64 protein-coding genes (1 of these 64 running past the window's edge) are annotated in these 55214 nt (G+C 68.2%); 58 read left to right on the top strand and 6 right to left on the bottom strand.

Going from position 1 to position 55214, the window contains the following annotated elements; translation table 11 throughout:
- The 42 genes from WDU99_RS09660 to rplQ all read left to right on the top strand — a co-directional run.
- Positions 1-727, top strand: the end of a protein-coding gene (locus tag WDU99_RS09660; RefSeq protein ID WP_337332240.1) for an alpha-amylase. 776 nt of this gene lie to the left of the window's left edge; only the last 727 of its 1503 coding nucleotides appear in the window; its start codon lies beyond the left edge, outside the window; it ends in the stop codon at positions 725-727.
- A gap of 127 nt (positions 728-854) precedes the next feature.
- Complete coding sequence (locus WDU99_RS09655; protein ID WP_337332239.1) at positions 855-2747, top strand: glycoside hydrolase family 13 protein; 1893 nt, start codon at positions 855-857, stop codon at positions 2745-2747.
- Between the two features lie 4 nt (positions 2748-2751).
- A complete protein-coding gene (locus WDU99_RS09650) occupies positions 2752-3537 on the top strand; it encodes a hypothetical protein (protein ID WP_337332238.1) in 786 nt (261 codons plus the stop codon).
- Between the two features lie 168 nt (positions 3538-3705).
- Positions 3706-3867: a hypothetical protein gene (locus WDU99_RS09645; RefSeq protein WP_337332237.1), complete on the top strand. Its 162-nt coding sequence runs from the start codon at positions 3706-3708 to the stop codon at positions 3865-3867.
- A 103-nt stretch (positions 3868-3970) separates the two neighbouring features.
- On the top strand, positions 3971-5074 hold the full coding sequence (locus WDU99_RS09640) for an ABC transporter (RefSeq protein ID WP_337332236.1): 1104 nt from the start codon (positions 3971-3973) through the stop codon (positions 5072-5074).
- A 19-nt stretch (positions 5075-5093) separates the two neighbouring features.
- Positions 5094-5585, top strand: a complete 492-nt coding sequence (locus WDU99_RS09635; RefSeq protein ID WP_337332235.1) for a hypothetical protein — start codon at positions 5094-5096, stop codon at positions 5583-5585.
- A gap of 70 nt (positions 5586-5655) precedes the next feature.
- Positions 5656-6303, top strand: coding sequence for a spermidine/putrescine ABC transporter substrate-binding protein (locus tag WDU99_RS09630; protein WP_337332234.1), 648 nt, complete (start codon positions 5656-5658; stop codon positions 6301-6303).
- A gap of 212 nt (positions 6304-6515) precedes the next feature.
- Entirely contained in the window at positions 6516-6884 is a 369-nt protein-coding gene (gene rpsL, locus WDU99_RS09625; protein ID WP_241927871.1) for a 30S ribosomal protein S12, read from the top strand.
- 5 nt (positions 6885-6889) lie between these two features.
- A complete protein-coding gene (rpsG, locus tag WDU99_RS09620; protein ID WP_179410053.1) occupies positions 6890-7360 on the top strand; it encodes a 30S ribosomal protein S7 in 471 nt (156 codons plus the stop codon).
- A gap of 77 nt (positions 7361-7437) precedes the next feature.
- Complete coding sequence (fusA, locus tag WDU99_RS09615; protein ID WP_337332233.1) at positions 7438-9552, top strand: elongation factor G; 2115 nt, start codon at positions 7438-7440, stop codon at positions 9550-9552.
- Positions 9553-9732: 180 nt separating this feature from the next.
- Positions 9733-10926: an elongation factor Tu gene (tuf, locus tag WDU99_RS09610; protein WP_337332232.1), complete on the top strand. Its 1194-nt coding sequence runs from the start codon at positions 9733-9735 to the stop codon at positions 10924-10926.
- A gap of 106 nt (positions 10927-11032) precedes the next feature.
- Complete coding sequence (locus tag WDU99_RS09605) at positions 11033-11245, top strand: hypothetical protein (RefSeq protein ID WP_337332231.1); 213 nt, start codon at positions 11033-11035, stop codon at positions 11243-11245.
- A 438-nt stretch (positions 11246-11683) separates the two neighbouring features.
- Complete coding sequence (gene rpsJ, locus WDU99_RS09600; RefSeq protein ID WP_017201594.1) at positions 11684-11992, top strand: 30S ribosomal protein S10; 309 nt, start codon at positions 11684-11686, stop codon at positions 11990-11992.
- A gap of 8 nt (positions 11993-12000) precedes the next feature.
- Positions 12001-12660 (top strand): 50S ribosomal protein L3, encoded by a 660-nt coding sequence (rplC, locus tag WDU99_RS09595; RefSeq protein ID WP_337332230.1) that lies wholly within the window; start codon positions 12001-12003, stop codon positions 12658-12660.
- Positions 12661-12664: 4 nt separating this feature from the next.
- Complete coding sequence (gene rplD / locus WDU99_RS09590) at positions 12665-13327, top strand: 50S ribosomal protein L4 (RefSeq protein WP_337332229.1); 663 nt, start codon at positions 12665-12667, stop codon at positions 13325-13327.
- A complete protein-coding gene (rplW, locus tag WDU99_RS09585; RefSeq protein ID WP_241927876.1) occupies positions 13324-13644 on the top strand; it encodes a 50S ribosomal protein L23 in 321 nt (106 codons plus the stop codon). Before rplD ends, rplW begins: the two co-directional genes overlap by 4 nt.
- A gap of 20 nt (positions 13645-13664) precedes the next feature.
- On the top strand, positions 13665-14504 hold the full coding sequence (gene rplB / locus WDU99_RS09580; RefSeq protein ID WP_337332228.1) for a 50S ribosomal protein L2: 840 nt from the start codon (positions 13665-13667) through the stop codon (positions 14502-14504).
- A gap of 12 nt (positions 14505-14516) precedes the next feature.
- A complete protein-coding gene (rpsS, locus tag WDU99_RS09575) occupies positions 14517-14798 on the top strand; it encodes a 30S ribosomal protein S19 (protein ID WP_197220002.1) in 282 nt (93 codons plus the stop codon).
- 25 nt (positions 14799-14823) lie between these two features.
- Positions 14824-15225: a 50S ribosomal protein L22 gene (gene rplV, locus WDU99_RS09570; RefSeq protein WP_337332227.1), complete on the top strand. Its 402-nt coding sequence runs from the start codon at positions 14824-14826 to the stop codon at positions 15223-15225.
- Entirely contained in the window at positions 15225-15971 is a 747-nt protein-coding gene (rpsC, locus tag WDU99_RS09565; RefSeq protein WP_337332226.1) for a 30S ribosomal protein S3, read from the top strand. The genes rplV and rpsC overlap by 1 nt, the downstream gene beginning before the upstream one ends.
- Positions 15971-16390, top strand: coding sequence for a 50S ribosomal protein L16 (gene rplP / locus WDU99_RS09560; protein ID WP_179410064.1), 420 nt, complete (start codon positions 15971-15973; stop codon positions 16388-16390). Before rpsC ends, rplP begins: the two co-directional genes overlap by 1 nt.
- On the top strand, positions 16390-16704 hold the full coding sequence (gene rpmC / locus WDU99_RS09555) for a 50S ribosomal protein L29 (protein WP_337332225.1): 315 nt from the start codon (positions 16390-16392) through the stop codon (positions 16702-16704). Before rplP ends, rpmC begins: the two co-directional genes overlap by 1 nt.
- Positions 16704-17009 carry a 30S ribosomal protein S17 gene (rpsQ, locus tag WDU99_RS09550; protein WP_337332224.1) on the top strand — a complete coding sequence of 102 codons (306 nt, stop codon included), beginning with the start codon at positions 16704-16706 and terminating at the stop codon, positions 17007-17009. The genes rpmC and rpsQ overlap by 1 nt, the downstream gene beginning before the upstream one ends.
- Positions 17006-17374 (top strand): 50S ribosomal protein L14, encoded by a 369-nt coding sequence (gene rplN / locus WDU99_RS09545; RefSeq protein ID WP_337332223.1) that lies wholly within the window; start codon positions 17006-17008, stop codon positions 17372-17374. The genes rpsQ and rplN overlap by 4 nt, the downstream gene beginning before the upstream one ends.
- Positions 17375-17376: 2 nt before the next feature.
- Positions 17377-17736, top strand: a complete 360-nt coding sequence (gene rplX, locus WDU99_RS09540) for a 50S ribosomal protein L24 (RefSeq protein WP_337332222.1) — start codon at positions 17377-17379, stop codon at positions 17734-17736.
- The gene (gene rplE / locus WDU99_RS09535; protein WP_337332221.1) at positions 17736-18326 is read left to right on the top strand and encodes a 50S ribosomal protein L5; all 591 of its coding nucleotides are present in this window, start codon (positions 17736-17738) and stop codon (positions 18324-18326) included. Before rplX ends, rplE begins: the two co-directional genes overlap by 1 nt.
- A gap of 153 nt (positions 18327-18479) precedes the next feature.
- Positions 18480-18878 (top strand): 30S ribosomal protein S8, encoded by a 399-nt coding sequence (rpsH, locus tag WDU99_RS09530; protein ID WP_179410070.1) that lies wholly within the window; start codon positions 18480-18482, stop codon positions 18876-18878.
- A gap of 6 nt (positions 18879-18884) precedes the next feature.
- The gene (rplF, locus tag WDU99_RS09525; RefSeq protein ID WP_337332220.1) at positions 18885-19421 is read left to right on the top strand and encodes a 50S ribosomal protein L6; all 537 of its coding nucleotides are present in this window, start codon (positions 18885-18887) and stop codon (positions 19419-19421) included.
- 2 nt (positions 19422-19423) lie between these two features.
- A complete protein-coding gene (gene rplR / locus WDU99_RS09520; protein ID WP_241927888.1) occupies positions 19424-19783 on the top strand; it encodes a 50S ribosomal protein L18 in 360 nt (119 codons plus the stop codon).
- Positions 19780-20469, top strand: coding sequence for a 30S ribosomal protein S5 (gene rpsE, locus WDU99_RS09515; RefSeq protein WP_337332219.1), 690 nt, complete (start codon positions 19780-19782; stop codon positions 20467-20469). The genes rplR and rpsE overlap by 4 nt, the downstream gene beginning before the upstream one ends.
- Entirely contained in the window at positions 20469-20654 is a 186-nt protein-coding gene (gene rpmD, locus WDU99_RS09510) for a 50S ribosomal protein L30 (RefSeq protein WP_018171461.1), read from the top strand. Before rpsE ends, rpmD begins: the two co-directional genes overlap by 1 nt.
- Positions 20654-21271, top strand: a complete 618-nt coding sequence (gene rplO / locus WDU99_RS09505) for a 50S ribosomal protein L15 (RefSeq protein WP_337332218.1) — start codon at positions 20654-20656, stop codon at positions 21269-21271. Before rpmD ends, rplO begins: the two co-directional genes overlap by 1 nt.
- 113 nt (positions 21272-21384) lie before the next feature.
- Complete coding sequence (gene secY, locus WDU99_RS09500; RefSeq protein ID WP_337332217.1) at positions 21385-22707, top strand: preprotein translocase subunit SecY; 1323 nt, start codon at positions 21385-21387, stop codon at positions 22705-22707.
- Complete coding sequence (locus tag WDU99_RS09495; RefSeq protein ID WP_337332216.1) at positions 22704-23303, top strand: adenylate kinase; 600 nt, start codon at positions 22704-22706, stop codon at positions 23301-23303. The genes secY and WDU99_RS09495 overlap by 4 nt, the downstream gene beginning before the upstream one ends.
- A 9-nt stretch (positions 23304-23312) precedes the next feature.
- Positions 23313-24161, top strand: coding sequence for a type I methionyl aminopeptidase (map, locus tag WDU99_RS09490; RefSeq protein WP_337332215.1), 849 nt, complete (start codon positions 23313-23315; stop codon positions 24159-24161).
- 98 nt (positions 24162-24259) lie between these two features.
- Entirely contained in the window at positions 24260-24919 is a 660-nt protein-coding gene (locus WDU99_RS09485) for a DsbA family protein (RefSeq protein ID WP_337332214.1), read from the top strand.
- 169 nt (positions 24920-25088) lie between these two features.
- Entirely contained in the window at positions 25089-25310 is a 222-nt protein-coding gene (infA, locus tag WDU99_RS09480; protein WP_028496510.1) for a translation initiation factor IF-1, read from the top strand.
- A 65-nt stretch (positions 25311-25375) separates the two neighbouring features.
- Complete coding sequence (gene rpmJ, locus WDU99_RS09475) at positions 25376-25492, top strand: 50S ribosomal protein L36 (protein WP_071644008.1); 117 nt, start codon at positions 25376-25378, stop codon at positions 25490-25492.
- 193 nt (positions 25493-25685) lie between these two features.
- The gene (gene rpsM, locus WDU99_RS09470) at positions 25686-26060 is read left to right on the top strand and encodes a 30S ribosomal protein S13 (RefSeq protein ID WP_337332212.1); all 375 of its coding nucleotides are present in this window, start codon (positions 25686-25688) and stop codon (positions 26058-26060) included.
- Between the two features lie 27 nt (positions 26061-26087).
- A complete protein-coding gene (gene rpsK, locus WDU99_RS09465; protein ID WP_337332211.1) occupies positions 26088-26486 on the top strand; it encodes a 30S ribosomal protein S11 in 399 nt (132 codons plus the stop codon).
- A gap of 117 nt (positions 26487-26603) precedes the next feature.
- Entirely contained in the window at positions 26604-27593 is a 990-nt protein-coding gene (locus WDU99_RS09460; RefSeq protein WP_337332210.1) for a DNA-directed RNA polymerase subunit alpha, read from the top strand.
- Positions 27594-27628: 35 nt separating this feature from the next.
- Positions 27629-28300: a 50S ribosomal protein L17, sunset domain variant gene (rplQ, locus tag WDU99_RS09455; protein WP_337332209.1), complete on the top strand. Its 672-nt coding sequence runs from the start codon at positions 27629-27631 to the stop codon at positions 28298-28300.
- Positions 28301-28390: 90 nt separating this feature from the next.
- On the opposite strand, the gene WDU99_RS09450 is transcribed toward rplQ, so the two are convergent.
- On the bottom strand, positions 28391-29665 hold the full coding sequence (locus WDU99_RS09450; RefSeq protein WP_337332208.1) for a PAS domain-containing protein: 1275 nt from the start codon (positions 29663-29665) through the stop codon (positions 28391-28393).
- A 160-nt stretch (positions 29666-29825) separates the two neighbouring features.
- Between WDU99_RS09450 and WDU99_RS09445 the strand changes: the two genes are divergently transcribed.
- The 7 genes from WDU99_RS09445 (at position 29826) to WDU99_RS09415 (ending at position 35870) form a co-directional block, all read left to right on the top strand.
- The gene (locus WDU99_RS09445) at positions 29826-30842 is read left to right on the top strand and encodes a Bug family tripartite tricarboxylate transporter substrate binding protein (RefSeq protein ID WP_337332207.1); all 1017 of its coding nucleotides are present in this window, start codon (positions 29826-29828) and stop codon (positions 30840-30842) included.
- 1 nt (position 30843) lies between these two features.
- The gene (locus WDU99_RS09440) at positions 30844-31389 is read left to right on the top strand and encodes a tripartite tricarboxylate transporter TctB family protein (protein WP_337332206.1); all 546 of its coding nucleotides are present in this window, start codon (positions 30844-30846) and stop codon (positions 31387-31389) included.
- A complete protein-coding gene (locus WDU99_RS09435) occupies positions 31389-32936 on the top strand; it encodes a tripartite tricarboxylate transporter permease (protein WP_337332205.1) in 1548 nt (515 codons plus the stop codon). The genes WDU99_RS09440 and WDU99_RS09435 overlap by 1 nt, the downstream gene beginning before the upstream one ends.
- 58 nt (positions 32937-32994) lie before the next feature.
- On the top strand, positions 32995-33789 hold the full coding sequence (locus WDU99_RS09430) for a sulfite exporter TauE/SafE family protein (protein WP_337332440.1): 795 nt from the start codon (positions 32995-32997) through the stop codon (positions 33787-33789).
- A 71-nt stretch (positions 33790-33860) separates the two neighbouring features.
- A complete protein-coding gene (locus WDU99_RS09425) occupies positions 33861-34322 on the top strand; it encodes an FAS1-like dehydratase domain-containing protein (protein ID WP_337332204.1) in 462 nt (153 codons plus the stop codon).
- Complete coding sequence (locus WDU99_RS09420; protein ID WP_337332203.1) at positions 34319-34717, top strand: MaoC/PaaZ C-terminal domain-containing protein; 399 nt, start codon at positions 34319-34321, stop codon at positions 34715-34717. The genes WDU99_RS09425 and WDU99_RS09420 overlap by 4 nt, the downstream gene beginning before the upstream one ends.
- A gap of 16 nt (positions 34718-34733) precedes the next feature.
- A complete protein-coding gene (locus WDU99_RS09415) occupies positions 34734-35870 on the top strand; it encodes a UDP-N-acetylmuramate dehydrogenase (RefSeq protein ID WP_337332202.1) in 1137 nt (378 codons plus the stop codon).
- A gap of 136 nt (positions 35871-36006) precedes the next feature.
- Here the strand turns inward: WDU99_RS09415 and WDU99_RS09410 are convergent, their stop codons facing one another.
- Positions 36007-37209, bottom strand: coding sequence for a pyridoxal phosphate-dependent aminotransferase (locus WDU99_RS09410; RefSeq protein WP_337332201.1), 1203 nt, complete (start codon positions 37207-37209; stop codon positions 36007-36009).
- 102 nt (positions 37210-37311) lie between these two features.
- On the opposite strand from WDU99_RS09410, the gene WDU99_RS09405 reads away from it, so the two are divergent.
- Positions 37312-39726, top strand: a complete 2415-nt coding sequence (locus WDU99_RS09405; protein ID WP_337332200.1) for a polysaccharide lyase 8 family protein — start codon at positions 37312-37314, stop codon at positions 39724-39726.
- Positions 39727-39731: 5 nt separating this feature from the next.
- Here the strand turns inward: WDU99_RS09405 and rraA are convergent, their stop codons facing one another.
- From rraA to aceB, 3 genes are all read right to left on the bottom strand, one after another.
- A complete protein-coding gene (gene rraA, locus WDU99_RS09400; RefSeq protein WP_337332199.1) occupies positions 39732-40196 on the bottom strand; it encodes a ribonuclease E activity regulator RraA in 465 nt (154 codons plus the stop codon).
- 115 nt (positions 40197-40311) lie between these two features.
- Positions 40312-41907 carry an isocitrate lyase gene (locus tag WDU99_RS09395; protein ID WP_337332198.1) on the bottom strand — a complete coding sequence of 532 codons (1596 nt, stop codon included), beginning with the start codon at positions 41905-41907 and terminating at the stop codon, positions 40312-40314.
- Positions 41908-41956: 49 nt separating this feature from the next.
- Positions 41957-43588 carry a malate synthase A gene (aceB, locus tag WDU99_RS09390; protein WP_337332197.1) on the bottom strand — a complete coding sequence of 544 codons (1632 nt, stop codon included), beginning with the start codon at positions 43586-43588 and terminating at the stop codon, positions 41957-41959.
- Between the two features lie 161 nt (positions 43589-43749).
- Between aceB and WDU99_RS09385 the strand changes: the two genes are divergently transcribed.
- Positions 43750-45213, top strand: a complete 1464-nt coding sequence (locus tag WDU99_RS09385) for a helix-turn-helix domain-containing protein (RefSeq protein ID WP_337332196.1) — start codon at positions 43750-43752, stop codon at positions 45211-45213.
- A 48-nt stretch (positions 45214-45261) separates the two neighbouring features.
- On the opposite strand, the gene WDU99_RS09380 is transcribed toward WDU99_RS09385, so the two are convergent.
- Positions 45262-46767 (bottom strand): PucR family transcriptional regulator, encoded by a 1506-nt coding sequence (locus WDU99_RS09380; RefSeq protein WP_337332195.1) that lies wholly within the window; start codon positions 46765-46767, stop codon positions 45262-45264.
- A 94-nt stretch (positions 46768-46861) separates the two neighbouring features.
- On the opposite strand from WDU99_RS09380, the gene gabT reads away from it, so the two are divergent.
- From gabT to poxB, 7 genes are all read left to right on the top strand, one after another.
- Complete coding sequence (gene gabT / locus WDU99_RS09375; protein ID WP_337332194.1) at positions 46862-48220, top strand: 4-aminobutyrate--2-oxoglutarate transaminase; 1359 nt, start codon at positions 46862-46864, stop codon at positions 48218-48220.
- Between the two features lie 77 nt (positions 48221-48297).
- On the top strand, positions 48298-49665 hold the full coding sequence (locus tag WDU99_RS09370; protein ID WP_337332193.1) for a flavin monoamine oxidase family protein: 1368 nt from the start codon (positions 48298-48300) through the stop codon (positions 49663-49665).
- Positions 49666-49696: 31 nt separating this feature from the next.
- Positions 49697-51169 carry an NAD-dependent succinate-semialdehyde dehydrogenase gene (locus tag WDU99_RS09365; RefSeq protein ID WP_337332192.1) on the top strand — a complete coding sequence of 491 codons (1473 nt, stop codon included), beginning with the start codon at positions 49697-49699 and terminating at the stop codon, positions 51167-51169.
- Positions 51170-51261: 92 nt separating this feature from the next.
- Complete coding sequence (locus WDU99_RS09360; RefSeq protein ID WP_337332191.1) at positions 51262-52623, top strand: NAD-dependent succinate-semialdehyde dehydrogenase; 1362 nt, start codon at positions 51262-51264, stop codon at positions 52621-52623.
- A 119-nt stretch (positions 52624-52742) separates the two neighbouring features.
- Positions 52743-52940 (top strand): DUF4177 domain-containing protein, encoded by a 198-nt coding sequence (locus WDU99_RS09355; RefSeq protein ID WP_337332190.1) that lies wholly within the window; start codon positions 52743-52745, stop codon positions 52938-52940.
- The gene (locus tag WDU99_RS09350; RefSeq protein ID WP_337332189.1) at positions 52937-53461 is read left to right on the top strand and encodes a DUF2165 family protein; all 525 of its coding nucleotides are present in this window, start codon (positions 52937-52939) and stop codon (positions 53459-53461) included. Before WDU99_RS09355 ends, WDU99_RS09350 begins: the two co-directional genes overlap by 4 nt.
- Positions 53462-53464: 3 nt before the next feature.
- Complete coding sequence (gene poxB, locus WDU99_RS09345) at positions 53465-55189, top strand: ubiquinone-dependent pyruvate dehydrogenase (RefSeq protein WP_337332188.1); 1725 nt, start codon at positions 53465-53467, stop codon at positions 55187-55189.
- Positions 55190-55214: the final 25 nt, after the last annotated feature.

Below are 55214 nucleotides of genomic sequence, written 5' to 3'. Positions count from 1 at the left end.
GCCCGAGGAGTACACCGCCTTCGGCGAGGTGTTCGAGTTCAGTTACGCTCGCGATCTCGTCCAGCCGCTGCGCTCGGGCGTGTGGACCGACCCGGAGCTCGCCGATCCGCGACCCCTGCACGTGGCATCCGACGCTGCGATCGTGTTCGTCGACAACCACGACACCGAGCGCGGCGAGGCGAAGGTGACGGCCAAGATGCCGGAGCTGTACCTGCTCGCCAACGTCCTGCTGCTGGGCGACGATTATGGCACCCCCGTCGTGTACTCCGGCTACACGTTCTCGGATCGAGATGCCGGAGCGCCGGCGGATGCTGAGGGCCGCGCGCTCCCGGCATCCTGCGCGCCCGTCGTCGAGAACGCGACCGTGCCCGCCGAGGACGGCGAGCGCACGTGCATCCAGAGCTGGCCGGCGATCGGCGGCATGCTCGCGTTCCGCGAGGCCGTCGGCGAGGCCCCGCGTCTGCCGGGGGTCGAGCAGGGCGACGCGTACGCCTTCGAGCGCGATGCCCGCGGCATCGTCGCGGTCAACGCCGGGCACGCCGCCGAGACGGTGACGATCCCGACCGGGCTGCCGGACGGGGAGTACTGCGACGTCGTCTCGGGAGGTCGCGCGGCTCTCACCGATGGCGGATGCCAGGGCGCGGCCTTCACCGTCGACGGGGGAGAAGCCGTGTTCGAGCTCGACGGCCGCACCGCCGCCGCGATCCACCTCGAATCGAGGCGCTGAGCGCGCCATTCTTGCCAGAATCCACAACTGAAGACCAGAACCACAATCAGAGGGCTCTGTCATGGCCGCGCGCTGTGCAACCACGTCGAATCCGGCGGGTAACCGCCGCTGTCTGAAAGGCCATGACATGTCCGTTCTTCTTCCGCACCACGACGGCTCACCGCTGTACGTCTCGAACGACGCGCCCACGATCGGCGAGGTCGTCACCGTGCGCCTGCGCGTACCCGCCGGCTACGGTCCGCTGCGCGCTGTGCGCACCCGCTCCAACCCCGACCACGAGCCGGAGTGGACCGAGGCGGCGCTGGTCGGCTCCGCCGACGGATGGGACTGGTGGCAGGCTCCCATCACCGTCCGCAACCCCCGCCACGGCTACCGGTTCGTGCTCGTGCACGAGGACGGCACCGTACTGTGGCTGAACCAGAGCGGCCTGCACGGCGGCGAGACTCTCGACGCCGAGGACTTCGCACTGGTCGCGAACCCCGCACCTCCCGCCTGGCTGCACGAGTCGGTGATGTATCAGGTGTTCCCCGACCGGTTCGCGCGCTCGGCGCAGGCCGACAGCCACCCGACGCCCGACTGGGCGATCCCCACCGCGTGGGACGACCCGGTCGACCCGGTGATGCCCGGACGCTCGCAGCAGTTCTACGGCGGAGACATCCCCGGCATCATCGAGCACCTCGATCACCTGGTCGAGCTCGGGGTGAACCTGCTCTACCTGACCCCGGTCTTCCCGGCGGCGTCCAACCACCGCTACGACGCGTCGAGCTTCGATGCCGTCGATCCCCTGCTCGGCGGCGATGAGGCCTACATCCGGCTCATCGAAGAGGCGCACGCGCGGGGCATCCGCGTCATCGGTGATCTCACCAGCAACCACTCCGGCGACCGCCACGAGTGGTTCCAGGCGGCGCTCGGCAACCCCGGTGCCGAAACCGAGGACTTCTACTACTTCACCGACGACGGCAACACGCACTACGAGTCATGGCTGGGAACGCCCACGCTGCCGAAGTTCGACTGGTCATCCGAGCAGCTGCGCGAGCGGTTCGTCAGCGGCGACGACTCGGTCGTCGCGAAGTGGCTGAAGCCGCCGTACTCCATCGACGGCTGGCGCATCGACGTGGCCAACATGACCGGACGCCTCGGTGATGTCGACCTGAACGCCGAGGTGCGGCAGCTCTTCCGCGAGACGATGCTGCGCATCAACCCCGATGCCATCCTGCTCGGCGAGTCCACGAACGACGCGATCAGCGATCTGCAGGGCGATGGCTGGCACGGCGCCATGACGTACCCCTCGTTCACCCGACCGGTCTGGGGTTGGCTGAGCGAGCCCGATGGCGCGCCGTACCTGACCGCCGAGGGCGAGGAGCGCACCGAGCCGTGGTTCTTCGGGCAGCCGATCGGCGGCATCCCGAAGTACACGGCGCGCGATGTCGCCGACGCGGTGGTGCGGTTCACCGCGGGCATCCCGTGGCGGGTGCGACTGGGCAACATGCAGCCGCTGGACACCCACGACACCGGGCGGTTCGCGACGAACGCGGCACCGGGCACGGTGCCGGTCGCGGTCGGGCTCTCGATGACGCTGCCCGGCCTGCCCGTGGTGTTCGCGGGCGACGAATTCGGCCTCGTGGGTGCGGACGGCGAGGCCAGCCGCACGCCGATGCCGTGGGGCTCGGAGTCGGATGTCCCCGTCGCCGAGCGCCTGGCGCTGTACCGCGATCTCGTGGGATTGCGTCGCGCGCATCCCGTGCTCGGCGCCGGCGGCATGCGCTGGCTGCACGTCGACGACGAGACGCTGGTGTTCGTGCGCGAGGGTGCCGACGAGAGCGTGCTGGTGCTCGCGACGCGCGGGGGAGCGGATGTCGAACTCCTCCCCGGCGCGCTGTCGGGTGCGGCTGCGGCGCAGGAGCTGGTCGGGGATGCGACGCTCGCCGTGGCATCCGACGGTGCCGTCATGCTGGCGGCCGAGGGTCCGGCGTTCGCGGCCTGGAGCCTGCCGGGCGTGCTGCTGCCGAGCGAGGGCTGAGCGCATGGCTCAGCCGGAGCGCTACGAGGCGCTCAGCCGCGGCCTGGCCGACGGAGTGCGCTCGCACGAGGACCTGGTCGGGTTGGTGCTGCTCGGCTCCGCGTCGGATGACGCGCGGCTGCGCCGCGACGAGTGGTCGGATCATGACTTCTTCGCGATGACGGCCGAGGGGAGGGGCGCCCGGCTGCGCCCCGACCTCTCCTGGCTGCCCGACCAGGACCGCATCGTGCTGACCGCCCGTGAGGGAGAGATCGGTTTCGTCGCCGTGTACGACGACGGTCACGTCTTCGAATTCGCGATGTCGGATGCTGCGGAGCTGGCCGGTGCGGTCGCAGCCGAGGCGACGGTGGTCGTCGACGACGCTGCGGGCACGGCGGCGACGCTCGTCCGGAGCGCGCAGGCGCGTGCGCGGGCAGCAGACGGGTTCGATCCGCAGAACGACGCGCGCCTGGTGCTCGTGAAGCTGCTGATCGGGGTCGGCCGGGTGCGGCGGGGCGAGCGCCTGAACGGCGGGGCATTCATCCGCCAGTGGGCGGTGAACCACCTCGTGCGCGCGATCCGCGGGCGCGCCCCGGGGGAGTCCACCGCACTCCGAGACGTGAACGATCCGGTGCGCCGCTTCGAGCGCGAGCATCCCGTCTGGGGCGAGCGCATCGCAGCCGCCGTCGCGCGTCCGGAGGAGGAGGCCGCACGGGAGGTCTACGCGCTGCTGCTGAGGCTGCAGCCCGGGTGGGACGAGTTCCCGACCCGCGCCGCACAGGCAGTGGCGCGGCGCCTCGGCTGGGACTGAGCCTTCCCGCGCCCCGCGCTCGAGTCTGCGCCACATTCCTGCATCTGCGGCATCGATCAATGCCGCAGATGCAGGAAAGTGCAGCAGGTGCGACCGGACGCACATGCCGGCGCGCAACACGACGCGGTGATGCCGCATGCGGAGCACAGCGTGGCGTACGGTATGGGCATGTCGGCTCGTGTCGGAGGGCGCAATCGCGCGATCAGCTGGATCGTCGGCATCCTGTGCGCCGCTGTCGTGGCCGCACTGCTGTGGCTGTCGCTGCCGGCGGGACCCGGTCTGCTGGTCGTGGTGGGGCACCTGCTCGACGGCACGGTGCCCCCGGGCTGAGGGCGTCCGCGAATGCCGTCCGACGACACGTCGGCACGCCTGCGGCACTGCACTTCGCGGGAGCGTTACCCTCGCACTGGACCAATCCACGAGAGGCGGCACCATGAGCGACCCCGAGGTTCCCCAGAACAAGCCGTCCGACGACGTCGATGACGTCGTCGGCAGCGCCAACGAGGGACTCGACGCCGCAGCAGCGGCCCGTGACGACGTGCCCGGCCCCGGCGTGCCCGAATCCGGGGCATCCGACCCCGACGGCACAGCAGACGCCGCGGATGCCGTCGACGCCGACATGGCGGCGTTCGCCGCCGCCGAGCGCGACCACCCCGGCACGTTCTCCTCGTCGCCCGTCGACGATGAGCCGGTCGGTGACGCCCGACCTGCGACCGAGCCCGACGCCGAACCGCTCGCCGCATCAGCGGCCGTCGGCCCCGCAGACGAATTCGTCGACTCCACCGGCCCCGTCGCCGTCGAGGGGGACGACACTGCCGTCGTGACGGGGGCGTCGGCGGCCGACACGGCCTACGCGTCCACGGACACCGCCTACGCCGACTCCGCGTACGCCGCACCGGCAGCGGGTATCGCAGCCGCCGCCGAGACCCAGGTCGTTCCCGCAGAGCCGATCGCCCCGCCGCCGGCCTCCCCGCAGCCGATCTTCGTGCAGGCTCCCGAGCCGCCGCGCGAGCTCGGTAACCGGGCGGCCGCAGGCGCCATCGGCATCGTCGCCGCGATCGCGTTCGCCATCCTCTACCTCGCGGCGATCCTCGGCGTCGGCGCGATCGAGGGCGACGTCACCGCCGACAACGTGGTCGACTCGCTGATCGCGCCCCTGACGACCTGGGCGTACTGGGTGCCGGTCGTGGTGTTCTTCATCGCCTTCTGGCTGCTGGGCGCGATCATCAACCGCGGGCGCTGGGCGCATTGGGTGATCTTCGGCCTGCTCGTCGGAGCGGCGACCTACGGCGGCCACATCCTCGGACAGCTGTTCCAGGCCCCGTTCTGGCGCCTCACGGCCACCGAGGCCGTCGACCTCATCGACCAGCAGCTGCTCGCGCCGCTGGCCATCGCGGCGTTCATCTTCGCCCGTGAGCTGACGATCTGGTTCGGCGCCTGGGTGGCGCGCAGCGGAGCGCGCAAGAAGGAGCTCAACGCCGAGGCGCAGGCCGAGTACGAGCGCACGCTCGAGGCAGGCCCTGCCGCACTGCGATGACATCGGATACGGTGACAGCATGACCACCGGAGACCCCCACGGCACCCCGCCGGAGGGGGTCTCCGTCGCTGTGGCCGCCGTCGTGGGCACGGTCTGCTTCGCCGCCTTCAGCATCCTCGGTCTGGGCATGCTGTCGTATTTCACCGACACCGACATCATCTCGGTCGAGGGACTCACGCTGTGGCCCGGCATCGTCGGTATGGCGGGGGCGATCGCCGTCTTCGCCGCGCTGCTGACCTCGCTGCTTCGCCGCGTGCATCCGCCCTTCGCCCGCGTCGCTGTCGTCGCGGTCGCGACCGCCATCGCCCACGTCGTCGTCGTGTGGTTGAGCGCGGTGGTCGGCGGCGCGGGCCTGGCGCACGCCACGGCCGCCGGCGCGCAGCTGGTCGTGCGCGGATCGAGCCTGGTGCTGCTGCTGGTCGCGCTGATCGCCGGATGGATCGCGGTGGGGCTGCGGCGCGCGCGTGGGGGCACCCCGCGGTGGCCGTGGGAGCGCGACGCGCAGGGATGAGGATGCCCGGGGTGCGCGGATCCGGCCCTGACTGCGCACACTTCCGGTGCTCGGCCGTACGCTGGTGTTCGTGGAGCGATCTCTGGATGCCCAGGTGAGCCAGGCCGTCGAGGCCTGGCTGCGGTGGGTGCCGCGGTGGGCGCCCGCCACGCACCGCGGACGCGTGGCTCCGTGCCGCCGCTGTCTCGGATCGCCGATTCTGTCGGCCGCAGGCATCGGCGCCAACGTCCCGCACGGCGTGCAGCACGGGCTGTCGACGCGGATCAAGTCGATCATCGACCAGGCCGTCGCCGAGTACACCGCCCGCAACCTGCCGATGCTGCAGGCCGAGCTCGACCAGCAGGCCGATCGGAACAGATCGCGCGGATACCGTCCCGCCGAGGGCCTTGAGCCGGAGTACGAGGGGATGCCCCTCGATCCGGATCCCGTCCCCGGCGCGCCGTTCCTGTTCACCGTCGCCGGCATGGCCGACGACGCGGCGGCCGAGCTGCCGCCGCTGCCGCCGCTGAGCGAGGATGCCAAGGCCGCGTTGCGCCAGGAGGTGGCGCTGGCCGACGAGTACGCGAACATGGTCGGGCGGGAGATCTGCGGGATGCTGCTGAGCCACCGGCTGCAGGTGCAGGCGGCGATATCGCGGTACGTCGAGCCGCAGATCGAGGCCATGCTGGCCGAACTGAGCGAGGCGCTCGACTCGCCGTTCGATCCGGATATCCCGTAGCACAGCATCCGGCATCATTTGACCACCACGCGCACGGGCGATTACACTTGATCTCATGTGCGCACGCCTGTGCGTTCATGCTGGGCTCCGACACCGTCGGTCAGCCCCCACGGCATACCCATCACACCAAAAGCGCGGCGATTCCGCCGTGCCGGTGGGTCATGATGTGAAACCCATCACGCTGTCACCGTGCAGCACTATGAGGAGAGAACGTGCCAACTATTCAGCAGTTGGTTCGCAAGGGACGTTCGCCGAAGGTCACCAAGACCAAGGCGCCCGCTCTGAAGTCGAACCCGCAGCAGGCCGGCGTGTGCACCCGTGTGTACACCACCACCCCCAAGAAGCCGAACTCGGCGATGCGCAAGGTCGCCCGTGTGAAGCTGCGCAACGGCACCGAGGTCACCGCTTACATCCCCGGTGAGGGCCACAACCTGCAGGAGCACTCGCTGGTGCTCGTGCGCGGTGGTCGTGTCAAGGACCTCCCCGGTGTCCGCTACAAGATCGTCCGCGGTGCACTCGACACCCAGGCTGTCAAGAACCGTAAGCAGGGTCGCTCCCGCTACGGCGCGAAGAAGGGTTGAGTTAGATGCCTCGTAAGGGCCCCGCTCCCAAGCGCCCGGTCGTCAACGACCCCGTATACGGTGCACCGATCGTCACCTCGCTCGTGAACAAGATCCTCGTCGACGGCAAGAAGTCGCTCGCCGAGTCGATCGTCTACGGCGCCCTCCGCGGCGTCGAGGCCAAGAGCGGCCAGGACGCCGTCGCCACCCTGAAGAAGGCGCTCGACAACGTGCGCCCCACCCTCGAGGTCCGCAGCCGCCGCGTCGGCGGATCGACCTACCAGGTTCCCGTCGAGGTCAAGCCGCACCGCGCGAACACCCTCGCGCTGCGCTGGCTGGTCAGCTACGCGAAGGGCCGTCGTGAGAAGACGATGACCGAGCGTCTGCAGAACGAGATCCTTGACGCCTCGAACGGCCTGGGTGCCGCGGTCAAGCGCCGCGAGGACACCCACAAGATGGCCGAGTCGAACCGCGCCTTCGCCCACTACCGCTGGTAACGGGCTGAGCGGATGCCGCGCCTGCGGCATCCGCTCCCACTCTCTGTTCGTTCCTGAACCATCCCGGAGGAACCCCCGTGGCACAAGAAGTGCTCACCGACCTGAGCAAGGTCCGCAACATCGGCATCATGGCGCACATCGATGCCGGAAAGACCACCACCACCGAGCGCATCCTGTTCTACACGGGTGTCAACCACAAGCTCGGCGAGACCCACGACGGCGCTTCGACGACGGACTGGATGGAGCAGGAGAAGGAGCGCGGCATCACGATCACGTCGGCCGCCGTGACCTGCTTCTGGAACAAGAACCAGATCAACATCATCGACACCCCCGGCCACGTGGACTTCACCGTCGAGGTGGAGCGCTCGCTGCGCGTGCTCGATGGCGCCGTCGCCGTCTTCGACGGCAAGGAGGGCGTCGAGCCCCAGTCCGAGACCGTGTGGCGTCAGGCTGACAAGTACAACGTCCCGCGCATCTGCTTCGTCAACAAGATGGACAAGCTCGGTGCCGACTTCTACTACACCGTCGACACCATCGTGAACCGTCTCGGTGCGAAGCCGCTCGTGCTTCAGCTGCCGATCGGCGCCGAGAGCGACTTCATCGGCGTGGTCGACCTCATCGAGATGCGTGCACTCGTCTGGGAGGGCGACTCCAAGGGTGACGTGACGATGGGTGCCTCGTACGAGGTGCAGGAGATCCCCGCCGACCTCAAGGACAAGGCCGAGGAGTACCGCCAGCAGCTGCTGGAGACGGTCGCCGAGACCGACGACGCGCTGCTGGAGAAGTTCTTCGGCGGCGAGGAGCTGTCGGTCGCCGAGATCAAGGGCGCGATCCGCAAGCTCGTGGTCGCGAACGAGATCTACCCCGTGCTGTGCGGCTCGGCGTTCAAGAACCGCGGTGTGCAGCCCATGCTGGACGCCGTCGTCGACTACCTGCCGAACCCGCTCGACGTGGGCGCCATCGAGGCGCACGACCCGAAGGACGAGGAGAAGGTCATCGAGCGTCACCCCGACGCCAACGACCCGTTCTCGGCGCTCGCCTTCAAGGTCGCCGTGCACCCGTTCTTCGGCCGCCTGACCTACGTGCGCGTGTACTCGGGTCACCTCGACTCGGGCTCGGCCGTCATCAACTCGACCAAGGGCAAGAAGGAGCGCATCGGGAAGATCTTCCAGATGCACGCCAACAAGGAGAACCCGGTCGACTCGCTCACAGCGGGCAACATCTACGCCGTCATCGGCCTGAAGGACACCACCACCGGTGACACCCTCGCCGACCCGGCCGCCCCGGTCGTGCTCGAGTCGATGACCTTCCCCGAGCCCGTCATCGAGGTCGCGATCGAGCCGAAGACGAAGGCCGACCAGGAGAAGCTGGGTCTCGCGATCCAGAAGCTCGCTGAAGAGGACCCGACCTTCCGCACCGAGCTCAACCCCGAGACCGGTCAGACGACCATCAAGGGCATGGGCGAGCTGCACCTCGACATCCTCGTCGACCGCATGAAGCGCGAATTCCGCGTCGAGGCGAACGTCGGAAAGCCGCAGGTGGCCTACCGCGAGACGATCAAGAAGGCCGTCGAGAAGCACGACTACACGCACAAGAAGCAGACCGGTGGATCGGGTCAGTTCGCGAAGATCCAGTTCAACATCGAGCCGCTCGAGCTCGACGGCGAGAAGACCTACGAGTTCGTGAACTCGGTCACCGGTGGTCGCATCCCGCGCGAGTACATCCCCTCGGTGGACGCCGGCTTCCAGGACGCGATGAACGTCGGCGTGCTGGCCGGATACCCGATGGTCGGTGTCAAGGCCACGCTGGTCGATGGTGCTGCGCACGACGTCGACTCCTCGGAGATGGCGTTCAAGATCGCCGGATCGATGGGCTTCAAGGAGGCCGCACGCCGCGCCAACCCGGTGCTGCTCGAGCCGCTGATGGCGGTCGAGGTGCGTACCCCCGAGGAGTACATGGGCGACGTCATCGGCGACCTGAACTCGCGTCGTGGCCAGATCCAGTCGATGGAGGACGCTCAGGGCGTCAAGGTCGTGCGCGCGTCGGTGCCGCTGTCGGAGATGTTCGGCTACATCGGCGACCTGCGGTCGAAGACCTCGGGCCGTGCGGTGTACGCGATGGAATTCGACAGCTACGCTGAGGTTCCGCGCGTCGTCGCCGACGAGATCATCCAGAAGACCAAGGGCGAGTAAGCCCTTCAGCTCCTCCCGGGGCTCTGCGCCCGCTGAGCGTGTCGAAGCACGCGGGGCCCGGGAGGAGTACCCCACAACTTCACATTCCCTCTCTACTAAACTGAGAAACCGAAATCCGTAGGGAGCCGGTCACAATCCAGTGCCCGGCCATCTCTACACGAACGTCCTGAGGAGGACCCAGTGGCCAAGGCCAAGTTCGAGCGGACCAAGCCGCACGTCAACATCGGAACGATCGGTCACGTCGACCACGGCAAGACCACGCTGTCTGCCGCGATCTCGAAGGTGCTTGCTGACAAGTACCCGTCCGACACGAACGTCCAGCGTGACTTCGCGACGATCGACTCGGCTCCCGAGGAGCGTCAGCGCGGTATCACCATCAACATCTCGCACATCGAGTACGAGACCCCGAAGCGCCACTACGCGCACGTCGACGCCCCCGGCCACGCCGACTACGTCAAGAACATGATCACCGGTGCCGCACAGATGGACGGCGCGATCCTCGTGGTCGCCGCCACCGACGGCCCGATGGCTCAGACCCGTGAGCACGTGCTGCTCGCCAAGCAGGTCGGCGTGCCGTACCTGCTGGTCGCGCTGAACAAGAGCGACATGGTCGACGACGAGGAGATCCTCGAGCTCGTCGAGCTCGAGGTCCGCGAGCTGCTCTCGGCTCAGGGCTTCCCCGGCGACGACGCTCCCGTCATCCAGGTCTCGGCGCTGAAGGCGCTCGAGGGCGACGAGAAGTGGGTCCAGTCGATCCTCGACCTCATGCAGGCCGTCGACGACAACGTGCCGGACCCCGAGCGTGACCGTGACAAGCCGTTCCTGATGCCCATCGAGGACGTCTTCACGATCACCGGTCGTGGCACGGTCGTCACGGGCCGCGCCGAGCGTGGCACCCTGGCAATCAACTCCGAGGTCGAGATCGTGGGTCTGCGTCCGACGCAGAAGACGACCGTCACCGGTATCGAGATGTTCCACAAGCAGCTCGACGAGGCATGGGCCGGCGAGAACTGTGGTCTGCTGCTCCGCGGCACCAAGCGCGAGGACGTCGAGCGCGGTCAGGTCGTCGTGAAGCCGGGCTCGATCACCCCGCACACCAACTTCGAGGGCACCGCCTACATCCTCTCGAAGGACGAGGGTGGCCGTCACAACCCGTTCTACACGAACTACCGTCCGCAGTTCTACTTCCGCACCACCGACGTCACCGGCGTCATCTCGCTGCCCGAGGGCACCGAGATGGTCATGCCCGGCGACACCACCGACATGAAGGTCGAGCTGATCCAGCCGATCGCCATGGAGGAGGGCCTCGGCTTCGCGATCCGTGAGGGTGGCCGCACCGTCGGTGCCGGCACGGTGACCAAGGTCATCGCGTAAGCAGCTGCTTCGCGATCGGGGTCGGACCTTCGGGTCCGGCCCCTTTTCGTGTAAAAAGGGAGCCGGGGGACAGAACGCCTGCTCCCGAGTAAAGGGGATGACGTCTATGGGCATCGACGACATGGTCAACAAGGGCAAGGACCTCTACGAGGACAACAAGGACAAGATCGCCGAGGCGGTCAAGAGCGAGCAGGCTGAGGACATCAGCGACAAGGTTCTCGACGGTGTCGCGGACTTCGCGAAGAAGGTCGCTCCGGGCGCATCGGACAAGATCGACGAGATCCGCGACAACGTGGACAAGTCGGTGGGAAACGAGTAGATCTCGCTGAGCGGTCAGAGGGCGGTGCACCTTCGGGTGCACCGCCTTTCTGCTGTCCGCGGAGGAGGGTCGACCTGTCCGCGGAGGGCGGTCGAGACCCGCGGAACGATGCGCGACACGCCCGGGTTTGCAGTAGTGGAATCGGGCATGGCAGAATAGACAGGTTCCACATTTCTGCGCTCTTCGTGATGCGCGGAATCACTGTCATGGCAGTGCATAGACGGCGGGCCCTCCGGGGCGTTCGCAGGGTTCTAGGCCGCGGGCAGCAGAACGACACAATCCGACGCCTCCAGTTTGGGGATATCGCCGCGCGTGCGCGGCATGAGTCGGGCTGACATCAGAACAGTGATGTACGGCGTGAACAGCGCCATCGTGCGTCCAATGCCCCAGGGTCACCCGGCCCCGGTCGGTACGACGCCTGAAGAGAGAGAGCAGACAATGGCGGGACAGAAGATCCGCATTCGCCTGAAGTCGTATGACCACGAGGTCATCGACACGTCGGCACGCAAGATCGTCGACACCGTGACCCGTGCGGGCGCGACCGTCGTCGGCCCCGTGCCGCTTCCGACCGAGAAGAACGTCGTGTGCGTCATCCGGTCGCCCCACAAGTACAAGGACAGCCGCGAGCACTTCGAGATGCGCACCCACAAGCGTCTGATCGACATCGTCGACCCGACGCCGAAGGCAGTCGACTCGCTGATGCGCCTCGACCTCCCGGCCGACGTCAACATCGAGATCAAGCTCTGAGGTCCGCCATGGTTGACATCAACTCCAAGGTTTCCAAGGGCATGCTCGGCACCAAGCTCGGCATGACCCAGGTCTGGGACGCGAACGGCAAGCTCGTTCCCGTCACCGTCATCGAGCTGGCTCCCAACGTGGTCACCCAGGTCCGCACGCCCGAGAAGGACGGCTACAACGCCGTGCAGATCGCGTACGGCCAGATCGACCCGCGCAAGGTCAACAAGCCGCTCACCGCGCACTTCGAGGCAGCCGGCGTCACGCCGCGCCGCCACGTCACCGAGATCCGCACCGCGGACGCCGCTGACTACTCGCTCGGCCAGGAACTCACGCTCGACGGCGTGTTCGAGGCAGGCCAGCTGGTCGACGTCGTCGGCACCAGCAAGGGCAAGGGCACCGCCGGTGTCATGAAGCGCCACAACTTCGCGGGCGTCTCGGCATCGCACGGTGCGCACCGCAACCACCGCAAGCCCGGCTCGATCGGCGCGTCGTCGACCCCGAGCCGCGTCTTCAAGGGCATGCGCATGGCCGGCCGCATGGGCGGCGAGCGCGTGACCGTCCTCAACCTCACGGTGCACGCCATCGACGCCGAGAAGGGACTCATGCTCGTCAAGGGCGCCGTCCCCGGCGCGCGTGGTCGTATCGTGTACGTCCGCAACGCAGTGAAGGGTGCCTGAGCAAATGGCTGACTCGACTCTCGCACTCGACGTCCTCAAGGTCGACGGCAAGAAGGCAGGCTCCGTCGAGCTGCCCGCCGCGATCTTCGACGTCGAGACCAACGTCCCCCTGATCCACCAGGTGGTCGTCGCACAGCTGGCCGCGGCCCGTCAGGGTACCCACGCCACGAAGACCCGCGGCGACGTGTCCGGCTCCGGCAGCAAGCCCTTCAAGCAGAAGGGCACCGGTAACGCGCGTCAGGGATCGATCCGCATGCCGCAGCACCGCGGCGGTGGAACGGTCCACGGCCCGCAGCCGCGCGACTACTCGCAGCGCACCCCCAAGAAGATGATCGCCGCCGCCCTCCGTGGTGCGCTGAGCGACCGCTTCCGCGGTGAGCGCCTGCACGCCGTCGAGGCCTTCGTCGCCGACAGCACCCCCTCGACCAAGTCCGCAGCCGGCCTCATCGCCGCCGTGGCCCCGTCGAAGAACGTGCTGGTCGTCGTCGAGCGCGGCGACGAGCTGACGCTGAAGAGCGTCCGCAACCTCGCGAACGTGCACGTCCTCAGCTACGACCAGCTGAACGCCTACGACGTCATCGTCTCCGACGACATCGTCTTCACCAAGGCCGCGCTCGAGGGCTTCATCGCCTCGAAGACCGGCGCAACCGAGGAGGTCTCGGCATGAGCGAGCAGAACCCCCTCGCAACGGCCCTGAACAAGGACCCGCGCGACATCATCCTGGGACCGGTCGTCTCTGAGAAGAGCTACGGCCTGATCGACGAGGGCAAGTACACCTTCCTCGTCGACCCCCGCGCCTCGAAGACCGAGATCAAGCTCGCCATCGAGAAGATCTTCGGTGTCAAGGTGGCCTCGGTCAACACGATCAACCGCGTCGGCAAGGCCCGTCGCACCCGCTTCGGCACCGGAAAGCGCAAGGACACCAAGCGCGCCATCGTGTCGCTGAAGTCGGGCTCCATCGACATCTTCACGGCAGTCGGCTGACCGGGGGATAAGGACAGAACATGGCTATTCGCAAGTACAAGCCCACGACCCCGGGTCGCCGCGGTTCGTCGGTGGCTGACTTCGCCGAGATCACTCGATCGACGCCGGAGAAGTCGCTGCTGCGTCCGCTCTCGAAGACCGGTGGTCGCAACAACCAGGGCCGCATCACCACCCGCCACATCGGCGGTGGACACAAGCGCCAGTACCGCGTCATCGACTTCCGTCGCAATGACAAGGACGGCATCAACGCCAAGGTCGCTCACATCGAGTACGACCCCAACCGCACCGCGCGCATCGCGCTGCTGCACTACTTCGACGGCGAGAAGCGCTACATCCTCGCGCCGACGAAGCTCAAGCAGGGCGACATCGTCGAGTCGGGTGCCGGGGCTGACATCAAGCCGGGCAACAACCTGCCGCTGAAGAACATCCCCACCGGTACCGTCATCCACGCCATCGAGCTCCGCCCCGGCGGCGGCGCGAAGATGGCCCGCTCGGCCGGCGCCTCGGTGCGTCTGGTCGCGAAGGACGGTCCGTACGCCCAGCTGCGCCTGCCCTCGGGCGAGATCCGCAACGTCGACGCGCGCTGCCGCGCCACCATCGGCGAGGTCGGCAACGCCGAGCAGTCGAACATCAACTGGGGCAAGGCCGGCCGCAAGCGCTGGAAGGGCGTCCGCCCGACCGTCCGCGGTGTCGCGATGAACCCGGTCGACCACCCGCACGGTGGTGGTGAGGGCAAGACGTCCGGTGGTCGTCACCCCGTGTCCCCGTGGGGCCAGGCTGAGGGTCGTACCCGTCACGCCAACAAGGAAAGTGACAAGTACATCGTCCGCCGCCGCAACGCTGGCAAGAAGCGCAAGTAGGAGTAGAGGAAGATGCCACGCAGTCTCAAGAAGGGCCCCTTCGTCGACGAGCACCTGCTTCGCAAGGTGGTCGGTCAGAACGAGGCCGGTTCCAAGAACGTCATCAAGACCTGGTCGCGCCGCTCGATGATCATCCCCGCAATGCTGGGACACACCATCGCAGTGCACGACGGTCGCAAGCACATCCCCGTGTTCGTGACCGAGACCATGGTCGGTCACAAGCTGGGCGAGTTCGCGCCCACCCGCACCTTCCGCGGCCACGAGAAGGACGACAAGAAGGGCCGCCGCCGCTGACGCGGGGGCGATAGAGGAGAGAGAAATGGTGGAGTCCATCGCACGTGTGCGACACATCCGCGTGACCCCTCAGAAGGCTCGTCGTGTCGTCGCGCTCATCAAGGGCAAGCAGGCTCAGGAGGCACTGGCCATCCTGAAGTTCGCGCCCCAGGGTGCCAGCGAGCCGATCTACAAGCTCGTGCACGCTGCCATCGCGAACGCATCGGTCAAGGCCGATCGCGACGGCGAGTACCTCGATGAGCAGGACCTGTACGTGAAGAACGCGTACGTCGACGAGGGCACGACGCTCAAGCGTTTCCAGCCCCGCGCTCAGGGTCGCGCATTCCAGATCAAGAAGCGCACGAGCCACATCACGGTCGTGCTGGCCACCCCGGAGGTCGCTGACGCGGCCGCCGAGACGGCTACGACGAAGAAGGCGAGCAAGTAATGGGACAGAAGGTCAACCCGTACGGCTTCCGCCTCGGCATCACCACGGACCACGTGTCGCGCTGGTTCTCGGATTCGACGAAGCCGGGTCAGCGTTACGCCGACTACATCGCCGAGGACATCAAGATCCGCAAGCTGCTCCAGACGCAGCTCGACCGCGCCGGCGTCTCGAACATCGAGATCGAGCGCACCCGCGACCGCGTGCGTGTGGACATCCACACCGCACGCCCGGGCATCGTCATCGGCCGCCGCGGCGCCGAGGCCGAGCGCATCCGCGGTGACCTCGAGAAGCTCACCGGCAAGCAGATCCAGCTGAACATCCTCGAGGTCAAGAACCCCGAGGCCGACGCTCAGCTGGTCGCTCAGGGCATCGCCGAGCAGCTCTCCGCTCGCGTGGCATTCCGCCGCGCGATGCGCAAGGGCCTGCAGGGCGCCCAGCGCGCCGGCGCCAAGGGCATCCGCATCCAGGTCTCCGGCCGCCTCGGCGGCGCGGAGATGAGCCGCTCGGAGTTCTACCGCGAGGGTCGTGTGCCGCTGCACACGCTGCGCGCGAACATCGACTACGGCTTCTACGAGGCGAAGACCACCTTCGGCCGCATCGGCGTGAAGGTCTGGATCTACAAGGGCGACCTCACCAACAAGGAACTCGCACGCGAGCAGGCCAACCAGAAGCCGTCTCGTGACCGTGGCGACCGCCGTCGTGCCCCGCGCAACGACGCACCTGTCGCAGAAGGAGCGTCGGCATAATGCTCATCCCCCGCAAGGTCAAGTACCGCAAGCAGCACCACCCGAAGCGTTCGGGCCAGGCGACCGGCGGAACGAAGGTCTCCTTCGGTGAGTTCGGCATCCAGGCTCTGACCCCCGCGTACGTGACGAACCGTCAGATCGAGTCCGCTCGTATCGCCATGACTCGTCACATCAAGCGCGGTGGAAAGGTGTGGATCAACATCTACCCCGACCGTCCGCTCACGAAGAAGCCCGCCGAGACCCGCATGGGTTCGGGTAAGGGCTCGCCCGAGTGGTGGGTCGCCAACGTCAAGCCGGGCCGTGTCCTCTTCGAGGTCGCGGGCGTGAATGAGGAACTCGCTCGCGAGGCCCTCACCCGGGCCATTCACAAGCTGCCGCTCAAGGCACGCATCATCAAGCGCGAGGAGGGCGACGCGTAATGGCGATCGGCACCAAGGAGCTCGCACCTGCCGAGCTCGACACGTTCGAAGACCAGCGCCTCGTCGAGGAGCTGCGCAAGGCCAAGGAGGAGCTGTTCAACCTCCGTTTCCAGTCGGCCACCGGCCAGCTGGAGAGCCACGGCCGCATCCGCGCCGTCAAGCGCGACATCGCGCGCCTCTACACCGTGATCCGCGAGCGCGAGCTGGGCATCCGTGCGACGCCCGCTCCGGTCGAGGCTCCGGCGAAGAAGGCGTCCAAGGCGAAGGCGAAGAAGTCCGCAGAGGCTGAGGCGCCCAAGGAGGAGGCCGAGTAATGGCTGAGAAGAAGGCAGCAGAGCACGCCGAGCACGACGTGCGCGACGCCGACGCCCGTGGGTACCGCAAGGCCCGCCGCGGCTACGTCGTCAGCGACAAGATGGACAAGACCATCGTCGTCGAGGTCGAGGACCGCGTGAAGCACCCGCTCTACGGCAAGGTCATCCGCCGCACCGAGAAGGTCAAGGCGCACGATGAGGACAACACCGCCGGTATCGGCGACCTGGTCCTCATCAACGAGACCCGGCCGCTGAGCGCCACCAAGCGCTGGCGTCTGGTTGAGATTCTGGAGAAGGCCAAGTGATTCAGCAGGAGTCCCGCCTCAAGGTCGCCGACAACACCGGCGCGAAGGAGCTGCTCACGATCCGCGTCCTCGGTGGCTCGCGCCGCCGCTACGCGGGTCTGGGCGACACCATCGTCGCCACGGTCAAGGACGCGATCCCGGGCGGCAACGTCAAGAAGGGCGACGTGGTCAAGGCCGTCATCGTCCGCACCGCAAAGTCCACGCGCCGTCCCGACGGCTCGTACATCAAGTTCGACGAGAACGCCGCCGTGATCCTGAAGAACGACGGGGAGCCCCGCGGCACCCGCATCTTCGGACCGGTCGGTCGCGAGCTTCGTGACAAGAAGTTCATGAAGATCGTCTCGCTCGCCCCGGAGGTCATCTGATCATGGCGAACATCAAGAAGGGTGACCTGGTTCAGGTCATCACCGGCCGCAAGCAGGACAAGGGCGGCGACCGCGGTAAGCAGGGCAAGGTCCTCGAGGTCCTCGTCGAGCAGAACCGCGTCGTCGTGGAGGGCGTGAACTACGTCACCCGCCACACCCGTGTGGGCCAGACCCAGCGCGGCACCAAGACCGGTGGAATCGAGACCGTCGAGGCCCCGATCCACATCTCCAACGTCGCCGTCGTCGACCCCTCGACCAAGAAGCCGACCCGCGTCGGTCACCGTGTCGAGGAGCAGGTCAAGGACGGCGTGAAGCGCACGGTTCGCGTGCGCTACGCGAAGAAGTCAGGTAAGGACCTCTGATGGCAGCTACTGACGCCGCGCAGTCTGGCAAGATCCAGCCGCGCCTGAAGGCGAAGTACAACACCGAGATCAAGAAGGCTCTGCAGGAGCAGTTCGGCTACGCCAACGTCATGCAGATCCCCGGTCTGGTCAAGGTGGTCGTGAACACCGGTGTCGGCGAGGCCGCTCGCGACAGCAAGGTGATCGAGGGCGCCATCGACGACCTCACCAAGATCACCGGCCAGAAGCCGATCGTCACGAAGGCCCGCAAGTCCATCGCGCAGTTCAAGCTGCGTGAGGGACAGGCCATCGGCGCGCACGTCACCCTTCGCGGTGACCGTGCGTGGGAGTTCGTCGACCGCCTCGTCAACCTGTCGCTGCCCCGCATCCGCGACTTCCGCGGCCTGTCGGGCGAGCAGTTCGACGGCAACGGCAACTACACCTTCGGTCTCCAGGAGCAGAGCGTGTTCCACGAGATCGACCAGGACAAGATCGACCGCGTCCGCGGCTTCGACATCACCGTGGTCACCACGGCCAAGACGGACGACGAGGGTCGCGCCCTGCTGCGCGCGCTCGGCTTCCCGTTCAAGGCCGCTGACGCCCCGGCGTGACATTCCGACAGGCTCGGTGACCCTTCGGGGGTCACTGAGCCTGTCGAAGTGCCCGTACAATTGAAGATCGTGTGCCCAATCCTGGGCCAGTCTCATCGCAGGCCGTCTGTCGTGTAACGGCAGCCGGAACCTCATGAACAAAGGAAATCCACTATGACGATGACAGACCCGGTCGCAGACATGCTGACCCGTCTGCGCAACGCGAACTCGGCGCACCACGATTCCGTGACCATGCCGTCGAGCAAGCTCAAGACGAACATCGCCGAGATCCTCCAGCAGGAGGGCTACATCTCGGGCTTCGAGGTCACCGACGCACGCGTCGGCAGCAACCTCACCCTGTCGCTCAAGTACGGTCCCAACCGTGAGCGCTCCATCGCCGGCATCAAGCGCGTGTCCAAGCCCGGTCTCCGCGTCTACGCGAAGTCGACCGAGCTGCCCTCGGTCCTCGGCGGCCTCGGCGTTGCCATCCTGTCCACCTCCTCCGGTCTTCTCACCGACCGTCAGGCTGAGCAGAAGGGCGTGGGCGGAGAAGTTCTCGCCTACGTGTGGTGATCTGACATGTCGCGCATCGGACGACTTCCCATCGACATCCCCGCGGGCGTGACCGTTTCGGTCGACGGCCGTGAGGTCGCAGTCAAGGGCCCCAAGGGCGAGCTCACGCTCGAGCTGGCCAGCCCCATCGAGGTTTCGGTCGAGGAGAACCAGATCCTGGTCACCCGCCCGGACGACGAGCGCGAGTCGCGGTCGCTTCACGGCCTGACCCGCACGCTCATCAACAACAACATCATCGGCGTCACCCAGGGCTACACCAAGGGCCTCGAGGTCGTCGGCACCGGTTACCGCGTGCAGCAGAAGGGCAGCTCGATCGAGTTCGCCCTGGGCTTCTCGCACCCCGTGCTGGTCGACCCGCCGGCAGGGATCACCCTGACGGTCGAGGGCACCAACAAGGTGACCGTCAGTGGCATCGACAAGCAGGCTGTCGGCGAGGCAGCTGCGAACATCCGCAAGATCCGCAAGCCCGAGCCGTACAAGGGCAAGGGTGTGCGCTACGCCGGCGAGGTCGTGCGTCGCAAGGCCGGAAAGGCTGGTAAGTAACCATGGCTGTCAAGTCCAAGTCCGCCGCCCGCGCGCGTCGCCACGCACGTCTTCGCAAGAAGATCGTCGGCACAGACCTGCGTCCGCGTCTCGTCGTCAACCGCTCTGCGCGCCACGTGTTCGTGCAGCTCGTCGACGACGCCAAGGGCCACACCGTGGCATCCGCTTCCACGCTCGAGACCGACCTGCGCTCCTTCGACGGTGACAAGACCGCCAAGGCGCGCAAGGTGGGCGAGCTCGTCGCCGAGCGCGCGAAGGCCGCCGGCGTTTCCGAGGCAGTGTTCGACCGCGGCGGCAACCGCTACGCCGGTCGTGTCGCAGCCATCGCCGATGGCGCCCGTGAAGGGGGGCTGGCACTGTGAGTGACAACAAGGAGAACGAAGTGACCGAAACCGCTCCTGCCGAGGCTACGGCTCAGGCCGAGCCGCAGCGCGAGCAGCGTGACGGCCGTCGTGGCGGCCGCGACCGCGGCCAGGGCCGCGACCGCAATTCGCGCGACCGGGGCGACAACCAGTTCCTGGAGCGCGTCGTCACCATCAACCGCGTCTCGAAGGTCGTGAAGGGTGGTCGTCGCTTCAGCTTCACCGCGCTCGTGGTCGTCGGTGACGGCAACGGACTGGTGGGCGTCGGCTACGGCAAGGCCCGCGAGGTGCCCCTGGCGATCTCGAAGGGTGTCGAAGAGGCCAAGCGCAACTTCTTCCGCGTCCCGCGCGTCGGCTCGACCATCCCGCACCCCGTGCAGGGTGAGGCCGCTGCCGGTGTGGTGCTGCTGCGTCCGGCTGCTGCCGGTACCGGTGTCATCGCCGGTGGTCCGGTCCGCGCCGTGCTCGAGTGCGCCGGCATCCACGACGTCCTGTCGAAGTCGCTCGGCTCGTCGAACACGATCAACATCGTGCACGCGACGGTCGAGGCCCTGCAGGGTCTCGAGGAGCCGCGCGCCGTGGCCGCCCGTCGTGGTCTCGACTACGACGCCGTCGTGCCCGAGATCATCATCCGCAACGAGGCGAAGGCCGCTGCCGCCGCCGCTGCGCAGAAGGTAGGTGCCTGATGGCTGCGCGCCTCAAGGTCACGCAGGTCAAGTCCAAGGTGAGTGAGAAGCAGAACCAGCGCGACACGCTGCGTTCGCTCGGCCTCAAGCGGATCGGCGACTCGGTCGTCCGTCCGGACGACGCCCAGACGCGCGGCTACGTCCGCACCGTCGCTCACCTCGTCAAGGTTGAGGAGATCGACTAATGGCTGAGAAGAACGAAGCCGTCGAGGCTGAGAAGGCCCCGAAGAAGGCCGCCGCCACCAAGGCCGCCGCCACCAAGGCGGCCGCCACGAAGCAGCCGGCCGCAGCCAAGGCTGCTCCGGCGAAGGCCGCTGCGAAGAAGGCTCCGGCTAAGAAGGAGGCGGATGCTGCCGCATCGCGTCCCTCCGTGCTGAAGGTGCACCACCTGCGTCCGGTCCCGGGCTCGAACACCGCCAAGACCCGCGTGGGTCGCGGTGAGGGCTCGAAGGGCAAGACCGCCGGTCGCGGCACCAAGGGCACCAAGGCCCGCAACACCGTGCGGGTCGGTTTCGAGGGTGGGCAGATGCCGCTGCACATGCGCACCCCGAAGCTGCGCGGGTTCAAGAACCCGTTCCGCGTCGAGTACCAGGTCGTGAACCTGGCCAAGCTCGCCGAGCTGTACCCGGCCGGTGGCGACGTCACCGTCAGCGACCTGGTCGCCAAGGGCGCCGTGCGCAAGAACGAGAAGGTCAAGGTCCTCGGCGACGGCGACATCTCGGTCAAGCTCACCGTGTCGGTCGACAAGGTCTCGGGCAGCGCCGAGCAGAAGATCGTCGCAGCCGGCGGTTCGGTCAACTGAGCATTCCGGTGTGAGCGCAGGGAGGGGTCGGAGATTCTCCGATCCCTCCTTTGCGTTACTCTGGACATTCGGCCGTCCTTCGACGTTCGGCAATCCCTTCAGGAGGAACGCCCTTGTTTAGCGCCATCGCGCGAATCTTCCGTACGCCTGATCTGCGGCGGAAGATCCTTTTCACCATCGGCATCATCGCGCTCTATCGTCTTGGCTCGAATGTGCCGGCCCCATTCGTGAACTTCCCGAATGTCGAGCAGTGTCTCGCGGTCAACGCGGGCACCGAAGGTCTGCTCGGTCTCGTGAACCTGTTCTCCGGCGGTGCACTGCTGCAGCTGTCGATCTTCGCTCTCGGCGTGATGCCGTACATCACCGCAACGATCATCACGCAGCTGCTGCGCGTCGTCATCCCGCACTTCGAGTCACTCCACAAGGAGGGCCAGGCCGGGCAGAGCAAGCTCACGCAGTACACCCGCTACCTGACCATCGCTCTCGCGCTGCTGCAGTCCAGCACGCTGGTGACCGTGGCCCGCAGCGGACAGCTCTTCGGCACCACTGAGGTCGCGGCGTGCCAGAACCTGCTGACCAACGACGTGTGGTGGGCGCAGCTGCTCATCATCATGGCGATGACGGCCGGCACGGGTCTGATCATGTGGTTCGCCGAGCTGGTCACCGAGCGCGGCATCGGCAACGGCATGTCGCTGCTCATCTTCACCTCGATCGCCGCGACGTTCCCGGCTGCGATGTGGGGCATCTGGGAGGCCAAGGGCTTCGAGGTCTTCCTGCTGGTGATGCTGATCGGTCTCGTCGTCATGACGGCGATCGTCTACGTGGAGCAGTCGCAGCGACGCGTCCCCGTGCAGTATGCCAAGCGCATGGTCGGCCGCCGCACCTACGGCGGCACGAACACGTACATCCCGATCAAGGTCAACATGGCCGGTGTGATCCCGATCATCTTCGCCTCGTCGCTGCTGTACGTGCCGATGCTGCTCGCGCAGTTCAACACGCCCACCGACGGCAGTGAGCCGGCCGGCTGGGTCACGTGGATCCTCACGAACCTGGCATCCGGCGACCAGCCGCTGTACATGCTGGTGTACTTCCTGCTCATCATCGGGTTCACCTACTTCTACGTCGCGATCACGTTCAACCCCGTCGAGGTCGCCGACAACATGAAGAAGTACGGCGGGTTCATCCCGGGCATCCGGGCCGGTCGTCCGACGGCGGAGTACCTCGACTACGTCATCACGCGCATCACCTTCCCCGGCTCCCTGTACCTCGGCATCGTGGCGCTGATCCCGCTGATCGCGCTGGCGACGGTGCAGGCGAACCAGAACTTCCCGTTCGGCGGCGCATCGATCCTGATCATCGTGGGTGTCGGACTCGAGACGGTGAAGCAGATCGACGCGCAGCTGCAGCAGCGCCATTACGAAGGGCTCCTGAGATGACCGCCGCAACCGCACGTCTGCTGATCGTCGGCCCCCAGGGCTCCGGCAAGGGCACCCAGGGGGTGCGCATCGCCGAGGCGCTGGACATCCCCGTCGTCTCGACCGGCGACATCTTCCGCGCCAACATCAAGCAGGGCACCGAGCTCGGTCAGAAGGTCACCGCGATCCTCGACGCCGGCGACCTGGTGCCCGACGAGCTGACCAGCGAGATCGTCCGCGACCGACTGTCGCAGGACGACGCCGCTCGCGGGTTCCTGCTCGACGGCTACCCGCGCAACACCGTGCAGGTGGAGCACCTCGACGCGTTCCTCGCCAAGACCGGCGCGGCGCTCGACGCCGTGATCCTGCTCGATGTTCCGCGCGAGGAGAGCATGGCGCGTCTGAGCCTGCGGGCCGTGGAGCAGGGTCGCTCGGATGACACCGACGAGGCCATCGCGCACCGTCTGGACATCTATGAGAACGAGACGGCCCCGATCATCTCGGTGTACGCCGAGCGCGGCATCGTCGACCGCATCGACGGCGTCGGCTCGCTCGACGAGATCACCGCGCGCATTTCGGATGCCCTCGCCGCGCGCGGCATCGCGCAGCGGGTCTGACCCGTTCCCATGTTCCGCAAGTCGATCTACAAGAGCCCGGCGCAGCTGCGCTCGATGATCGAGCCGGGTCTCATCACGGCCGCAGCGCTCGAGGCGCTGCGGCCGCTGGTGCGCGCCGGCATCAGCACGGCCGAGCTCGACGCCGAGGCGTCGCGCATGATCGCCTCGCGGGGCGCGGAGTCGAACTTCCAGCTCGTACGCGGCTACCGGCACACCACGTGCATCTCGGTGAACGAGCAGGTGGTGCACGGCATCCCCGGTGAGCGGAAGCTGCAGCCCGGCGACATCGTCTCGGTCGACTGCGGCGCTCAGTTCCAGGGCTGGAACGGCGACAGTGCCGTGACCTTCGTCGTACCCGACGAGTCACGGTCCGAGGTCGTGGCCCGGCGCGAGGAGCTCTCGCGGGTCACCGAGGGGTCGATGTGGGCGGGCATCGCCGCGATGGCATCCGCCACGCACATCGGCCAGATCGGCGCTGCCATCCAGGAGTACATCGAGGCGCAGGGCCCCTCGGCGGTGTCCGGCGAGACCTACGGCATCCTGCGCGAGTACGTCGGTCACGGCATCGGTCGCAAGATGCATGAGGCGCCGAGCGTCTTCAACTACCGCACGCCGGATGCCGGGGCCGAGGTGCGCCCCGGTCTCGCCCTCGCGATCGAGCCGATGGTCACGGCAGGGGGCGAGGCGACGTTCGTGGAGGACGACGACTGGACCGTCTCGACGGTCGACGGAACCGACGGCTCGCACTGGGAGCACAGCGTTGCGCGCCATGAGAACGGCATCTGGGTGCTGACCGCGCCGGATGGGGGAGCGGCCGGCCTCGCACCGTTCGGGATCACTCCGACGCCGATCGCCTGAGGCGACTCACACGCCAGACATAGCGACCTCGCGGCAGAATGGTCGGAGAGGCAACAGGACTCGTCGTCGCGACGAGCCGGACACAGATCGGAACATCTATGGCTGCTGCACAGGGCAAGACCAACTGGTTCGCCATCGGAATCTCGGCCGCGGTCGTGGTGGTGCTCGTCGCCCTCGGCGGCGTCGTGGTGTGGATGAACAACCAGGCCAATGACCCGGGTGCGACCCCCACGAGCGACATCGTAAATGCCGAGACCGGTGCGATCAGCTTCGGCGAGGGCGATGACGTCGTCGCGACGTTCATCGACTTCATGTGCCCGGCGTGCAACGCCTTCGAGCAGTCTTACGGCGAGCAGCTGCAGTCGGCCGCCGCCGACGACGAGATCACCCTCGAGGTGCATCCGATCGCCATCCTCGACCACCTCTCGCAGGGTACGAACTACTCGTCGCGCGCCGCCGGTGCGATGTACTGCGTCGCCGAGACCGCGCCCGACAAGGCGCTCGACTTCATGAACGCCCTGTACGCCAACCAGCCCCAGGAGGGCGGCTCGGGTCTGACCGACGAGCAGCTGAGCCAGATCGCCGAGCAGGTCGGCGCCGGCGACGCCGCGAGCTGCATCGCCGAGGGCACCTATGAGAAGTTCGGTGCGGCGCAGGCGAAGGCGCATGAGATCTCAGGCACCCCTACCGTCGAGATCAACGGCAAGCGACTGGACGTCCAGGAGATCAACACCGAACTCCCGAAGGTCCTGCCCTGAGCGAGGCCCCTCTGATCCGCGCGCATTTGCCGCCTGCGGATCGAGGGTCTATCATAGATCTTTGGTGCCGTGCGCCTTGTTCCGGCGTGTCCGGACGCGACAGCGCAGCACCGCAACTCATCACCCATCCACCGCAGATCGACCGATCTGCAGAAGCGTCAGCGAGGCTATGGCTAAGAAAGACGGTGTCATCGAGATCGAGGGCGTGATTTCCGAGGCGCTGCCCAACGCGATGTTCCGCGTTGAGCTCACCAACGGACACAAGGTCCTGGCGACGATCTCCGGAAAGATGCGGCAGAACTACATCCGCATCATCCCCGAGGACCGCGTGGTCGTGGAGCTCTCGCCCTACGACCTGACCCGCGGCCGCATCGTCTACCGCTACCGCTGATCGGTCGAGAAGTAACACCCCAGGCGTTCACGCCTGCCCGGTGAGGACAGCGAACAGGAAACATCATGAAGGTCAACCCCAGCGTCAAGCCCATCTGCGACCACTGCCGCGTGATCCGTCGTCACGGTCGCGTCATGGTCATCTGCAAGTCGAACCCGCGTCACAAGCAGCGCCAGGGCTGAGTCGGGTCTCACACAACTGAATATTCCGGTCGGGCGCGGACGTTTCGTCTCGCTTCGCTCGCTCAACGGCCGGGTACTGAACAGCAGGTCGGATGCTTCGACGGGCTCAGCAGCCCAAGAAGCGGATACCCCGGGTAGGAGGCCCGGGAACGGATTCTGCTCCACACCTCCACCACACTCCAGGAGAAACCGCATGGCACGTCTTGCCGGCGTTGACATCCCGCGCGACAAGCGCGTGGTGATCGCCCTCACGTACATCTACGGCATCGGCCGTACTCGCTCCGTCGAGATCCTCAAGGCGACCGGGATCGATGAGTCGATCCGCGTCAAGGACCTCAGCGACGACCAGCTCATCGCCCTGCGCGACCACATCGAAGGCAACTACAAGGTGGAGGGTGACCTGCGCCGCGAGGTCGCCGCCGACATCCGCCGCAAGGTCGAGATCGGGTCGTACGAGGGCATCCGCCACCGCCGTGGCCTGCCCGTGCGCGGTCAGCGCACGAAGACCAACGCGCGCACCCGCAAGGGCCCGAAGCGCACCGTCGCCGGCAAGAAGAAGGCCCGCTAAGCGGCCAGGGAATAGGAGAACACTTTCATGGCTGCACCCAAGTCCGCCGCGCGCAAGCCGCGCCGCAAGGAGAAGAAGAACATCGCGCTGGGCCACGCCCACATCAAGTCGACGTTCAACAACACCATCGTCTCGATCACCGACCCGTCCGGCGCTGTCATCAGCTGGGCCTCGTCGGGTGGCGTGGGCTTCAAGGGCTCGCGCAAGTCGACGCCCTACGCCGCAGGCATGGCAGCGGAGTCCGCTGCCCGTCAGGCCTCCGAGCACGGCGTCAAGAAGGTCGACGTCTTCGTGAAGGGCCCGGGTTCGGGTCGCGAGACCGCGATCCGCTCGCTGCAGGCCGCAGGCCTCGAGGTCGGCTCGATCCAGGATGTGACGCCGCAGGCGCACAACGGCTGCCGTCCGCCGAAGCGCCGCCGCGTCTGATCTCGTGCGGGGATGCTGCTCACTCTGTGGGGCAGCATCCCCGTCCCCTGGTTTCCACAACTCAAGACCTCACCCACACATGTCATATAGCGGGCATGTGATCGAAAGGAACACATAGTGCTCATCGCACAGCGTCCCACTCTCACCGAGGAAAAGATCTCCGAGAACCGCAGCCGGTTCGTCATCGAGCCGCTCGAGCCCGGTTTCGGCTACACGATCGGCAACGCGCTGCGCCGCAGCCTGCTGTCGTCGATCCCCGGCGCCTCGGTCACCACCATTCGCATCGACGGCGTGCTGCACGAGTTCAGCACGATCCCCGGTGTGAAGGAGGACGTCACCGAGATCATCCTCAATATCAAGCAGCTGGTCGTCTCCAGCGAGCGTGACGAGCCCATCACGGCGTACCTGCGCAAGACGGGCGCCGGCGAGGTCACCGCCGCCGACATCTCCGCTCCGGCGGGTGTCGAGGTGCACAACCCCGAGCTGGTCATCGCGACGCTCAACGACACCGCGCGCTTCGAGCTCGAGCTCACCATCGAGCGCGGCCGCGGCTACGTATCGGCCGCCCAGAACCGCAACGAGTACGCCGAGGCCGGCCAGATTCCGGTCGACTCGATCTACTCGCCCGTGCTGAAGGTCAGCTACCGCGTCGACGCCACCCGTGCCGGTGAGCGCACCGACTTCGACAAGCTGGTGCTCGACGTCGAGACGAAGTCGGCGATCAGCCCGCGCGACGCCGTCGCATCGGCGGCCAAGACCCTCACCGAGCTGTTCGGTCTCGCCCGCGAGCTGAACGTCGAGGCCGAGGGCATCGAGATCGGCCCTGCGCCGGTCGAGGCCGTGCTCTCCAGCGAGCTCTCCATGCCGATCGAGGACCTCGATCTGTCGGTGCGCTCGTACAACTGCCTCAAGCGCGAGGGCATCAACACCGTCTCTGAGCTGGTGGCCCTCTCGGAGACGCAGCTGATGAACATCCGCAATTTCGGACAGAAGTCGGTCGACGAGGTGCGCGACAAGCTCGTCTCGCTCGGTCTGTCGCTGAAGGATTCGGTGCCCGGTTTCGACGGCGCCCACTTCTACAGCGCAGGCGAAGACGAGTCCTTCTGAAACCCGACCTCTTCCTGATCAGGAGCTAGACGAACATGCCCAAGCCCACCAAGGGTCCCCGCCTCGGAGGCGGCCCCGCACACGAGCGCCTTCTTCTCGCGAACCTCGCGGCCGCGCTCTTCATCCACAAGTCGATCAAGACGACCGAGACGAAGGCCAAGCGCCTGCGTCCGCTCGCTGAGCGACTGATCACGCTCGGCAAGCGCGGCGACCTGCACGCGCGTCGCCGTGCGCTGACCGTGCTGCGCTCGAACAAGGACGCCCTGCACGTCCTGTTCGCCGAGATCGCTCCGCTGGTCGCCGAGCGTGAGGGTGGCTACACCCGCATCACGAAGGTCGGCAACCGCAAGGGCGACAACGCCCCCATGGCCGTGATCGAGCTCGTCCTCGAGCCCGTCTCGCCGAAGAAGAAGGCAGCCAAGCCCGCCGCCAAGGCCGAGAAGCCCGCGAAGGCTGAGAAGGTCGAAGAGGCTCCCGCCGAGGAGACCGCCGCTCCGGCTGCTCTCGTCAACGGCGGCTTCGGCGAGGACTCGGCCGCTCCTCTCGAGGACGGCTCGGCTCCCGAGGGCTTCGACATCAAGGGCAACAAGGACTCGATGAAGTTCCACCAGCCCGGTGGCCAGTGGTACGACTCGACCGTCGCAGAGGTGTGGTTCCGCACCGCTGAGGCCGCCGAGGCCGCAGGCTTCACCGAGGCCGGCAAGTAAGCCACTGAGCACGGAAAGGCCCGTCACCCTTCGGGGTGGCGGGCCTTTCGTCATCCGCAGCAGCCGGGCGCCCTCAGGAGCCGGGCGCGCTCAGGAGCCGGGCGCATTCGCCTCCACGGGGTCGTTCAGGCGGTAGCGGCTGCCGGGGCGGCCCTTGGTGGCGTAGTCGAGAGAGCGGATCGCGCGCCCCGTGCTGGCGAGATGCTCCAGATAGCGGCGGGCGCTCACCCGCGACACCGAGAGCGCCTCACCGACCTCGGTCGCCGAGGCATCCGGCATCTCGGCCAGGGCCGTCACGACCCGCTCCAGGGTCTCACCGCTCAGACCCTTGGGGATGCCATCACGCTGCCGGAACGCGATGATGGCGTCCGCCGCCTCCACCCGGCGGACGACATCGTGCATCTCGGTCTGATCGCGCAGCAGCAGCGTCGCATCGACGGCATCCGCGTCGACGCCCGCGCCGGTGCTGCGGGCGACCAGCACCTTGTCGCCGACGATCACCGGCCGACCGGCATCCTCGCCGTCGCGCAGCACGGCCAGCAGCTCATCGTCGAGCACGTCGGCGGCGGATGCGCCGGCCAGATCCGTGGTGGTGGCCCCCAGCAGACGCGCCGCGGCATCGTTCACCAGCGTGATCGTGCCCTGCGCGTCCACGGTGATCACTCCCTCGCTCAGACCGTGCATCGTGGTCTCCTGGTTGCGCACCAGCGCGGTGATCTCGTGCGGCTCCAGGCTGTGGATGCGACGACGGATGACCGCTGTCACCCATGCTGAGCCGAAGACCCCGAGCACCACGGCCACCAGCATCGCGCCGATGATCCAGAACAGGTTGCCGACGAACTCGCTGTCGCCCTGCGACTCGAGGATGCCCACCGACACGGTGCCGATCACCTCGGTGCCATCGAAGATCGGAACCTTCACCCGCCACGACGGGCCCAGTGTGCCGGTCTGGGTGCCCATGTAGATCTCGCCCGACAGCGGGATCGAGGGGTCGGTCGAGACGCGCTCGCCGATGCGTCCGGGGTTCGGGTGGGAGTATCGGATGCCGTCGTGATTGGCGATCACGACGTACGTGAGATCTGACGCCTTGCGGATGGTCTCGGCCAGCGGCTGGATGCTCTCGGCCGGGTCGGGATCGTCGAAGGCGGCTCTGATCACGGGCATCGAGGCGATGGACTGCGCCACGGCCAGCATCCGATCCTCGTAGGCGTCGCGCACGGTGTGCGCCTGGATGACGCCGGCGGTGACGCCCGCGGTGAGCGTGACCACGGCGACGATCAGCGCCTGCAGCAGGATCAGCTGCACACGCAGCGGCATCCCGCCGTCCTGCGTCTTCAGCGACGCGCGCTTCGTCTTCGAGGCCACACGACCATTGTGCCCCGCGCGCGCGAGGGCGAGCCCGGCACGGGGGAAGGTATCCGCGACCAATACTTTCGTAACGCCGACCAATGGTTTCGTAAGCAGAGACCCGCCGCTTCCGGTGCATAGCGTTGCCTGCATCCCGACACTGCTCAAGGAGGAGCACATGAACAGCAGACGCAGCGCACTCATCGGCCTGGTCGCCATCGCGGCACTGGCCCTCACCGGCTGCTCGGGTGGTTCCGGCAGCGCCGGCACCACCGACGGAGGAGGCGATGCGGAGGCGAGCTTCTCGGACGTCTCGATCATCGTCCCCGCCGACCCCGGCGGCGGATGGGACCAGACCGGGCGTGCGATCTCGAAGGTCATCACCGACGAGAAGATCGTCGGCACGGCGGCCGTGACCAACGTCGGCGGCGCCGGCGGCACGATCGGACTCGCCCAGCTCGCGAACGTCACCGATCCGGCGACGCTGATGGTCAACGGCCTGGTGATGGTCGGTGCCATCGAGACGAACGGGTCCGAGGTGCGCCTGGAGGACACCACCCCGATCGCCCGGCTCACCGACGAGGCGCTGGTCGTGGTCGTGCCGGCCGACTCCGAGTACGAGAATCTGCAGGACCTCGTCGAGGACATCGTCGACAAGGGCAAGGACATCACCGTGACCGGTGGCTCCGCGGGCGGCGCCGATCACATCCTCGCCGGCCTGATGCTCGAGGCAGCGGGTCTGGAGGGCGCCGAGATCCCCGAGAAGCTGAACTACACGCCGAACGCGGGCGGCGGCGAGGCGGTCTCGCTGATCATCGGCGGCAAGGTCGCCGCGGGCATATCGGGCGTCGCCGAGTTCCAGCAGCACATCGAGAAGGGCACCATGCGAGCGCTGGCCGTCTCGGGCGCCGAGCCCGTCGACATGCTGCCCGAGGTGCCCACCATCACCGAGGCCGGCTACGACGTCGTGCTCACCAACTGGCGCGGCGTGATCGCACCCGGTGACATCTCGGACGCGGAGCGCGCCGAACTGGAGCGCATCGTCACCGAGATGCACGACACCCAGGCCTGGCAGAGCGAGCTCGAGACCAAGGGGTGGGCGGATGCCTTCCTGGTCGGCGATGAGCTCGATGCCTTCGTCGAGGAGAGCATCACCGACGTGACCGGCACGCTGAAGAACATCGGACTGATCTGACATGACTGCCCCGCTCACCGGGGCGAACGGGCGGGCCGAGGAGACTCGGCCCGCCCCGCGGGTTCCCCTCGGGGAACTGCTGTTCGCCCTGCTCATGCTCGCCCTCGGCGTCTACGCGGTCGTCGGCGTCTTCAGCATCCACGTTCCTGTCGGCGTGCAGGTCGGACCGAGGGTCTTCCCGATCTTCGTCGCCGTCATCCTGCTCGGCTCGGCCGGTGCCGTGCTCATCGGGCTCTTCCGAGGGCAGCGCGCCGAGGTCGAGGAGGGCGAGGACATCGACCCGAACGCGCGCACCGACTGGCTGACGCTGGCCAAGATCGTCGGGGGACTGCTCGCGCACCTGCTGCTGATCGATGTGATCGGCTGGGCGCCGGCCGCCGCGCTGCTGTTCGGCATCGTCGCGTGGGCGCTGGGGGCGAAGCGCTGGTGGCCCGGCTTCGTGATCGGACTCGCGATCGGCCTGATCGTGCAGATCGTGTTCGGCGAGATGCTCGGACTCTCGCTGCCGCTCGGGCCCGCTCTCGGATGGCTGGGCGGGATCATCTGATGGATGCCTGGACCCTTCTCCTCGAGGGATTCGCGACCGCGCTGCAGCCGCAGTACCTCGTGTTCGCCCTCGTCGGCGTGCTGATCGGCACGGCCGTCGGCGTGCTGCCGGGCATCGGGCCGGCGATGACGGTGGCGCTGCTGCTGCCGCTGACCTACACGCTCGATCCCACCGCGGCGCTGATCACCTTCGCCGGCATCTACTACGGCGGCATGTACGGCGGATCGACCACCAGCATCCTGCTGAACACCCCCGGTGAGTCCGCGTCGATCGTGACAGCCATCGAGGGCAATCGGATGGCGAAGATGGGGCGCGGCGCAGCCGCGCTGGCCACCGCCGCGATCGGGTCGTTCATCGCCGGCACGATCGCCACGGTCGGACTCACCCTGCTCGCGCCGGTGCTCGCGGAGTTCGCCGTCGGCCTCGGCCCCGCCGACTACGTCGCGCTGATCATGATCGCGTTCATCACCGTCGGCGCGTTGATCGGCAGCTCGGTCTCGCGCGGGATGCTGTCGCTCGGGGTCGGACTGTTCCTCGGTCTGGTCGGCACCGACCTGCTCTCGGGACAGCAGCGCTACACGATGGGCGTGCTCGCCCTGTCGGACGGCATCGACATCGTGCTGGTCGCGGTGGGCCTGTTCGCGGTGGGGGAATCGCTGTACATCGCCGCGCGCCTGCGACACGGCGCCGTCGACGTCATCCCCGTGACCGGCGGGTGGCGCAGCTGGATGACAAAGCAGGATTGGAAGCGCTCCTGGAAGCCGTGGCTGCGCGGCACGGCGATCGGCTTCCCGATCGGCACCATCCCCGCCGGCGGCGCGGACGTCGCCACCTTCCTGTCGTACGCCGCCGAGCGGAAGCTGTCGAAGCACAAGGAGCAGTTCGGTCGCGGTGCGATCGAGGGGGTCGCCGGTCCGGAATCGGCCAACAACGCCGCAGCGGCGGGCGTGCTCGTTCCGCTGCTGACTCTGGGCCTGCCCACCACCGCGACGGCCGCGATCATCCTCGTCGCGTTCCAGGCGTACGGGCTGCAGCCCGGCCCGCTGCTGTTCGAGACGCAGCCGGCGCTGGTGTGGGCGCTGGTGGCCAGCCTGTACCTGGGCAACGTGATCCTGATCGTGCTGAACCTTCCACTGGTGGGCATGTGGGTGAAGCTGCTGCAGATCCCGCGGCCGTATCTGTACGCGGGCATCCTGACGTTCGCGGCCTTCGGCGCGTTCGCGCTGAACTTCGCGGTCGTCGACATCCTGCTGCTGGTGATCATCGGGGTGCTGGGCTACTTCATGCGCCGCTACGGCTATCCGGTGGCACCGCTCGTGGTCGGCATGATCCTCGGGCCGATGGGCGAGGAGTACCTGCGCAAGGCGCTGCAGCTGAGCCAGGGCGACCTGTCGACGCTGATCCGGCAGCCGTTCGCCGCATCGGCCTACGCGGTGCTCGCGCTGCTGATCGCCGGTGGGCTGTGGCTGCGCCGCCGCCAGCGGCGGTACGAGCAGCAGCTGACCGAGACGATCGCCGTGCCGATCACAGCCGATCAGGAGGTGTAGCGCCCGCGATGCCGTCGCGAAGGGGCGCGGGGTTCCCGGCGATAGTCTGGTCTGTGTGATTTCAGAGGATCGGGCCGTCTCACGGGAACCTCGCGCGTACTTCGCGTACATCTTCATCGGACTGCTGGCGGGTCTTCTCTCGGGTCTGTTCGGTGTCGGCGGCGGCACGGTCATCCTGCCGCTGCTCGTGCTGATGCTGCACTTCGACCAGCGTCTCGGCGCCGGCACCTCGCTGGCGGCGATCGTGCCGACGGCGAGTGTGGGCGTGATCTCGTACGCGCTCGCGGATGCTGTCGCCTGGATCCCCGCGCTGATCCTCGCGGCCGGTGCGGTCGTGGGCGCCCAGATCGGCACCTGGCTGCTGCCGAGGGTGTCGCAGTCGGCGCTGCGGTGGGGCTTCGTCGTCTTCCTGCTGGTCGTCATCGTGAGCCTCTTCGTCGTGATCCCCGAACGCAGCGCCGAGCTGATCCTCGGCTGGGGCAACGGCATCGCGCTGGCCGGTGTCGGCGTGGGCACCGGCATCGTCGCCGGGCTCATCGGCGTCGGAGGCGGCGTGGTGGTCGTGCCGGTGCTGATGCTCGCCTTCGGGACCAGCGACCTCGTCGCCAAGGGCACCTCGCTGCTGATGATGATCCCCACCGCACTGTCGGGCACCATCGGCAACCTGCGTCGCCGCAACGTCGACCTGCTCGCGGCGGCGGTGATCGGTGCCGCGGCCTGCACGACGACGGCACTCGGCGCCTGGCTCGCGACGCGGATCGACCCGTTCCTCGGCAACATGCTCTTCGCCGGATACCTGGTCTTCATCGCCGTGCAGATGGTGATCAAGGCGGTCCGCGGCAGGCGCCGCTGACCTGCGCACAGGTGAGGATTCCCCCGGCCGTCGGAGCATGCGCTCCGATCTGCGCTGGGTAGGATCGAGGGGTGCCCGTGAACAACGAACTGGTCGGCCGCGAATTCGCGCCGACGGCCCCGTACCTGGTCGGACGTGAGAAGGTGCGCGAATTCGCGCGCGCCGTCTTCGCCGACGCCCCGCAGCACACCGACGTGGAGGCCGCCCGCGCGGCCGGCTTCGCCGACGTGGTCGCACCGCCGACCTTCGCCATGGTCGTGCAGGATCTCACGCTGCAGCAGCTGCTCGCCGAGCCCGACTCCGGCATCGTGCTGGCGCGCACCATCCACGCCGAGCAGCGCTTCACCTACACGCGTCCGATCGTGGCCGGTGACGAGCTCACCGCGAGGCTGGCCGTCACGGGCATCCGCTCACTCGGCGGGAACGCGATGATCACCAGCGAGGCGACGATCACCGATGACGCGGGTGAGCACGTCGTCACCGCGACGAGTGTTCTGCTCGTCGGCTCCGACGACAGCGAGGACGACGCATGAGCTTCTCGGTTGGCGATGTGATCGCCGAACGCACGATCCACCTGACCCGTGAGTCGCTGGTGCGCTACGCCGGGGCATCCGGCGATTTCAACCCGATCCACTACCGCGACGACGTCGCCGCGGCCGTCGGCCTGCCCGGCGTGCTCGCCCACGGCATGCTGACCATGGGGCTCGCCTCGTCGGTCGTGCTCGCGGCGCTGCCCGCCGAGGTGCGGCTGATCGACTACGGTGTGCGCTTCACCAAGCCCGTCGTCGTGGACCCCGAGACCGGTGCCGACGTGCACGTGACGGCCAAGGTCGGTGCCGTCGATGACGCATCGGCACGCATCGACCTCACCGTCAAGACGGCCGAGACCACGGTTCTGGTCAAGGCGCAGCTGCGCGTCGCGCGCTGAGGGAACACCGTCTGCGATGACCGAGATCGACCCGATCGCCCTGCGCGAACTGACCACCCTGCGCACCGGCGCCGCCCCGCGTCGGATGCTGGAGGCCTCGACCACCACCGAGCTGATCGACGCGCTGCGCGAGGTATGGACCGGCGGCGATGACTGGTTCGTGCTGGGTGGGGGCTCGAACCTCTTCGTGGGCGACGAGCCGTTCGACGGAACCGTCATCCGCGTGCTCACGACCGGGATCGATGAGCTGCCCTCGCCGCACGAGGGGCGCATCCGGCTGCGGGTGCAGGCCGGTCACTCCTGGGATGACCTGGTCGCCTACGCCGTCGAGCGCGGCTACGCCGGCATCGAGGCGATGAGCGGGATCCCCGGCACCGTCGGCGCGGCACCCGTGCAGAACGTCGGTGCCTACGGTCAGGAGATCCAGGAGACCCTGGTCGAGGTCGAGCTGATCGACGAGCACGACTCGGACGCCGCTGTCGTACCCGCAGCCGACCTCGGACTGGGCTTCCGCACCTCGGTGCTCAAGCACCACTACGGCGAGGCGCAGGGCAGGCGGGCCGTGATCCTGTCGGTGACGCTCGACCTCGCCGTCACCGGCGATGGCGGACGCGTGGTGCGCGGCGAGCAGCTGCGCCGCGCGCTGGGCCTGGAGGACTACGAGCCGGTGCCGCTGAGCTGGGTGCGCGAGCGGATCCTCGCGACGCGCGCGATGAAGGGGATGCTGCTCGACGAGGCCGACCCCGACACCCGCAGCGCCGGATCGTTCTTCCAGAATGCGATCGTGCCCGAGCGTGTCGCCGGCACGCTGCCCCCGGAGTGCCCGCGCTGGCCGGTGGAGCCCGACCTGGACACGGTCACGGTCATCCCGCTGGACTCGTACTACGGACTGAGCCCGCGACCCGATCGCCCCGAGGGACTGGTGAAGGTCAGCGCCGCCTGGCTGATCGAGAACTCCGGCATCCGCAAGGGATTCAAGCTGCCCCGCTCACGTGCCGGCATCTCGACCAAGCACGCCCTCGCGCTCACCAACAGGGGCGACGCGACGGCCGCCGAGGTGGGCGAGCTCGCGCGCTTCGTGCAGAGTCGCGTGCACGCCGAGTACGGACTGCTGCTGCAGCCCGAGCCCGTGCTCGTCGGCGTCGACCTGTAGCCCGCCGCTGCGACGTCTGCTGGCTGATCGGCCACCACTGAACGTCGGCGCCCCCTCTGAACGTCGGCGCCCCCTCTCAGCTGCGTGACTGAGAGGGGGCGTCGGCGCTCAGGAGGGGCCTGGACCGCAGAGAGCGTCAGGACGAGAACAGGCGCTGCAGTCGCTGCACGCCCTCGAGCAGCTGGTCGTCGCCCAGCGCGTACGACAGCCGCAGGTAACCCGACGGGCCGAAGGCCTCGCCGGGGACGACAGCGACCTCGGCCTGCTCCAGGATCAGATCCGCGAGCTCGAGTGACGTGGTCGGCGTGACGCCGCCCCAGGTGCGGCCCAGCAGGCCCTGCACGTCGGGGTAGACGTAGAACGCGCCCTTCGGCTCAGGCACGACCATGCCGTCGATCTTCGACAGCTCCGAGACGATCAGACGTCGGCGGCGGTCGAACGCCTCACGCATCTGCTCGGCCTCGGTCTGGGGGCCGTTCAGCGCGGCGATCGCGCCGCGCTGCGCGACGTTGTTCACGTTGCTCGACAGGTGCGACTGCAGGTTGGCGGCGATCTTGATGGCATCCGCCGGACCCACCATCCAGCCCACCCGCCAGCCGGTCATCGCGTACGTCTTGGCGACGCCGTTGACCAGGATGGTCTGGTCAGCGATCTCGGGCAGTGCCTCGACGATCGAGGTCGCCTTCACACCGTCATAGGTCAGGTTCTGGTAGATCTCATCGCTGATGATCCAGATGCCGTGCTCGAGCGCCCACTGGGCGATCGCCTTCGTCTCGTCGGCGCTGTAGACGGAGCCGGTCGGGTTCGACGGCGAGACGAACACCAGCACGGTGGTGCGGTCGGTGCGGGCGGCCTCGAGCTGCTCGACGGTCACCCTGTAGTCCTGGTCGGCACCGGCGAAGACCTCGACGGGCACGCCGTCGGCGAGACGGATCGCCTCGGGGTAGGTGGTCCAGTACGGAGCGGGCAGCAGCACCTCATCGCCCGGATTCACCACCGTCTGGAACGCCTGGTACACCGACTGCTTGCCGCCGTTGGTGACGATCACCTGGCTGGGCGAGACCTCGAGGCCCGAGTCGCGCAGCGTCTTGGCGGCCACGGCCTCACGCAGCGCCGGGAGTCCCGCGGCGGGGGTGTAGCGATAGTTCGCCGGGTCGGCGAGTGCCTCGGCCGCGGCATCCACGATGAACTGCGGCGTCGCGAAATCGGGCTCGCCGGCGGCATATGAGATGACGGGCTTGCCCTCGGCCTTGAGGGCCTTCGCCTTGGCATCCACCTTCAGTGTGGCGGACTCGGCGATGGCGGACAGCTTGCGGGAGAGAGGTGCGCGTTCGGTCACGAGACCCATGGTACGCGGGGAGCGTCCTCATTGATTCCTCTTCCGATCTCCTCTTACGGTCGGTTCCGTCCGGCCCGAGCCGGCTCGACCGAAGGAGTTCGAATGCACACCACCCGACGCGGCTTCCTGCAATTCTCCAGCGCGGCGCTCGCCGCTTCGCTGATCCCCTCGCTCGTTCCGCAGGCGGCGGGCGCCGCCCCGCTGCGGGTGCCGCTGGGCGTCGGCGCCCCGCAGCTGCGCGAGCGATGGATCGACGCGCTCACCAGCCGGCGCACCATCGCCGGTGCGCCGTCGAGGTTCACCGACGCGGTCGCGACCCTCGATAAGGGGGTGAGCAATCTGCTCGCCCAGATCGCCCCCACGGCCACCCGCTACTTCGCTCCCACCGACTGGTCGGTGGGAGCGACCGACCTGGCACGTTCGAACCAGATGCGCATGAACTACGTGCACCTCGAGAAGCTGGCCACCGCGTGGGCCACCCCGGGGTCCGCGCACGAGGGGTCGGCGGCGGTCCTCGACGCCGTGCGCGCGGGCCTCGCTCACATGCACGACAGCATCTACAACCCCGAGACCGAATGGTGGGGCAACTGGTGGTCGTGGAACATCGGCGCCCCGCGCCCGCTGGCCAACACCATGGCGCTGGTCCATGATGAGCTCGACCAGGCGACGATCGACCGCTATTGCACCGCGCTCGACCACTTCCTGCCCGAGCGCGACCCGCGCCTGCAGCTGCACCCGAACGGGGTGCAGGAATCCAACGGCGCGAACCGCGTGGACATCTGCCAGGGTGTGATCGTGCGCGCCATCGTGCAGCCCGACCCCGAGCTGCTGCGTGACGCCGTCGACGCGCTCAGCCCCACCTGGCAGTACGTCACCGAGGGCAACGGATTCTTCGCCGACGGATCGTTCGTGCAGCACTCGACGATCGGCTACACCGGCACGTACGGACTCGTGCTGCTCGGCGGGCTGTCGAAGCTGTTCGCTCTGCTCGCCGGGTCGGAGTTCGACATCGTCGACCCCACCCGCAGCAACCTCACCGGCGTGATCGAGGGCTCGTTCGCGCCGCTCATGTTCAACGGTCAGATGATGGACGCCGTGCGTGGCCGAGCCGTGGCTCGCTACGAGCTGCGCAGCCGCGACAACGGCGACGAGCTCATCGAATACACCCTGCGGCTCGCCGAGGCGGCCGACCCCGCAGTAGCCGCCCGCTGGCGGGGGCTGTGCCGGCAGTGGATCGAATCGAACGACTTCTCCGACATCGCGGCGTCGACGAACATCGGTCGCCGCGCGCTGGTCGCGGATCTGCTCGCGTCCGACGTCACCCCGCAAGCGGATGCCACCGGGCCCCGGTTCTTCCCGGCAATGGATCGGCTCGTGTACCGCTCGTCGGACGCCTCGTGGGCGATGTGCGTCGCGATGTGCTCGAACAGGATCGCCTGGCACGAGGGCACCGGAGCCGAGAACATGCACGGTGTGAAGACGAGCCAGGGCATGACGTACCTGTATCTGGCGAATGACGATCGGCACTATGACGATCACTTCTGGGCGACCTCCGACCTCACGGCGCCGGCGGGCACCACGGTCGATCTCACGCCGCTGGCGCCGAACCCCGAAGGTGAATGGGGCGAGCAGACGCCGCAGAACGAGTGGACCGGGGGCACCACGCTCGACGACCTGGCCGTGACCGCCATGCATCTGGTCGCGCCCGGTGGCACGGGATTGACCGCGCGGAAGGCATGGTTCTTCCAGAACGACCTCGTCATCGCGCTCGGCAGTGACATCGCGTCGGCCAGCGGCGGCGAGGTGCGCACCGTCGTCGAGCACCGCAACGTGGGCGAGCAGCCACGCGCCCTGACCGTGGACGGCGCCGCCGTCGTCGCTGCACAGCGCATCGACCGAGCGCGCTGGGCGCACCTCGACGGGGTCGGCGGCTACGTCTTCCTGGGCGGGTCGCCCGCATTGCTCGCCGGGGTCGCGCAGCGTGAGGGACGGTGGACCGACAACGCGACGAAGGCCAATGCCGACACACAGGCACTGCGCCGTCGGCAGTATGCGACGCTCGCACTCACACATGGTTCGGATGCCGGCGACTCAGCCACCTACGCGTACGCGCTGCTCCCCGGGGCCGACGCCGCACGCACCGCGGCACGTGCGGACGACCTCGGCGCGCGGGTGCTGCGCAACGATGCGGACGCGCAGGCGGTGCGCCTGTCGTCGGGCGTGGTCTGCGCCGCCGTGTGGCGCGCGGCCCGCGTGGAGAAGATCGACGTCGGGGGACCGGCGACACTGATCGTCGCGCCGGTGCCGACCGGCGTCGACATCTCGCTGAGCGATCCCACTCAGCAGCAGGATGCCGTCGAGCTGACCATCAAGGCGATCGCGGGCGATCACGTGTTCGGCCCCGACGCCGATCGGGTGCGACTGACCCGCGACCGTGCGTGGACGACGCTGCGGGTCGACACGGCGGGCACAGCGGGGCGCCCGCTGCGCTTCTCGGTGCGCAAGCACGCGGCCTGACCGGGTCAGCGCTCGACCAGAACGCCGTCCTCGTCGGCGTACAGGCGGGCACCGGGGCGGAACACGACACCGCCGAACCCCACGGTGATGTCGACGTCACCGGTGCCGCGCTTGGCGCTCTTGCGTGGGTTGGTTCCCAGGGCCTTCACCCCCAGCGGCATCCGACCGAGGGCGAGGCTGTCGCGCACGCAGCCGTGGATGAGGACGCCCGCCCATCCGGCATCCACCGCGCTCTGCGCGATCAGGTCTCCCATCAGCGCGGTCTGCAGCGAGCCGCCGCCGTCGACGACGAGCACGGCTCCCTCACCGGGCGTGCCGAGCACCTGCTTGACCAGCGCGTTGTCCTCGAGACAGCGGACGGTGCGGATCCGTCCTTCGAACGACGGATGCCCGCCGAACGAGCGTAGCTGCAGGGAAAGGGACTGCAGGTCGTCGCCGTGCTGGTCGTAGAGGTCGGCGGTGGCGATCATGGCGTCATCCTTCCAGGTCGTTGAGCGAGCGAGGAACGAGCGAGACGAAACGCTCTCAGGTGATCTGAAGGCGTTTCGTCTCGCTTCGCTCGCTCAACGACCGGTGGTGGTGCGGTCAGCTGAACTGGTTCATGGTGTTGTGCTGGCCACCGGCCTTGAGGGCCGCCTCGCCGGCGAAGTACTCCTTGTGGTTGTCGCCGAGATCGCTGCCGGCCATGTTCTGGTGCTTGACGGTCGCGATGCCCTCGCGGATCTCGCGGCGCTGCACGCCCCTGACGTAGGCCAGCATCCCCTCATCGCCGAAGTAGCCCTTCGAGAGGTCATCGGTCGACAATGCGGCCGTGTGGTACGTCGGCAGGGTGATGAGGTGGTGGAAGATGCCCGCGCGGGCGGACCCGTCGCGCTGGAAGGTGCGGATCTTCTCATCGGCCAGCCGCGCCAGGTCGGTGTCGTCGTACTCGACGCTCATCAGCTTGTCGCGGTCGTACGCCGACACATCCTCACCCTGTTCGACGAGGGCGTCGTACGCCTGCTGGCGGAAGTTGAGCGTCCAGTTGAACGACGGGCTGTTGTTGTAGACCAGCTTGGCGTCGGGGATCTCGGCCCGCACGGCATCGACCATGCCGGCGATCTGCTCGACGTGCGGCTTCTCGGTCTCGATCCACAGCAGATCAGCGCCGTTGCGCAGCGAGGTGATGCAGTCCAGCACCACGCGCTGCTCGCCGGTGCCGGGGCGGAACCGGTACAGGTTGCTCGCGAGGCGCTTGGGGCGCAGCAGCTTTCCGTCGCGCTTGATCACGACGTCGCCGTTGCCGAGCTCGGCGTCCGAGATCTCTTCGACGTCGAGGAAGGAGTTGTACTGATCGCCGAGGTCACCAGGTTCGCGGGTGACGGCGATCTTCTGCGTGAGTCCCGCACCGAGCGAATCGGTGCGCGCGACGATGATGCCGTTGTCGATGCCGAGCTCGAGGAAGGCGTAGCGCACGGCGTTGAGCTTCGCGATGAAGTCCTCGTGCGGCACGGTGACCTTGCCGTCCTGGTGGCCGCACTGCTTCTCGTCCGAGACCTGGTTCTCGATCTGGATCGCGCAGGCGCCGGCCTCGATCATCTTCTTGGCGAGCAGGTAGGTCGCCTCGGGGTTGCCGAACCCGGCGTCGATGTCGGCGATGATCGGCACGACGTGGGTCTCGTAGCCGTCGATCTGCGACTGGATGAACTCCGTCGCGGTCTCGTCGCCCGCGGCGCGGGCCGCGTCGAGCTGGGTGAACAGCAGGTCGAGCTCGCGGGCATCGGCCTGGCGCAGGAAGGTGTACAGCTCTTCGATCAGCGCCGGCACCGAGGTCTTCTCGTGCATCGACTGGTCGGGCAGCGGTCCGAACTCCGAGCGGAGGGCCGCGACCATCCATCCGGACAGGTAGAGGTAGCGCTTGTTCGTGGACTTCAGGTGCTTCTTGATCGAGATCAGCTTCTGCTGGCCGATGAAGCCGTGCCAGACGCCGAGCGACTGCGTGTACAGCGACGAGTCGGCGTCGTACTCGGTCATGTCGCGACGCATGATGTCGGCGGTGTACTGCGCGATCTCGAGTCCGGTGCGGAACCGGTTCTGTGCGCGCATGCGCGCGGCGGCCTCGGGATCGATGGCGTTCCAGGGGGAGCCGTGCTCGTCCTTCAGCGCCTGGATGGCCTCGATGTCGTCCTGGTAGTGGGTCATGTCGTGTCCTTCGTTCGTGCAGCGGGTGCGGGTGCGTGTAGGGCCGGGGTCAGTCGGCTTCGACGAGGAAGCGCGAGTAGGCCGGCAGGGTCAGGAAGGCCGGGAACTCGGGGCGCAGCGCCAGCTCGCGGAACACGTCGGCGGCGTCGTCGAAGCGGTTGCCCTCGGTGCGCCAGGTCTCGGCGAGCATCTGGACGATCAGGCCCTCGATGTACTCGGCCGTGATCGGCGTGCCGTCCTCGAGGGTCTGCGACTGGTGGATCCACTGCCACACCTGCGAGCGGCTGATCTCGGCAGTGGCGGCGTCTTCCATGAGGTTGTCGATCGCCACGGCGCCCAGGCCGCGCAGCCACGCCTCGATGTAGCGGATCGCGACCGAGACGTTGTCGCGCACGCCCTTGGCCGTGATCGGCCGGCCGATGTGCAGGTTCAGCAGGTCGTCGGCGGTCACGTGCACGTCATCGCGCTGCCGGTCGACCTGGTTCGGACGGTCGCCGAGCACGGCGTCGAACTCGGCCTGCGCGGCGGGGATGAGGTCGGGGTGGGCCACCCAGGTGCCGTCGAATCCGTCGCCGGCCTCGCGCTTCTTGTCGGCCGACACCTTCTGCAGGGCCTGTGCGGTCACCTCGGGGTCGCGACGGTTCGGGATGAAGGCGCTCATGCCGCCGATGGCGTAGGCGCCGCGCTTGTGGCAGGTCTGCACCAGCAGCTCGGTGTACGCCCGCATGAACGGCACCGTCATGGTGACCTCGCTGCGGTCGGGCAGCACGAAGCGCGCGCCGCGGCCGCGGTAGTTCTTGATGATCGAGAAGATGTAGTCCCAGCGGCCGGCGTTCAAACCAGCGCAGTGGTCGCGCAGCTCGTAGAGGATCTCGTCCATCTCGAAGGCGGCGGGCAGCGTCTCGATGAGCACGGTCGCGCGGATCGTGCCGTGCGGGATGCCGATGTACTCCTCGCTGAATGAGAAGACCTCGTCCCAGAGCCGGGCCTCTTCGCTGGACTCGATCTTGGGCAGGTAGAAGTACGGGCCGCGGCCGGAGTCGATCAGGGCCTGCGCGTTGTGGAAGAAGTAGAGGCCGAAGTCGAACAGCGAGCCGGATGCCGACATCGACCGTCCCGTGCGGTCGGTGAACTCGGCGTGCTTCTCGGGCAGGTGCCAGCCGCGGGGGCGCATCACGATCGTCGGGGTGCGCTCGGCGGTGACGCGGTACTCCTTGCCGTCCGGGCTCGTGAACGACAGCTCGCCGCGGATCGCGTCGCGCAGCGACAGCTGCCCGCCGATCACGTTCTGCCAGGTGGGGCTGGTGGCGTCCTCCTGATCGGCCAGCCAGACCCTGGCTCCCGAGTTGAGGGCGTTGATGGTCATCTTCGGGTCGGTGGGGCCGGTGATCTCGACGCGGCGGTCCTCCAGGCCGGGGCCGGCGCCGGCGACACGCCAGTCGGCGTCCTCGCGGATGTGCGCGGTGTCCTCGCGGAAGGCGGGGTCATGGCCGTTGCCGATCTCGAACCGGCGGCGCATGCGGTCGGCGAGGCGGTCGTGGCGACGCGAGGCGAAGCGGTGGTGCAGCTCGGCGAGGAAGGCGAGTGCCTCGGGCGTGAGGACCTCGTCGAATCGGTCGTGCATCGGACCGGTGACGGTGATGGCCGGACCCAGGCGGGTCTCGGGAGCGGTGATGGTCATGATGCCGTCCTTCCTGGCAGTCGTGCGGATGTGTGTCGTTGCGCCGGACCGACGTCTGTGCCGGTGGCGTGTTCCCACTCTGGGTGAAGTTGGCGACAGCATCCGACCAATCTCGCTGAGAAGTTTTCGCGAATTTCTGTTTATGTGACAGACTTCCCGGCATGACCACTCGATCGACTCCGGCTTCCGTCGCAGAAGAACCCGACTCCCTCACCATCGGGCGCCGTATTCGCCAGCTACGCACCGCGCGCGGGATGACGCTCGAAGACCTCGCCGTGCAGATCGACCGCGCACCCAGCCAGGTCTCGATGTTCGAGACGGGCAAGCGCGAGCCGAAGCTCACGCTGCTGCAGGTGATCGCGCGTGCACTGGGCACCACGCTCGACGGACTGCTCGAGGGCGAGCCGCTCGATGAGCGCAGCACCATGGAGATCGCGCTGGAGCGGGCCATGAAGGGGCAGACGTTCCAGGCGCTCGGCATCCCTGGTTTCCGCATCGGGAAGACCATCCCCGACGAGGCGCTCGGCGCGATGCTCGCCCTGCACGGCGAGATCGAGCGGCTGCGCGACGAGCGGGCCGCGACGCCGGAGGAGGCGCGTCGCGCCAACGTCGAGCTGCGCCATCTGATGCGCACCCAGGACAACTACTTCGCCGACCTCGAGCAGCACGCCTCCGAGATCCTCGCCGCCGTGGGGCATCCGGGTGGGCCGATCACCCAGCGCACGGCGTCGGAGATCGCGGCGCACCTCGGGTTCACCCTGCACTACGCGCCCGATCTGCCGCAGACCACCCGCAGCGTCGCCGATCTTGCGCACGGCCGGCTGTACCTCTCCAGCAGCATCCCCGCCAAGGGCGACGCCCGCACCGCCGTGCTGCAGGCGCTCTCGAGTCGGATCCTCGGTCATGGCGAGCCGCGCAGCTACGCCGAGTTCCTGCGGCAGCGGGTGGAGACCAATTACCTCACCGGAGCCCTGCTGGTGCCCGAATCCCACGTCGTGCCGGTGTTGCAGGAGGCGAAGGCACGCCGCGCCATCTCGATCGAGGATCTGCGCGACACGTACTCGGTGTCGTACGAGACGGCGGCGCACCGCTTCACGAACCTCGCCACCCGGCATCTCGGCATCCCGGTGCACTTCCTGAAGGTGCACGAGTCGGGCACGATCACCAAGGCGTACGAGAACGACGACGTGAACTTCCCGACCGACCGGTTGGGGGCGATCGAGGGGCAGCTGTGCTGCCGCCGCTGGACCAGTCGGGTGGTGTTCGACGTCGAGGACCGGTTCAACCCGTACTACCAGTACACCGACACCGGCAACGGCACCTACTGGTGCACGGCGCGCGTCGAGCCGTCGAGTGAGGGCCTGCACTCGGTGAGCGTGGGCGTGCGCTTCGACGACACCCGCTGGTTCGTGGGACGCGATACGCCCAACCGCGGGGTCTCGAAGCACTCGGTGGAGGCGTGCTGCCGTCGTGCTCCGGCCGAGCTCGAAGACCGCTGGCGGCAGAACTCCTGGCCCAACGTGCGCACGCCGCGCACGCTGCTCGCCACCCTGCCCACCGGGTCGTTCCCCGGTGTCGACACGACCGACGTGTACGAGTTCCTCGAGGCGCACGCGCCCCAGTGACGCGTTCGCACCGCCGTCCGCGTCAGCGCTCGGATCCCGGCCGCCGCGTCAGCGCTCGGATGCCAGCCGCAGCGCCGCCCACAGCTCGGCGCGCGCCGGGAACGAGGTCAGATCGGCTCCGAGCACCCGGGCCGTCTGCGCGATGCGGGCGCGCATGGTGTGCCGGTGCACGCCGAGCGCCTCGGCGGCCGATTCGAGCCGGGTGTCGTGTTCGAGCCACACGCGCAGTGACAGCTCGAGGTCGGAGCCGGTCTCGGTGTCGTGTGCCCGCAGCGGCGCCAGTTGTGCCGCCGCGAGCAGGCGCGATTCGTCGGATGCCAGCGCATCGAGCATCCCGGCGCCGCCCAGGTCGGTGTATCGCACCAGCCCGCCGTCGCTGCGCCGCAATGCGGCGACGGCCTGCGCATGCGCCTGCGAGAAGCTGCGGTAGTCGGATGCTGCCGAGACCCCGATCCGCACGTCGACCTGTGCCGCCAGCTCGTCGAGCACGACCTCGTCGCCGGCGGCGACGCAGATCGTCAGCCCTTCCTCTCCCGCGGCCAGGAATGCCGCCGGGCCGTCTGCGCGACGTCGCTCCCACCACTCCGTGACGGCTGTGGTCCGCGCGGCGTCGCAGATCGCGACCAGTACCGGGGCGGCGGGCAGCGAGCCGAGCACCCGTCGTGCGAGGGAGGGGTCGTCGGCGAGCAGCGATGCGAGCAGCTGGCTGTGCAGCCGCCGTCGCTCGCGGGCGAGCACGACGCCCTGTTCCATCGACAGCCCGGCCATCGCGATCACCGACGTCACCACGGCGCGGGTCTCGGCATCGTGCGCGGCGGCCGCGATGGCGATCACTCCGCGCAGCTGTCCGGTGCGCCCCAGCGTGAACAGCGTATGTGGCACAGCGGCGTCGTCCACGGTGCGGCTGGCGGCGCTGCCGCGCTGCAGCAGCGCCTCGGCCTCGGCCGCGATCGCGGGGGTCGCCCCGCCGGCGTCGGTCGGATGCTCGTGCACGACGCTCCCGGCAACGTCGAACAGTCCGACCCAGCATCCGAGGCGCCGGGACAGCTCGCTGAGGGCCGACTCGAGCCCTCGCGGACGCAGCGCCGCGACCGCGAGGGCGCGCTGCGCCTCGAGCGCCCATGTTCGCCGCGCGTAGGTCTGCGCGGCGATCGCCTCGGCGTGTCCTCGGGCGATCGCGATGAACGGCACGTCGTAGGGCACTTCGAACAGGGGCAGCCCCTCGGCGGCGCACGCGGCCACGAGCTCGGACGGGACGCCCTGGCTGTGCACTCCCGATCCGAACCCCAGTCCGTTCACGCCGCGCTGGGAGAGGCGCGTGACATAGGAGGTGACGCCTTCGGCATCATCTGGCGAGAACTGGGTGCCGGTGGTGAGCAGCACGAGGTCATCGGCGAGGAACGGCGTGGGGTCGGCGAGGTCGGTGCTGTGCACCCAGCGCATGGGCCGATCGAGTGCACCGTCCGGCAGCACCCGCTCATCGGAGACGAGAGACAGGCGCAGATCGCGCCGTGCGAGCAGCGTGCGCAGCGTCGGATTCAGCGGTGGCTCCACAGCACCCTCCTGACTGTACGCTGCGGCGATCTCTGGCAACAGATTGTACGTGATGGCGAGTGCGTTCGACGCCGGCCGAACGTACGCTCGCCGTATGACACTCACCGATGAGACCTCCACGATCCCCGTCGGCGGACCCACCCTCGAGCAGGTCCGTCGCCTCGTCACCGAACTGCCCGGCCCGCGCTCGGCAGAGATCCTCGCCCGCAAGGCCGACGCCGTCGCCTCGGGCGTCGCGCACTCCATGCCCATCTCCGTCGTCGCCGCCGGCGGCGGGGTCGTCGTGGACGCCGACGGCAACTCACTGATCGACCTCGGCTCCGGCATCGCCGTCACCAGCGTCGGCAACGCGCACGCGGGTGTCGCCGCGGCCGTCGCCGCGCAGGTCGCCCAGTTCACGCACACCTGCTTCATGGTCTCGCCCTACGAGTCGTACATCGACGTCGCCGAGGCGCTGAACCGGCTCACCCCCGGCGACTTCTCCAAGAAGAGCGCGCTGTTCAACTCCGGTGCGGAGGCCGTCGAGAACGCCATCAAGATCGCCCGCAAGCACACCGGCCGCCAGGCCGTCGTCGCCTTCGACCACGGCTACCACGGCCGCACCAACCTCACCATGGCGCTGACCGCGAAGTCGATGCCCTACAAGTCGGGCTTCGGGCCGTTCGCGCCCGAGGTGTACCGCGTGCCCGGCTCGTACCCGTACCGCGACGGACTCACCGGACCCGACGCCGCGGCGCGCGCCATCACGCTGATCGAGAAGCAGATCGGCGCCGACAACCTCGCCGCCGTCATCATCGAGCCCATCCAGGGCGAGGGCGGCTTCATCGTCCCCGCCGACGGCTTCCTCGACGCGGTCGTGGCCTGGTGCCGCGAGAACGGCGTCGTCTTCATCGCCGACGAGGTGCAGACCGGCTTCGCCCGCACCGGTGCGATGTTCGCCAGCGAGCTCTTCGGCATCGAGCCCGATCTGGTCACCACGGCCAAGGGCATCGCCGGCGGCCTGCCCCTCGCGGGCGTCACCGGCCGCGCCGAGATCATGGACGCCGCACACGCCGGCGGCCTCGGCGGCACCTACGGAGGCAACCCCATCGCGTGCGCCGCAGCGATCGCCTCGATCGACGCGTTCGAGAATGAGGGCCTCGTCGAGCGGGCACAGCAGATCGGCGGCATCCTCACCTCCCGTCTCGAGACGATGCAGAAGGGCGACCCGCGCATCGGCGAGGTGCGCGGCCACGGGGCCATGATCGCGGCCGAGTTCGTCGACCCCGCCACGGGGGCGCCCGACGCCGCACTCACCGCGGCCGTCGCCAAGGCGTGCGTGGCCGCCGGCGTGATCGTGCTCACCTGCGGCACCTTCGGCAACGTCATCCGCTTCCTGCCGCCGCTCGCGATCGGCGACGACCTGCTGGCCGAGGGCCTCGACATCGTCGCCGCTGCGCTCGCCGCAGCCTGAGACCCCGGCTGCCGCCCGGTCGGGGGATGCGGGCGGCAGCCGGAACACCTTTCCCCCGCAGTAGTGAAGGAGCTGCAATGACGGAGCAGGAGCTCACCCGCGATGTGCTGATCGTCGGCGCCGGCGCCGCCGGGCTGACCGCCGCGAACGAACTGCGCAAGGCGGGACTCTCGGTCGTGGTCCTCGAAGCGCGCGACCGCGTCGGCGGACGCCTGTGGACCGACGTCATCGACGGCGCAATGCTCGAGATCGGCGGCCAGTGGGTCTCGCCCGACCAGGACGCGCTGATCGAGACGATCGGCGAGCTGGGTCTGGAGACCTTCAGCCGCTACCGCGAGGGCGACAGCGTGTACATCGGTCCGGACGGTGTCGCGCACCGCTTCACGGGCGAGATGTTCCCCGTGGCCCCCGAGACCGAGAAGATCATCGCCGAGATCACCGAGCGCCTCGACGCGATGGTCGCCGAGATCGACCCGGACCGCCCGTGGGAGCACCCCCGCGCCGCCGAATGGGACTCCGTCTCGTGGGACGCCTGGCTGCGCGCGCAGACCGACGACGACGAGGCGGTGCGCAACCTCGCCTTCGCCACCGGCTCTGCCATGCTCACCAAGCCCACCCACGCGTTCTCGCTGCTCCAGTCGCTGCTGATGGCGGCATCCGCCGGCTCGTACTCGAACCTCGTCGACGCCGACTTCATCCTCGACAAGCGCGTCGTCGGCGGGCTGCAGCAGGTTCCGCTGCGCCTGGCCGAGCGCCTGGGCGAGGATGTGCTGCTGAACCAGCCGGTGCGCACCCTGGAATGGGGCGATGACGGCGTCGTCGCACACACCGACAGCGTGACAGTCCGCGCACGCCACGCGATCATCGCGCTGGCGCCGGTGCTCTACAACCGCATCTCATTCGTGCCACCGCTGCCGCGTCGCCAGCACCAGCTGCACCAGCACCTGTCGATGGGGTTCGTGATTAAAGTGCACGCCGTGTACGAGCGCCCGTTCTGGCGCGAGCAGGGGCTCAGCGGAACCGCGTTCAGCCCGTACGAGCTCTCGCACGAGGCGTACGACAACACGAACCATGACGATGAGCGCGGCACGCTGGTCGGATTCGTCAGCGACCAGAACGCCGACGACCTGTTCACGCTGTCGGCCGAGGAGCGCCGAGAGCGCATCCTCGAATCGCTCTCGCACTACTACGGGCCCGAGGCGAAGAACCCGATCGTGTACTACGAGAGCGACTGGGGCAGTGAGGAGTGGACCCGCGGCGCATACGCCGCGAGCTTCGACATGGGCGGTCTGCACCGCTACGGCGGCGACCTGCGCACACCCGTCGGTCCGATCCGCTTCGCGTGCAGCGACATGGCCGGAGCGGGGTACCAGCACGTCGACGGCGCCATCCGCATGGGACGCCTTGCGGCCGCTCAGATCATCGAGCAGCTGCGCCAGCACTGACCACCATCCCCACACAGAATCGAGTACCACCATGAGCACCGAACTCGCAGCCAACGAGCAGGAACTGCTCGCCCGAGTCCCGACCGGTCTCTTCATCGGCGGAGAGTGGATCGACGCCGAGGAGGGGCGCACGTTCGAGGTGCGCGACCCGGCCACCGGCGCCGTGATCGCCGCCATCGCCGATGCGACGCCGGCCGACGGCATCCGAGCCCTCGACGCGGCCGCCGCCGCGCAGGAGGCGTGGGCGGCCACCGCTGCGCGAACCCGCAGCGACATCCTGCGCCGCGCCTTCGACCTCGTGCAGGAGCACAAGGAGGATCTCGCGCTGCTGATGACCCTCGAGATGGGCAAGCCGCTGGCGGAGTCCCGTGGCGAGGTCGTCTACGGCGGTGAGTTCCTGCGCTGGTTCAGCGAGGAGGCGGTGCGCATCTCGGGCCGCTACGGCACCAACCCCGAGGGAACCGGGCGCATGGTCGTCTCGCAGCGTCCGGTCGGACCTTCGTTCTTCATCACCCCGTGGAACTTCCCGTTCGCGATGGCCACCAGAAAGATCGCCCCCGCACTCGCCGCCGGGTGCACCGTGGTCATCAAGCCCCCGGCCCTGACACCGCTGACCACGATGTTCTTCACGACCCTGCTCGAGCAGGCGGGTCTTCCCGCCGGCGTCGTGAACGTCGTGCAGACCTCGTCGTCGTCGAGGCTGTCCGCGCCGATCATCGCCGACCCCCGCCTGCGCAAGCTGTCGTTCACCGGCTCGACCGAGGTGGGCCGCAAGCTCATCGCCCAGGCGGCGGACGGTATCCTGCGCGTGTCGATGGAGCTCGGTGGCAACGCGCCGTTCGTCGTGTTCGAGGATGCCGACCTCGACAAGGCCGTCGACGGGGCGATGGCGGCGAAGTTCCGCAACATCGGCCAGGCCTGCACGGCCGCGAACCGCTTCATCGTGCACGAGAGCGTCGCGGAGGAGTTCGGTCGCCGCGTCACCGAGCGGGTGCAGTCGATGAAGATCGGCCGTGGCACCGAAGACGGGGTCGCGATCGGCCCGCTCATCGATGCGGATGCCGTCGGCAAGGCCGCGGAGCTCGTCGGCGATGCCGTCGAGCGGGGCGCCCGCGTGCTGGCCGGCGGCAATGCGCTGGAGGGCACCGGCACGTTCTACGAGCCCACGGTGCTGACCGACGTCGTCGCCGGCAGCGACATCCTGCGTGAGGAGATCTTCGGACCCGTGCTCGCGATCGCGACCTTCGCCGATGAGGCCGAGGCGGTGCGCCTGGCCAACGACACCGAGTACGGACTCGTCTCGTACGTGTTCACCGAGGATCTCGCCCGCGGGCACCGCATGATCGATGCGCTCGAGACCGGCATGATGGGGCTCAACGTCGGCGTCGTCTCGAACGCCGCCGCCCCGTTCGGCGGCGTAAAGCAGTCGGGTGTCGGCCGTGAGGGCGGTTTCGAGGGCATCCACGAATATCTGTCCACCAAGTACACGCTGATTCCCGCGTGACCTCCGCCTTCGAATCGCGCAAATCGCTCTGTTCCGGCCTGCGGGACGACAACTTGAGCGATTCGAACACACATCAGAGATAAGGAACAGACATGACCGACTACGCCGTCGTCAACCCGTCCACAGGAGAGACCGAAGCCACCTTCGACACCTTCACCGACGCCCAGATCGAGGACGCGATCGCCCGTGCGGCGTCCGCGGCGACGACCTGGGCCGCGACCGCTCCCGCCGAGCGCGCCGCGGTGATCCGCCGCATCGCCGAGCTGCACCGTGAGCGCCGCGACGAGTTCGCCGCGATCATCGTGCGCGAGATGGGCAAGCCGATCGCCGCGGCCGAGGGCGAGGTGGACTTCGCCGCCGACATCATCGAGTACAACGCCGACAACATCGACAGGATCACCGGCGACACCCCGATCGACATCCTGGGCGAAGGCACGGCGGTCATCCGCCGTGCGCCGCTGGGCGCGCTGCTGGGGATCATGCCGTGGAACTTCCCCGCCTATCAGGTGGCACGCTTCGCCGCGCCGAACCTGGCCGTGGGCAACACCATCATCCTCAAGCACGCCCCGCAGTGCCCCGAGTCGGCGGCGTTCCTCGAGCGGATCTACCGCGACGCCGGTCTGCCCGACGGCGGCTACGTCAACGTGTACGCCACGAACGATCAGGCGGCGACGATCATCGCCGACCCGCGCGTGCACGGCGTCTCGGTGACCGGTTCCGAGCGGGCCGGTGCGGCCGTGGCCGAGATCGCCGGACGCAATCTCAAGAAGGTGGCGCTCGAGCTGGGTGGATCCGATCCGTTCATCGTGCTGTCCACCGATGACATGGATGCCGTCGTGCAGGCCGCCGTCGACGCACGCCTCGACAACAACGGCCAGTCGTGCAACGGCGCCAAGCGGTTCATCGTCGTCGACGGGCTGTACGACGAGTTCACCTCGAAGTTCGTCGCCTCGCTCGCCGGGGTCACCGCCGAGGATCCGACACAGCAGGACACCGTGCTCGGTCCGCTGTCGTCCACGGCGGCGGCCGAGCGTCTGCAGCAGCAGGTCGACGGCGCGCTCGCCCAGGGCGCGACGCTGCTGACCGGAGGCACCCGCGAGGGGGCGTTCTTCGCACCGACCGTGCTCGCCGACGTCACAAGCGACATGGACGTGTACCGCGAGGAGCTGTTCGGCCCCGCGGCCGTCGTCTACCGCGTCGCCGATGAGGATGCTGCCGTGCACCTCGCGAACGACACCTCGTTCGGCCTCGGGTCGTACGTGTTCACCACTGATGCCGCGCAGGCGGAGCGGGTGGCGGATGCGATCGAGGCCGGGATGGTCTACGTGAACCTCGTGCTCGCCGACAGCCCGGAGCTGCCCTTCGGCGGCGTCAAGCGCAGCGGCACCTCGCGTGAGATGGGTCTGCTGGCCGCCGACGAGTTCGTCAACAAGAAGCTCATCCGCAAGGCCTGATCCTGCTTCGTGACCCTCCGGGCGGCGCGTGCGCGCCATCCGGAGGGTCTCTCGCTTCTGCACGGCGATGCCGCTACGATCGGCCCCACAGGGCTTCCGCGGTGCGAAGGGAGAACGATATGTCCACTCCGGAATACTCCTTCGTCAGCGTTCCGCTCCGACGCAGCCGCGCGGGTTGGGAGTTCGCGTCCGACTACCGGAGCGTCATCACCGAGCGCGCCGCCGAGGGGTGGAGTTTCGTGCAGCTGATCCTGCTCGAGAACCACACCGAACCCCGCGGCGACCTCGTATTCGTGCGAAAGGGGAGGGAACTATGAGACATCCGCTGCGCCTGCTGCAGGCATTCGTCGTGTTCATCGCCGGTCTGTTCGGGCTGTTCGTCTTCGCCGGCAATCTGATGGACTACGACTCCAACTACCAGTTCGTCGTGCACGTCCTGTCGATGGACACCACCTTCGAGGGCAATGCGCTGATGTGGCGCGCGATCGACAGCCCGGTGATCCACACGATCGCGTACATCGGCATCATCATCGCCGAGGGCGTCTTCGCGGGGCTCGCCCTGTACGGCGGCGTGCTGCTGTTCCTGCGCCGCGACGCCGACGTCGCGGCATACGACCGGGCGCGGGCGTGGGGTTACGCAGCCTTCGGCCTGGGCTTCGCGATCTGGTTCATCGGCTTCATCGTGATCGGCTCCGAGTGGTTCGCGATGTGGCAGTCCAGTTCGTGGAACGGCAAGGACACTGCCATGGGCATCGTCACGCTGTGGGCCGGCTTCGCGGTGCTGCTGGCGTTGAATGAACCGGTGCGACAGCCGGCTCGAGGCGACGAAGCCGTCTGACCCATGGTCACCGTCGCCGAGAACATCGTCCGCACGCTCCGCGCCAATGACGTGGACCGCGTCTACGGCATCCCTGGCGATTCCCTCAACGGCTTCACGGACGCACTGCGCAAGGACGGCACGATCCGCTGGGTGCACGTGCGGCATGAGGAGTCCGCGGCGTTCGCCGCCGCGGCCGACGCGGCGCTCACCGGCGACCTGGCGGTCGTGGCCGGCTCGTGCGGCCCCGGCAACCTGCACCTGATCAACGGGCTCTTCGACGCCCAGCGATCGCGGGTGCCCGTGCTCGCGATCGCAGCGCACATCCCGACCAGCGAGATCGGCACGGGGTACTTCCAGGAGACGCACCCGCAGGAGCTGTTCCGCGAGTGCAGCGTGTACACCGAGTACGTCGCCGATCCGGTGCAGATGCCCCGGCTCCTGGAGATCGCCATGCGCACGGCGATCGAGCAGCGCGGGGTGGCAGTGCTCGTCATCCCCGGCGAGGTAGCGCTGGCCGAGAGCCGAGACGATCGCACCACAGTGATCGAGCGCGCCCGACCGGTGATCGTGCCGAACCCCGGCGAGCTCGATCGCGCAGCCGAGCTGCTGAACGGATGCGAGCGGGTGACGATCCTGGCCGGCGCCGGCGTGGAGGGTGCGCACGACGAGGTCGTCGCGCTCGCCGACCGCCTCGCCGCGCCGGTCGTGCACGCGCTGCGCGGCAAGGAGTTCATCGAGTACGACAACCCGTTCGATGTGGGCATGACGGGGCTGCTGGGGTTCGCGTCGGGCTATCGGGCGATGGATGCTGCCGAGACGCTGCTGATGCTGGGCACCGACTTCCCGTACACGCAGTTCTACCCCGACGGGGCGCAGATCATCCAGGTCGACATCCGCGGTGCGCAGATCGGCCGCAGGCATCCTGTCGATCTCGGCCTCGTCGGCGACGTGCGCGCCACCGCCGAGGCGCTGCTGCCGCGACTCACGGCCAAGCGCGACCGCCACCACGTCGACGACGCCGTGGCGCACTACCGCAAGACGCGTGCGCGGCTCGACGACCTCGCCGTGCCCTCTCGGGGATCACAGGCGATCCATCCGCAGTACCTGGCCCGGCTGCTCGACGAGGCGGCCGATGACGACGCGGTCTTCACCGCCGATGTCGGCTCGCCCACGGTGTGGGCGGCGCGCTACCTGCAGATGACGCAGAAGCGGCGCCTGATCGGGTCGTTCACGCACGGCTCGATGGCGAACGCGCTGATGCACGGCATCGGCGCGCAGACGGCATGCCCCGAGCGGCAGGTCGTGGCCCTCGCCGGTGACGGGGGATTGGCGATGATGCTGGGGGAGCTGATGACGCTCACGCAGAATGGCCTCCCGGTCAAGACGGTCGTCGTGAACAACTCCTCGCTGAACTTCGTCGAGCTCGAGATGAAGGCCGCGGGATTCGTCACCCATGCCACCGACCTGCACAATCCCGACTTCGCTGCGGTCGCGCAGGCGATGGGCATCTTCGCCCGCCGCGTCGAGCGCTCGGACGAGCTGCCGGACGCGGTACGCGAGGTGCTCGCGCACGACGGTCCTGCCCTGCTCGATGTCGTCACCGAGCGTCAGGAGCTGTCGATGCCGCCGACGATCACCGCCGAGCAGGTCAAGGGCTTCGCGCTGTACGCGATCCGCACGGTCATGTCGGGCCGCGGAGACGAGCTGCTCGATCTGGCGAAGGCGAACTGGCGACAGCTCTTCTGATGTTCGCGTTCTGATTCTCAGACCC

It is taken from the genome of Microbacterium bandirmense (assembly GCF_037204185.1).
Taxonomy (GTDB): Bacteria; Actinomycetota; Actinomycetes; order Actinomycetales; family Microbacteriaceae; genus Microbacterium; species Microbacterium bandirmense.
The sequence above is the reverse complement of the archived record's forward strand: the minus strand, read 5'-3'. Positions and strand labels throughout refer to the sequence as shown.

Coding starts and splice junctions, on each gene's coding strand:
- WDU99_RS09655 (WP_337332239.1), top strand. CDS start 855: ATGTCCGTTCTTCTTCCGCACCACGACGGCTCACCGCTGTACGTCTCG.
- WDU99_RS09650 (WP_337332238.1), top strand. CDS start 2,752: ATGGCTCAGCCGGAGCGCTACGAGGCGCTCAGCCGCGGCCTGGCCGAC.
- WDU99_RS09645 (WP_337332237.1), top strand. CDS start 3,706: ATGTCGGCTCGTGTCGGAGGGCGCAATCGCGCGATCAGCTGGATCGTC.
- WDU99_RS09640 (WP_337332236.1), top strand. CDS start 3,971: ATGAGCGACCCCGAGGTTCCCCAGAACAAGCCGTCCGACGACGTCGAT.
- WDU99_RS09635 (WP_337332235.1), top strand. CDS start 5,094: ATGACCACCGGAGACCCCCACGGCACCCCGCCGGAGGGGGTCTCCGTC.
- rpsG (WP_179410053.1), top strand. CDS start 6,890: ATGCCTCGTAAGGGCCCCGCTCCCAAGCGCCCGGTCGTCAACGACCCC.
- WDU99_RS09605 (WP_337332231.1), top strand. CDS start 11,033: ATGGGCATCGACGACATGGTCAACAAGGGCAAGGACCTCTACGAGGAC.
- rpsJ (WP_017201594.1), top strand. CDS start 11,684: ATGGCGGGACAGAAGATCCGCATTCGCCTGAAGTCGTATGACCACGAG.
- rplC (WP_337332230.1), top strand. CDS start 12,001: ATGGTTGACATCAACTCCAAGGTTTCCAAGGGCATGCTCGGCACCAAG.
- rplD (WP_337332229.1), top strand. CDS start 12,665: ATGGCTGACTCGACTCTCGCACTCGACGTCCTCAAGGTCGACGGCAAG.
- rplW (WP_241927876.1), top strand. CDS start 13,324: ATGAGCGAGCAGAACCCCCTCGCAACGGCCCTGAACAAGGACCCGCGC.
- rplB (WP_337332228.1), top strand. CDS start 13,665: ATGGCTATTCGCAAGTACAAGCCCACGACCCCGGGTCGCCGCGGTTCG.
- rpsS (WP_197220002.1), top strand. CDS start 14,517: ATGCCACGCAGTCTCAAGAAGGGCCCCTTCGTCGACGAGCACCTGCTT.
- rplV (WP_337332227.1), top strand. CDS start 14,824: ATGGTGGAGTCCATCGCACGTGTGCGACACATCCGCGTGACCCCTCAG.
- rpsC (WP_337332226.1), top strand. CDS start 15,225: ATGGGACAGAAGGTCAACCCGTACGGCTTCCGCCTCGGCATCACCACG.
- rplP (WP_179410064.1), top strand. CDS start 15,971: ATGCTCATCCCCCGCAAGGTCAAGTACCGCAAGCAGCACCACCCGAAG.
- rpmC (WP_337332225.1), top strand. CDS start 16,390: ATGGCGATCGGCACCAAGGAGCTCGCACCTGCCGAGCTCGACACGTTC.
- rpsQ (WP_337332224.1), top strand. CDS start 16,704: ATGGCTGAGAAGAAGGCAGCAGAGCACGCCGAGCACGACGTGCGCGAC.
- rplX (WP_337332222.1), top strand. CDS start 17,377: ATGGCGAACATCAAGAAGGGTGACCTGGTTCAGGTCATCACCGGCCGC.
- rplE (WP_337332221.1), top strand. CDS start 17,736: ATGGCAGCTACTGACGCCGCGCAGTCTGGCAAGATCCAGCCGCGCCTG.
- rpsH (WP_179410070.1), top strand. CDS start 18,480: ATGACGATGACAGACCCGGTCGCAGACATGCTGACCCGTCTGCGCAAC.
- rplF (WP_337332220.1), top strand. CDS start 18,885: ATGTCGCGCATCGGACGACTTCCCATCGACATCCCCGCGGGCGTGACC.
- rplR (WP_241927888.1), top strand. CDS start 19,424: ATGGCTGTCAAGTCCAAGTCCGCCGCCCGCGCGCGTCGCCACGCACGT.
- rpmD (WP_018171461.1), top strand. CDS start 20,469: ATGGCTGCGCGCCTCAAGGTCACGCAGGTCAAGTCCAAGGTGAGTGAG.
- rplO (WP_337332218.1), top strand. CDS start 20,654: ATGGCTGAGAAGAACGAAGCCGTCGAGGCTGAGAAGGCCCCGAAGAAG.
- WDU99_RS09495 (WP_337332216.1), top strand. CDS start 22,704: ATGACCGCCGCAACCGCACGTCTGCTGATCGTCGGCCCCCAGGGCTCC.
- map (WP_337332215.1), top strand. CDS start 23,313: ATGTTCCGCAAGTCGATCTACAAGAGCCCGGCGCAGCTGCGCTCGATG.
- WDU99_RS09485 (WP_337332214.1), top strand. CDS start 24,260: ATGGCTGCTGCACAGGGCAAGACCAACTGGTTCGCCATCGGAATCTCG.
- infA (WP_028496510.1), top strand. CDS start 25,089: ATGGCTAAGAAAGACGGTGTCATCGAGATCGAGGGCGTGATTTCCGAG.
- rpmJ (WP_071644008.1), top strand. CDS start 25,376: ATGAAGGTCAACCCCAGCGTCAAGCCCATCTGCGACCACTGCCGCGTG.
- rpsM (WP_337332212.1), top strand. CDS start 25,686: ATGGCACGTCTTGCCGGCGTTGACATCCCGCGCGACAAGCGCGTGGTG.
- rpsK (WP_337332211.1), top strand. CDS start 26,088: ATGGCTGCACCCAAGTCCGCCGCGCGCAAGCCGCGCCGCAAGGAGAAG.
- rplQ (WP_337332209.1), top strand. CDS start 27,629: ATGCCCAAGCCCACCAAGGGTCCCCGCCTCGGAGGCGGCCCCGCACAC.
- WDU99_RS09445 (WP_337332207.1), top strand. CDS start 29,826: ATGAACAGCAGACGCAGCGCACTCATCGGCCTGGTCGCCATCGCGGCA.
- WDU99_RS09440 (WP_337332206.1), top strand. CDS start 30,844: ATGACTGCCCCGCTCACCGGGGCGAACGGGCGGGCCGAGGAGACTCGG.
- WDU99_RS09435 (WP_337332205.1), top strand. CDS start 31,389: ATGGATGCCTGGACCCTTCTCCTCGAGGGATTCGCGACCGCGCTGCAG.
- WDU99_RS09420 (WP_337332203.1), top strand. CDS start 34,319: ATGAGCTTCTCGGTTGGCGATGTGATCGCCGAACGCACGATCCACCTG.
- WDU99_RS09415 (WP_337332202.1), top strand. CDS start 34,734: ATGACCGAGATCGACCCGATCGCCCTGCGCGAACTGACCACCCTGCGC.
- WDU99_RS09405 (WP_337332200.1), top strand. CDS start 37,312: ATGCACACCACCCGACGCGGCTTCCTGCAATTCTCCAGCGCGGCGCTC.
- rraA (WP_337332199.1), bottom strand. CDS start 40,196: ATGATCGCCACCGCCGACCTCTACGACCAGCACGGCGACGACCTGCAG.
- WDU99_RS09395 (WP_337332198.1), bottom strand. CDS start 41,907: ATGACCCACTACCAGGACGACATCGAGGCCATCCAGGCGCTGAAGGAC.
- aceB (WP_337332197.1), bottom strand. CDS start 43,588: ATGACCATCACCGCTCCCGAGACCCGCCTGGGTCCGGCCATCACCGTC.
- WDU99_RS09385 (WP_337332196.1), top strand. CDS start 43,750: ATGACCACTCGATCGACTCCGGCTTCCGTCGCAGAAGAACCCGACTCC.
- gabT (WP_337332194.1), top strand. CDS start 46,862: ATGACACTCACCGATGAGACCTCCACGATCCCCGTCGGCGGACCCACC.
- WDU99_RS09370 (WP_337332193.1), top strand. CDS start 48,298: ATGACGGAGCAGGAGCTCACCCGCGATGTGCTGATCGTCGGCGCCGGC.
- WDU99_RS09365 (WP_337332192.1), top strand. CDS start 49,697: ATGAGCACCGAACTCGCAGCCAACGAGCAGGAACTGCTCGCCCGAGTC.
- WDU99_RS09360 (WP_337332191.1), top strand. CDS start 51,262: ATGACCGACTACGCCGTCGTCAACCCGTCCACAGGAGAGACCGAAGCC.
- WDU99_RS09355 (WP_337332190.1), top strand. CDS start 52,743: ATGTCCACTCCGGAATACTCCTTCGTCAGCGTTCCGCTCCGACGCAGC.
- WDU99_RS09350 (WP_337332189.1), top strand. CDS start 52,937: ATGAGACATCCGCTGCGCCTGCTGCAGGCATTCGTCGTGTTCATCGCC.
- poxB (WP_337332188.1), top strand. CDS start 53,465: ATGGTCACCGTCGCCGAGAACATCGTCCGCACGCTCCGCGCCAATGAC.